Source organism: Halosimplex rubrum (assembly GCF_013415885.1).
Lineage (GTDB): Archaea > Halobacteriota > Halobacteria > Halobacteriales > Haloarculaceae > Halosimplex > Halosimplex rubrum.
Map to the genome: position 1 here is coordinate 220179 of NZ_CP058910.1, position 54216 is coordinate 274394.

General features: G+C 69.8%; 59 protein-coding genes and 1 pseudogene (2 of these 60 running past the window's edge). 28 read left to right on the forward strand and 32 right to left on the reverse strand.

Annotation, left to right across the window (positions count from 1 at the left end; genetic code table 11):
* The 4 genes from nadC to HZS55_RS01170 form a co-directional block, all read right to left on the reverse strand.
* Nucleotides 1-184: the 5' end (the start) of a carboxylating nicotinate-nucleotide diphosphorylase gene (gene nadC / locus HZS55_RS01155; RefSeq protein ID WP_179909941.1), read on the reverse strand. 695 nt of this gene lie to the left of the window's left edge; the window shows 184 of its 879 coding nt (coding positions 1-184); it begins with the start codon at nucleotides 182-184; its stop codon lies off the left edge, out of view.
* 15 nt (nucleotides 185-199) lie between these two features.
* Entirely contained in the window at nucleotides 200-1819 is a 1620-nt protein-coding gene (locus HZS55_RS01160) for an L-aspartate oxidase (RefSeq protein ID WP_179909942.1), read from the reverse strand.
* The gene (nadA, locus tag HZS55_RS01165) at nucleotides 1816-2940 is read right to left on the reverse strand and encodes a quinolinate synthase NadA (RefSeq protein ID WP_179909943.1); all 1125 of its coding nucleotides are present in this window, start codon (nucleotides 2938-2940) and stop codon (nucleotides 1816-1818) included. The genes HZS55_RS01160 and nadA overlap by 4 nt, the downstream gene beginning before the upstream one ends.
* Before the next feature lie 220 nt (nucleotides 2941-3160).
* A complete protein-coding gene (locus tag HZS55_RS01170; protein ID WP_179909944.1) occupies nucleotides 3161-3403 on the reverse strand; it encodes a ferredoxin in 243 nt (80 codons plus the stop codon).
* A gap of 108 nt (nucleotides 3404-3511) precedes the next feature.
* Between HZS55_RS01170 and HZS55_RS01175 the strand changes: the two genes are divergently transcribed.
* The 5 genes from HZS55_RS01175 to HZS55_RS01195 all read left to right on the forward strand — a co-directional run bounded on the left by HZS55_RS01175 (nucleotide 3512) and on the right by HZS55_RS01195 (nucleotide 9020).
* Entirely contained in the window at nucleotides 3512-4438 is a 927-nt protein-coding gene (locus HZS55_RS01175; RefSeq protein WP_179909945.1) for a phosphotransferase family protein, read from the forward strand.
* Between the two features lie 646 nt (nucleotides 4439-5084).
* The gene (locus tag HZS55_RS01180; RefSeq protein ID WP_179909946.1) at nucleotides 5085-7496 is read left to right on the forward strand and encodes an ATP-dependent DNA helicase; all 2412 of its coding nucleotides are present in this window, start codon (nucleotides 5085-5087) and stop codon (nucleotides 7494-7496) included.
* A complete protein-coding gene (cgi121, locus tag HZS55_RS01185; protein ID WP_179909947.1) occupies nucleotides 7496-8023 on the forward strand; it encodes a KEOPS complex subunit Cgi121 in 528 nt (175 codons plus the stop codon). Before HZS55_RS01180 ends, cgi121 begins: the two co-directional genes overlap by 1 nt.
* Nucleotides 8024-8080: 57 nt before the next feature.
* Complete coding sequence (locus HZS55_RS01190) at nucleotides 8081-8521, forward strand: universal stress protein (RefSeq protein WP_179909948.1); 441 nt, start codon at nucleotides 8081-8083, stop codon at nucleotides 8519-8521.
* Nucleotides 8522-8570: 49 nt separating this feature from the next.
* Nucleotides 8571-9020, forward strand: a complete 450-nt coding sequence (locus tag HZS55_RS01195) for a universal stress protein (RefSeq protein WP_179909949.1) — start codon at nucleotides 8571-8573, stop codon at nucleotides 9018-9020.
* Nucleotides 9021-9036: 16 nt separating this feature from the next.
* Here the strand turns inward: HZS55_RS01195 and HZS55_RS01200 are convergent, their stop codons facing one another.
* The gene (locus HZS55_RS01200; RefSeq protein ID WP_179909950.1) at nucleotides 9037-9561 is read right to left on the reverse strand and encodes a phosphopantetheine adenylyltransferase; all 525 of its coding nucleotides are present in this window, start codon (nucleotides 9559-9561) and stop codon (nucleotides 9037-9039) included.
* Between the two features lie 91 nt (nucleotides 9562-9652).
* Nucleotides 9653-10087 (reverse strand): universal stress protein, encoded by a 435-nt coding sequence (locus HZS55_RS01205; protein ID WP_179909951.1) that lies wholly within the window; start codon nucleotides 10085-10087, stop codon nucleotides 9653-9655.
* A gap of 117 nt (nucleotides 10088-10204) precedes the next feature.
* On the opposite strand from HZS55_RS01205, the gene HZS55_RS01210 reads away from it, so the two are divergent.
* The gene (locus HZS55_RS01210) at nucleotides 10205-11557 is read left to right on the forward strand and encodes an oxidoreductase (RefSeq protein ID WP_179909952.1); all 1353 of its coding nucleotides are present in this window, start codon (nucleotides 10205-10207) and stop codon (nucleotides 11555-11557) included.
* 77 nt (nucleotides 11558-11634) lie between these two features.
* Here the strand turns inward: HZS55_RS01210 and HZS55_RS01215 are convergent, their stop codons facing one another.
* Nucleotides 11635-12189, reverse strand: coding sequence for a MaoC family dehydratase (locus HZS55_RS01215; protein ID WP_179911751.1), 555 nt, complete (start codon nucleotides 12187-12189; stop codon nucleotides 11635-11637).
* Between the two features lie 449 nt (nucleotides 12190-12638).
* On the opposite strand from HZS55_RS01215, the gene HZS55_RS01220 reads away from it, so the two are divergent.
* From HZS55_RS01220 to HZS55_RS01245, 6 genes are all read left to right on the forward strand, one after another.
* Nucleotides 12639-12932: an AbrB/MazE/SpoVT family DNA-binding domain-containing protein gene (locus HZS55_RS01220; protein ID WP_179909953.1), complete on the forward strand. Its 294-nt coding sequence runs from the start codon at nucleotides 12639-12641 to the stop codon at nucleotides 12930-12932.
* Nucleotides 12933-12937: 5 nt separating this feature from the next.
* Nucleotides 12938-13486 carry a hypothetical protein gene (locus tag HZS55_RS01225; protein WP_179909954.1) on the forward strand — a complete coding sequence of 183 codons (549 nt, stop codon included), beginning with the start codon at nucleotides 12938-12940 and terminating at the stop codon, nucleotides 13484-13486.
* A 39-nt stretch (nucleotides 13487-13525) separates the two neighbouring features.
* Entirely contained in the window at nucleotides 13526-14071 is a 546-nt protein-coding gene (locus HZS55_RS01230; RefSeq protein ID WP_179909955.1) for a poly(R)-hydroxyalkanoic acid synthase subunit PhaE, read from the forward strand.
* Nucleotide 14072: 1 nt separating this feature from the next.
* Nucleotides 14073-15428 carry a class III poly(R)-hydroxyalkanoic acid synthase subunit PhaC gene (gene phaC / locus HZS55_RS01235; protein ID WP_179909956.1) on the forward strand — a complete coding sequence of 452 codons (1356 nt, stop codon included), beginning with the start codon at nucleotides 14073-14075 and terminating at the stop codon, nucleotides 15426-15428.
* Nucleotides 15429-15570: 142 nt separating this feature from the next.
* The gene (locus HZS55_RS01240; RefSeq protein ID WP_179909957.1) at nucleotides 15571-15795 is read left to right on the forward strand and encodes a type II toxin-antitoxin system HicB family antitoxin; all 225 of its coding nucleotides are present in this window, start codon (nucleotides 15571-15573) and stop codon (nucleotides 15793-15795) included.
* 63 nt (nucleotides 15796-15858) lie between these two features.
* Nucleotides 15859-16101 carry a type II toxin-antitoxin system HicA family toxin gene (locus HZS55_RS01245; protein ID WP_218927262.1) on the forward strand — a complete coding sequence of 81 codons (243 nt, stop codon included), beginning with the start codon at nucleotides 15859-15861 and terminating at the stop codon, nucleotides 16099-16101.
* Between the two features lie 65 nt (nucleotides 16102-16166).
* Here HZS55_RS01245 and HZS55_RS22750 read toward each other — a convergent pair whose 3' ends face one another.
* From HZS55_RS22750 to HZS55_RS01260, 4 genes are all read right to left on the reverse strand, one after another.
* Entirely contained in the window at nucleotides 16167-16298 is a 132-nt protein-coding gene (locus tag HZS55_RS22750) for a PIN domain-containing protein (protein ID WP_281372858.1), read from the reverse strand.
* Between the two features lie 71 nt (nucleotides 16299-16369).
* Nucleotides 16370-17731, reverse strand: a complete 1362-nt coding sequence (locus HZS55_RS01250; protein WP_179909958.1) for a hypothetical protein — start codon at nucleotides 17729-17731, stop codon at nucleotides 16370-16372.
* Between the two features lie 101 nt (nucleotides 17732-17832).
* Nucleotides 17833-19230 carry a hypothetical protein gene (locus HZS55_RS01255; protein WP_179909959.1) on the reverse strand — a complete coding sequence of 466 codons (1398 nt, stop codon included), beginning with the start codon at nucleotides 19228-19230 and terminating at the stop codon, nucleotides 17833-17835.
* Nucleotides 19227-19979, reverse strand: coding sequence for a hypothetical protein (locus HZS55_RS01260; RefSeq protein ID WP_179909960.1), 753 nt, complete (start codon nucleotides 19977-19979; stop codon nucleotides 19227-19229). Before HZS55_RS01260 ends, HZS55_RS01255 begins: the two co-directional genes overlap by 4 nt.
* Before the next feature lie 94 nt (nucleotides 19980-20073).
* On the opposite strand from HZS55_RS01260, the gene HZS55_RS01265 reads away from it, so the two are divergent.
* Nucleotides 20074-21588 (forward strand): glutamate--cysteine ligase family protein, encoded by a 1515-nt coding sequence (locus tag HZS55_RS01265; RefSeq protein ID WP_179909961.1) that lies wholly within the window; start codon nucleotides 20074-20076, stop codon nucleotides 21586-21588.
* Between the two features lie 123 nt (nucleotides 21589-21711).
* On the opposite strand, the gene HZS55_RS01270 is transcribed toward HZS55_RS01265, so the two are convergent.
* From HZS55_RS01270 to HZS55_RS01305, 8 genes are all read right to left on the reverse strand, one after another.
* Entirely contained in the window at nucleotides 21712-22413 is a 702-nt protein-coding gene (locus tag HZS55_RS01270; RefSeq protein ID WP_179909962.1) for a hypothetical protein, read from the reverse strand.
* A 73-nt stretch (nucleotides 22414-22486) separates the two neighbouring features.
* Entirely contained in the window at nucleotides 22487-26656 is a 4170-nt protein-coding gene (locus tag HZS55_RS01275) for a DUF7286 family protein (RefSeq protein WP_179909963.1), read from the reverse strand.
* Nucleotides 26653-27627 carry a DUF7284 family protein gene (locus HZS55_RS01280; protein ID WP_179909964.1) on the reverse strand — a complete coding sequence of 325 codons (975 nt, stop codon included), beginning with the start codon at nucleotides 27625-27627 and terminating at the stop codon, nucleotides 26653-26655. The genes HZS55_RS01275 and HZS55_RS01280 overlap by 4 nt, the downstream gene beginning before the upstream one ends.
* Nucleotides 27628-27782: 155 nt before the next feature.
* Nucleotides 27783-28064 carry a hypothetical protein gene (locus HZS55_RS01285; RefSeq protein WP_179909965.1) on the reverse strand — a complete coding sequence of 94 codons (282 nt, stop codon included), beginning with the start codon at nucleotides 28062-28064 and terminating at the stop codon, nucleotides 27783-27785.
* A 100-nt stretch (nucleotides 28065-28164) separates the two neighbouring features.
* A complete protein-coding gene (locus HZS55_RS01290) occupies nucleotides 28165-29292 on the reverse strand; it encodes a class I SAM-dependent methyltransferase (RefSeq protein WP_179909966.1) in 1128 nt (375 codons plus the stop codon).
* A gap of 99 nt (nucleotides 29293-29391) precedes the next feature.
* Nucleotides 29392-29928 (reverse strand): SHOCT domain-containing protein, encoded by a 537-nt coding sequence (locus HZS55_RS22520; protein WP_246308330.1) that lies wholly within the window; start codon nucleotides 29926-29928, stop codon nucleotides 29392-29394.
* Nucleotides 29929-30006: 78 nt separating this feature from the next.
* Complete coding sequence (locus HZS55_RS01300; protein WP_179909967.1) at nucleotides 30007-31149, reverse strand: 60S ribosomal export protein NMD3; 1143 nt, start codon at nucleotides 31147-31149, stop codon at nucleotides 30007-30009.
* A 73-nt stretch (nucleotides 31150-31222) separates the two neighbouring features.
* Nucleotides 31223-31768: a CDP-2,3-bis-(O-geranylgeranyl)-sn-glycerol synthase gene (locus HZS55_RS01305; RefSeq protein ID WP_179909968.1), complete on the reverse strand. Its 546-nt coding sequence runs from the start codon at nucleotides 31766-31768 to the stop codon at nucleotides 31223-31225.
* Between the two features lie 160 nt (nucleotides 31769-31928).
* On the opposite strand from HZS55_RS01305, the gene HZS55_RS01310 reads away from it, so the two are divergent.
* Both HZS55_RS01310 and HZS55_RS01315 read left to right on the forward strand, forming a co-directional pair.
* Nucleotides 31929-32765, forward strand: a complete 837-nt coding sequence (locus tag HZS55_RS01310; RefSeq protein ID WP_179909969.1) for a proline dehydrogenase family protein — start codon at nucleotides 31929-31931, stop codon at nucleotides 32763-32765.
* A 134-nt stretch (nucleotides 32766-32899) separates the two neighbouring features.
* Complete coding sequence (locus HZS55_RS01315) at nucleotides 32900-33541, forward strand: DUF502 domain-containing protein (RefSeq protein WP_179909970.1); 642 nt, start codon at nucleotides 32900-32902, stop codon at nucleotides 33539-33541.
* A 102-nt stretch (nucleotides 33542-33643) separates the two neighbouring features.
* Here the strand turns inward: HZS55_RS01315 and HZS55_RS01320 are convergent, their stop codons facing one another.
* Nucleotides 33644-34198: a CBS domain-containing protein gene (locus HZS55_RS01320; protein ID WP_179909971.1), complete on the reverse strand. Its 555-nt coding sequence runs from the start codon at nucleotides 34196-34198 to the stop codon at nucleotides 33644-33646.
* 262 nt (nucleotides 34199-34460) lie between these two features.
* On the opposite strand from HZS55_RS01320, the gene HZS55_RS01325 reads away from it, so the two are divergent.
* From HZS55_RS01325 to HZS55_RS01340, 4 genes and pseudogenes are all read left to right on the forward strand, one after another.
* The gene (locus HZS55_RS01325; RefSeq protein WP_179909972.1) at nucleotides 34461-35192 is read left to right on the forward strand and encodes a diphthine--ammonia ligase; all 732 of its coding nucleotides are present in this window, start codon (nucleotides 34461-34463) and stop codon (nucleotides 35190-35192) included.
* Between the two features lie 191 nt (nucleotides 35193-35383).
* Nucleotides 35384-35512, forward strand: a pseudogene (locus tag HZS55_RS22525) (diphthine--ammonia ligase); the annotation flags it as partial.
* Between the two features lie 73 nt (nucleotides 35513-35585).
* Entirely contained in the window at nucleotides 35586-35852 is a 267-nt protein-coding gene (locus HZS55_RS01335; protein ID WP_179909973.1) for a hypothetical protein, read from the forward strand.
* 338 nt (nucleotides 35853-36190) lie between these two features.
* On the forward strand, nucleotides 36191-36832 hold the full coding sequence (locus HZS55_RS01340) for a ThuA domain-containing protein (RefSeq protein ID WP_179909974.1): 642 nt from the start codon (nucleotides 36191-36193) through the stop codon (nucleotides 36830-36832).
* Between the two features lie 45 nt (nucleotides 36833-36877).
* Here HZS55_RS01340 and HZS55_RS01345 read toward each other — a convergent pair whose 3' ends face one another.
* Entirely contained in the window at nucleotides 36878-37840 is a 963-nt protein-coding gene (locus HZS55_RS01345) for a hypothetical protein (protein WP_179909975.1), read from the reverse strand.
* 113 nt (nucleotides 37841-37953) lie between these two features.
* Here HZS55_RS01345 and HZS55_RS01350 point away from each other — a divergent pair, with 113 nt between their 5' ends.
* Both HZS55_RS01350 and HZS55_RS01355 read left to right on the forward strand, forming a co-directional pair.
* Nucleotides 37954-38568 (forward strand): rubrerythrin family protein, encoded by a 615-nt coding sequence (locus tag HZS55_RS01350; RefSeq protein ID WP_179909976.1) that lies wholly within the window; start codon nucleotides 37954-37956, stop codon nucleotides 38566-38568.
* A gap of 105 nt (nucleotides 38569-38673) precedes the next feature.
* A complete protein-coding gene (locus HZS55_RS01355) occupies nucleotides 38674-39942 on the forward strand; it encodes a hypothetical protein (protein WP_179909977.1) in 1269 nt (422 codons plus the stop codon).
* A 59-nt stretch (nucleotides 39943-40001) separates the two neighbouring features.
* Here HZS55_RS01355 and HZS55_RS01360 read toward each other — a convergent pair whose 3' ends face one another.
* Nucleotides 40002-40265: a hypothetical protein gene (locus tag HZS55_RS01360; RefSeq protein WP_179909978.1), complete on the reverse strand. Its 264-nt coding sequence runs from the start codon at nucleotides 40263-40265 to the stop codon at nucleotides 40002-40004.
* Between the two features lie 494 nt (nucleotides 40266-40759).
* Here HZS55_RS01360 and msrB point away from each other — a divergent pair, with 494 nt between their 5' ends.
* A complete protein-coding gene (msrB, locus tag HZS55_RS01365; protein WP_179909979.1) occupies nucleotides 40760-41176 on the forward strand; it encodes a peptide-methionine (R)-S-oxide reductase MsrB in 417 nt (138 codons plus the stop codon).
* A 215-nt stretch (nucleotides 41177-41391) separates the two neighbouring features.
* Nucleotides 41392-42174, forward strand: a complete 783-nt coding sequence (locus tag HZS55_RS01370; RefSeq protein WP_179909980.1) for a hypothetical protein — start codon at nucleotides 41392-41394, stop codon at nucleotides 42172-42174.
* 12 nt (nucleotides 42175-42186) lie between these two features.
* Here HZS55_RS01370 and HZS55_RS01375 read toward each other — a convergent pair whose 3' ends face one another.
* The 8 genes from HZS55_RS01375 to htpX form a co-directional block, all read right to left on the reverse strand.
* The gene (locus tag HZS55_RS01375; RefSeq protein ID WP_179909981.1) at nucleotides 42187-42426 is read right to left on the reverse strand and encodes a glutaredoxin family protein; all 240 of its coding nucleotides are present in this window, start codon (nucleotides 42424-42426) and stop codon (nucleotides 42187-42189) included.
* An 86-nt stretch (nucleotides 42427-42512) separates the two neighbouring features.
* On the reverse strand, nucleotides 42513-43601 hold the full coding sequence (locus tag HZS55_RS01380; protein ID WP_179909982.1) for a sensor histidine kinase: 1089 nt from the start codon (nucleotides 43599-43601) through the stop codon (nucleotides 42513-42515).
* Between the two features lie 89 nt (nucleotides 43602-43690).
* Entirely contained in the window at nucleotides 43691-44737 is a 1047-nt protein-coding gene (gene radA, locus HZS55_RS01385) for a DNA repair and recombination protein RadA (protein WP_179909983.1), read from the reverse strand.
* Between the two features lie 188 nt (nucleotides 44738-44925).
* Entirely contained in the window at nucleotides 44926-45378 is a 453-nt protein-coding gene (locus HZS55_RS01390; protein ID WP_179909984.1) for a hypothetical protein, read from the reverse strand.
* Nucleotides 45379-45409: 31 nt separating this feature from the next.
* Nucleotides 45410-46060 carry a PspA-associated protein PspAB gene (pspAB, locus tag HZS55_RS01395; RefSeq protein WP_179909985.1) on the reverse strand — a complete coding sequence of 217 codons (651 nt, stop codon included), beginning with the start codon at nucleotides 46058-46060 and terminating at the stop codon, nucleotides 45410-45412.
* Between the two features lie 96 nt (nucleotides 46061-46156).
* Nucleotides 46157-46963 carry an aldo/keto reductase gene (locus tag HZS55_RS01400; protein ID WP_179909986.1) on the reverse strand — a complete coding sequence of 269 codons (807 nt, stop codon included), beginning with the start codon at nucleotides 46961-46963 and terminating at the stop codon, nucleotides 46157-46159.
* A gap of 97 nt (nucleotides 46964-47060) precedes the next feature.
* Entirely contained in the window at nucleotides 47061-47930 is an 870-nt protein-coding gene (locus HZS55_RS01405; RefSeq protein WP_179909987.1) for a M48 family metalloprotease, read from the reverse strand.
* A gap of 48 nt (nucleotides 47931-47978) precedes the next feature.
* The gene (gene htpX, locus HZS55_RS01410) at nucleotides 47979-48860 is read right to left on the reverse strand and encodes a zinc metalloprotease HtpX (RefSeq protein WP_179909988.1); all 882 of its coding nucleotides are present in this window, start codon (nucleotides 48858-48860) and stop codon (nucleotides 47979-47981) included.
* Between the two features lie 315 nt (nucleotides 48861-49175).
* Here htpX and HZS55_RS01415 point away from each other — a divergent pair, with 315 nt between their 5' ends.
* Both HZS55_RS01415 and HZS55_RS01420 read left to right on the forward strand, forming a co-directional pair.
* Entirely contained in the window at nucleotides 49176-49826 is a 651-nt protein-coding gene (locus HZS55_RS01415; protein ID WP_179909989.1) for a PH domain-containing protein, read from the forward strand.
* Nucleotides 49823-50557 (forward strand): PH domain-containing protein, encoded by a 735-nt coding sequence (locus HZS55_RS01420; protein ID WP_179909990.1) that lies wholly within the window; start codon nucleotides 49823-49825, stop codon nucleotides 50555-50557. The genes HZS55_RS01415 and HZS55_RS01420 overlap by 4 nt, the downstream gene beginning before the upstream one ends.
* 30 nt (nucleotides 50558-50587) lie before the next feature.
* Here the strand turns inward: HZS55_RS01420 and HZS55_RS01425 are convergent, their stop codons facing one another.
* Both HZS55_RS01425 and HZS55_RS01430 read right to left on the reverse strand, forming a co-directional pair.
* The gene (locus tag HZS55_RS01425; RefSeq protein ID WP_179909991.1) at nucleotides 50588-50824 is read right to left on the reverse strand and encodes a hypothetical protein; all 237 of its coding nucleotides are present in this window, start codon (nucleotides 50822-50824) and stop codon (nucleotides 50588-50590) included.
* Between the two features lie 201 nt (nucleotides 50825-51025).
* Nucleotides 51026-51964, reverse strand: a complete 939-nt coding sequence (locus HZS55_RS01430; protein ID WP_179909992.1) for a branched-chain amino acid transaminase — start codon at nucleotides 51962-51964, stop codon at nucleotides 51026-51028.
* A 200-nt stretch (nucleotides 51965-52164) separates the two neighbouring features.
* On the opposite strand from HZS55_RS01430, the gene HZS55_RS22755 reads away from it, so the two are divergent.
* From HZS55_RS22755 to HZS55_RS01440, 3 genes are all read left to right on the forward strand, one after another.
* Nucleotides 52165-52290, forward strand: a complete 126-nt coding sequence (locus HZS55_RS22755; protein WP_281372863.1) for a hypothetical protein — start codon at nucleotides 52165-52167, stop codon at nucleotides 52288-52290.
* Nucleotides 52287-52772 (forward strand): DUF3592 domain-containing protein, encoded by a 486-nt coding sequence (locus HZS55_RS01435; protein WP_218927263.1) that lies wholly within the window; start codon nucleotides 52287-52289, stop codon nucleotides 52770-52772. The genes HZS55_RS22755 and HZS55_RS01435 overlap by 4 nt, the downstream gene beginning before the upstream one ends.
* Before the next feature lie 100 nt (nucleotides 52773-52872).
* Nucleotides 52873-54216: the 5' portion of a hybrid sensor histidine kinase/response regulator gene (locus HZS55_RS01440; RefSeq protein WP_179909993.1), read on the forward strand. Its footprint extends 1032 nt past the window's final position; 1344 of the gene's 2376 nt are visible here — the first part of the coding sequence; its start codon is at nucleotides 52873-52875; the stop codon falls past the right edge of the window.

Below are 54216 nucleotides of genomic sequence, written 5' to 3' on the forward strand. Positions count from 1 at the left end.
CCGTGCTGTCGACGACTTCGACGCCGAGGTACTCGAAGACGGCCCGGGCGGCGTCGAGGCCGGCGACGACGCCGGCCTCCTTGGCGACGAGGCGACCGGTCGTCCGGCCGGGCACCTGATTCGTCACGTCGTGGTGGCCGACGTCCTCGCGGAGCCACGTCTCGATCTTCGAATCGGGGATCATGCGAGAGCGCCCCCGTCAGTCGGCCCGCGAGGGCGCGGGCTCCTCGACGAGGTTGTGCGTCCCCACGGACTCGCCGTTCTCGGCGGCCGCCCGCGTCACGAGCAGCGCCGTCACGGAGGCGTGGCGGAGTTCGTACAGCGACCGCGCCGTGCGCGTCCGGACGTAGGCGTCGACCTCGCCTTTCAGCCGCCGGAGGACCGCCTGGGCGCGACCCAGGTCGTCGGGACTCCGGCGGAGGCCGACGTACTCGTCCATCGTGCGGCGCAGGCGGTGGAACTTCTCGCGGGCGAAGTTGTCCGGAAGTGCGGGGTCCCGGTCGAGGAGTTCGGGCGCCTCGACGACCGCGGGGTCGAAGTCGGCGGCATCTTCGCCGGCCCGGAGGCCCCAGACGAGTCCCTCCAGCAGCGACGTGGAGGCCAGCCGGTTGGCGCCGTGGACGCCGGTCCGGGAACACTCGCCGACGGCGTACAGCCGGTCGAGGGAGGCCCGACCGCGGGTGTCCACGTCGACGCCGCCACAGAGGAAGTGCTCGGCCGGGCCGACGGGGATGCCGGACTCCCAGTCGACGCCGCGGGCCTCGCACTTCTCGGCGAGGTCGGGAAACTCCCCGCCGAAGTCGAGCGGGCTCACGTCGAGGACGACCTCGCCGGTCTCGTCGATCTCCGTCTGGACGGCCCGGGCGACCACGTCCCGGGGCGCGAGTTCGGCGTCAGCGTGGTAGTCGGGCATGAAGCGCTCGCCGTCACCGTTCAGGAGGTGGGCGCCCTCGCCGCGGACGGCCTCGCTGACGAGGAAGGGGCCGTCGTCGGGGTCGTCACCGGACTCGACGGGTTCACCGTCTCGTTTCGATGCGCTTCGCGCCTCGCTCCCGGGGTAGACGGTCGGGTGGAACTGGACGTACTCCATGTCCGCCACGTCGGCGCCGGCGAGCGCGGCCATCGCGATGCCGTCACCCGTCGACCCGTCGGGGTTGGTCGACCGGGTGTACAGGTCGCCGATGCCGCCCGTCGCCAGCACCGTCGCGCCCGCGAAGGTGGGCGTGACGTCGCCCTCGCGTTCGAGCAGGGCACCGTGGACGCGGCCCTCGTGGGAGACGAGTTCGAGCGCCGCGGTGTCGTCGCGGACGGTCACGTCGTCGCGGTCGTCGAGGTAGTTGAGGAACGGCACGTGGATCGCCTTGCCGGTCGAGGCGTCGACGTGGAGGATCCGCGGCTCGTCGTGGGCGGCCTCGCGGCCGAAGTCGAACGCCTCGGCGTCGTCGGCGCTCGCTTCGGCGGCGCCCGCCTCGGTCTCGTCGCTCGTGTCGAACTCCACGCCGAGGGTGTCGACGAGCACCTCGGAGACGGCGTCGTTGGCCTCGTCGACGAGCACGTCGACCGCTTCCGGGTCCGCGGTGTCGGCACTGGCGGTCAGGATGTCTTCCTTGAACTGGTCGGGGTCGTCCCGAGAGACGGCGATACCGCCCTGGGCCCACCACGAAGACGCCCCTTCCGGCCGGGTGGCCTTCGTCGCGACGGTCACCTCGGCGCCCTCGCGGGCCGCCCCGAGCGCGGCGGCCAGCCCGGCGATGCCGGATCCGACCACGAGCACGTCCGTCGTGCGGTAGTCGTCGTAGTCTTCGAGTTCGGAAGTCATATTTCGAGCATCCGGTCGAGGGCGACCTGCGCGAGCTCCTTCTCCTCCGGTGCGACCTCGATGACGTTGCGCTCGCGACCCGCGACGAGCTCCTCGAGCACCCACGTCAGGTAGTTGGGGTCGATCTGGCGCATGGCGTTGCAGTCCATGCAGGCGTCGCCACAGAGGGGCAACACCTCCACGTCGGGGTGCCAGCGGTCGAGGTGCTTGGCGAGGTGGATCTCCGTGCCGATGGCCCAGGCGTCGCCGGGGTCGGCCTCCTCGACGACCTCGCAGATCGTCGCCGTCGAGCCGACCACGTCGGCGGCCTCGACGACCTCGCGGCGGCACTCGGGGTGGACGACGACGTTCGCGTCCGGGCGGCGCTCGCGCAGGTCTTCGATGTGGCTCTCGCTGAAGCGCTCGTGGACCTGGCAGTAGCCGTCCCAGAGGACGATGTCGTTCTGGACGACTTCCGCGGCGTCCTTGCCCTCGGGGTCCCACGGGTCCCACTCGGCGATCTCGTCTTCCATGCCGAGCCGGTAGGCCGTGTTCTCGCCGAGGTGCTTGTCGGGGAGAAAGAGGACCTTGTCGCCCTTCTCGAAGGCGTACTCGAAGGCCTTGTGGGCGTTCGAGGAGGTACAGACCAGCCCGCCCTGCTCGGCGCAGAAGGCCTTCAGGTCGGCGTAGCTGTTCATGTAGGTGATCGGGATGATCTCCTCGTCGGGCGCGGCGCCGGTGATCTCGGCCCACGCGGCGTCGACCTGCAGCGCCTCGGCCATCCCGGCCATCGGACACGAGGCCTCCATGCTCGGGAGGATCACCGACTGAGAGTCGTCGGTGATGATGTCCGCCGACTCGGCCATGAACGTCACGCCGCCGAAGATGACGTAGTCGGCGTCCGCGTTCGCGGCTTCCTTCGAGAGCTGGTAGGAGTCGCCCACGAAGTCGGCGTGTTCGACGATCTCCCGGCGCTGGTAGTTGTGGCCGAGGATCACTACGTCGTCGCCGAGTTCGTCGAGCGCGGCCTCGATGCGCTCCGTGCGTTCGGCCTCGTCCAGATCGCGGTAGGCCGGCGGCAGCTGTTCCAGGTTGTCGTACTTGAAGAGACTGAGGTCAGTCTCGAACTGCGCTGTTTCCATTTCCGGCACGGGTGGTCACTTGGGTTGGCGATTCTATGGACCACCGTATTGAAAAAGTTTTGTCTTCAATACACCCGACCGGTGACTCGGTCGGTTGAAACGGGCCGTCCGACAGGCGTATCGGAGACGATATCCGGGATTGTTGGTTCGTGATGTGTGCTACCACGGGCCGATATCAGCCGGAGATAGGTGGCCGCGAACCGGGAGAAGGGTGAGCCGTTCAGACGACCTGCTCGCCGTCGTCGTCGTAGACTTCGATGGCGTCGACGGGACAGGAGCGGGCGGCGAACTTCGCGTCCAGCTCGGCATCTTCGGGCACCTCGCGGACGAACAGATCCTCGTCGGTCTCCTCGCCGTCGACGAGGACCGCCTTGCCGGCGTCGCTGTCGCGCTCGAACCCGTCCCACTCGGCGACGCACTGGAACATTCCGATACAGGTGTCGCGGTCGTACTCGATGCGCATACTCGCGGTTGGCCGGCGACCGGCATAGGGATGGCGGGACGACGGGGACGGCCGACGGCCCGAGCGCAGTCCACGCGGTTTTCTATCTGCCCGCCCACGTCACGGTCGATGACCGACGGGTCCCCGACGGAGCGCGACGCTCGCCGCGCGGTCGCCGACGCGGTCCCCCGCGAACGGGTCCGTTCGACCGCTCGCATTCAGGGCGGGACGAACACCCTCTACCGCGTCGAGACCGACGCGGGCGGGTACGTGGTGAAATTCAACACGTTCGTCGGACCGGAGATCACGGCCGCCGAGGTCGAAGTGTGTCGCCTGCTCGCCGACACCGACGTGCCCGTCCCACGAGTCGTCGACGCCGTCTTCGACCGCGCCGAAGGACCAGGCTACTTCGTCACGACGGCACTCCCGGGCGACCCGCCCACCGACGTGTCGCCACCGCTCGCGCGGCGGATGGGCCGGGTTCTCCGCGAGTTCTCGTCGGTGTCCGGCGTCGACGCCATCGACGGGTACGGCCGGCTGCAGCGCGCATCCGAGGAGACGCCGCCGCTCGCCGGCTCGGCCGACACCTGGCGCGAGTACGTCGCGTGGTACGTCGACATGCTGCTGTCGAAGCCGAGCGACCGAGTGGCCGACCTGGTCGACCCCGTCCGCGGCGTCGTCGACGAGACGCTCGACGCGGTCCCCCGGCGACCCGACCCCGCGGTCGTCCCCGACGACTACCGGCCGGCGAATATCCACGTCGCCGAGGGCGAAGTCGTCGGCGTGGTCGACCTCGAACGCGCCGCCCGGGGTGACCTCCGGCTCGCGCTGGTCAAGAGCGGCTACCTCCTGACCCGGGAGCGTCCCGCTGGCGGCGGCGATCGGCTCCGGACGGCGCTGTACGAGGGGTTCGACGCCGACGCGCCCGACGCGCTCGGGCGGTGTTACCGTGCGGTGGCCGTCGCGAGCGAGATCCGAGGCTTCGACATCTGGTGGAACGACGCCGACGAGGCGGCCGAAACGCTCCGTAGCATCGTCGACGAGCTGGCGGAGTGACAGGGAGTCGGTCGCGTTCAGTTCGTGGTGTTCGTTTGTCGGTGGTTTCTGTTCGATTCGGTGTGGAAGGAAGTGAGTCAGGAGTGGCCGAAGGAGACAGCAAGCGCCGAAAGCCCTCGGCTCGCTCGCGGGCGCTGTGCGACATATCCTCGCTTCGCTCGGATAGGGGTCGCGCAGCGCCCGCCACCGCGCCTCGCCCTTTCAATCCACCAGGAGACAGCACAGCACCCCGGGCAGCCACACACCTCCCCAGCCGACTGCGGTGTCTGCGGGCGGCCCGCGAGTCGCCCGCATGGCCCGAGGGAGCTTCGCTCCCTCGCTGCTCGCTAGCGCTGCGCTCCTCGTCCACTGTCAGAGCACGCTCTGACAGGCCTTCGTTCACACGTTCACAAAGACCTCGCACGGTGCTGTCGCACGGCTCTCACCGTGTTCGGGCACGCTCGACAGCGCGCGCCACGGTGGATCGATCAGTCCATCTCGTGTACTGAGCATCCGCGCGCCGGAGGCGCGCGGTTCCACGCGGCCGAACGGAGTGAGGCCGCGCCTTTTTCACCCATGTTTTTTGCGAGGGGGTCGCCAGCGGCGACCCCCTCGCGAAAAAGATGGTCCCGACAGTTTAAATCCCGAAGGGCGCAAGGCGTCGGTAATGGACGTCGCGGACATCCCGGGCGTGCCCGAGTGGTTGCCCGAGCACCTGCAGGGCGACGGCATCGAGTCGCTGTACCCGCCCCAGGCCGAGGCCGTCGACGCCGGCGTCACCCAGGGCGAGAACCTCGTCGCCAGCGTCCCCACGGCCAGCGGGAAGACCCTCGTCGCCACGCTCGCCATGCTCGCCAGCGTCGAGCGCGGTGGGAAGGCGCTGTACATCGTTCCACTGCGCGCGCTCGCGAGCGAGAAACGCGAGGAGTTCGAACAGTTCGAGCAGTACGGGCTCGAAGTGGGGGTCTCGACCGGCAACTACGAGTCCGAGGGCGGCTGGCTCGCGACGAAGGACATCGTCGTCGCCACGAGCGAGAAGGTCGACTCGCTGGTCAGGAACGACGCGCCGTGGCTGGACGAGTTGACCTGCGTCGTCTCCGACGAGGTCCACCTCGTCGACGACCCGAACCGCGGCCCCACCCTCGAAGTGACGCTCGCGAAGCTCCGCCAGCTGAATCCCGACCTGCAGACCGTCGCGCTCTCGGCGACCATCGGGAACGCCGAGGCGCTGGCCGAGTGGCTCGACGCCGCCCTCGTCGACTCGGACTGGCGCCCCATCGAGCTGAAGAAGGGCGTCCACTACGGCCAGGCGCTCCACCTCGAAGACGGCTCCCAGCGCGAACTCCCGGTCAGGAACTCCGAGAAGCCGACCGCCGCGATCGTCCGCGACACGCTCGAAGACGAGGGGTCGACGCTCGTGTTCGTCAACTCCCGACGGAACGCCGAGGCCGCTGCCGGGCGGCTGTCTTCGACGGTCGAGCCGCATCTCACGCCCGAGGAGCGCGACCAGCTCTCCGAGGTGGCCGACGAGATCCGCGACGTGAGCGACACGGACACGAGCGACGACCTCGCCGACGCCGTCGAGGGCGGTGCCGCCTTCCACCACGCCGGGCTGTCGAGCGGCCACCGCTCGCTCGTCGAGGACGCCTTCCGCGACCGACTGATCAAGGTCGTCTCCGCCACGCCCACGCTCGCCGCCGGCGTCAACACGCCGTCGCGGCGCGTCGTCGTTCGCGACTGGCGACGCTACGACGGCACCGCGGGTGGGATGCAACCCCTCTCGGTGCTCGAGGTCCACCAGATGATGGGGAGAGCGGGGCGGCCCGGCCGCGACCCCTACGGCGAGGCGCTCCTGCTCGCGAGCAGTCACGACGAACTCGACGAACTGTTCGAGCGCTACGTCTGGGCCGAACCCGAGGAGATCGAATCGAAACTGGCGGCCGAGCCGGCGCTCCGGACGCACATCCTCGCCACCGTCGCCTCCGGGTTCGCCAACTCCCGCGAGGGCCTGCTGGAGTTCCTCGAACAGACGCTCCACGCGAGTCAGAACGCCGACCGCCAGCAGCTCGAACGGGTCATGGACGACATGATCGAGTATCTCGAGGTCAACGAGTTCTTAGAGCGCGAGGACGACGGCGGGCTCGCGGCCACGTCGCTCGGACACACCGTCTCGCGGCTGTATCTGGACCCGATGAGCGCCGCGGAGATCATCGACGGCCTGCGCGCGTGGAAGCGCGGCGACGGCCGCGCGCGGGCGGACGACGGGGCGAGCGGGGCCGACCGCCCGGCCGCCGACGGCGAGGAGCCGCCGGGGTTCACGACGGCGGGCGAACTGGCCGACGACGCCGACGAGGAGGCGGCCGAACGGCCCGACCCCACGGCGATGGGGCTGTACCACCTCGTCGCGCGCACGCCGGACATGTACGAGCTGTACCTGCGCTCGGGCGACGAGGAGGAGTACCAGATGCTCGCCTTCGAGCGCGAGGCGGAGTTCCTCGGCTCGATGCCCAGCGAGTTCGACCCCGCCTTCGAGGACTGGCTCTCGGCGCTGAAGACCGCGCGCCTGCTGGAGGACTGGGCCAGCGAGGTCGACGAGAACGAGATCACCGACCGCTACGGCGTCGGCCCCGGCGACGTGCGCGGCAAGGTCGAGACCGCCCAGTGGCTGCTCGGTGCTGCGGAGTCGCTGGCCGGCGAACTCGGGCTGGGGCTCGCACCGGCCGTCCGCGAGGCTCGCGTCCGCGCCGAACACGGCGTCCGCGAGGAGCTGACCGAACTCGCGGGCGTCCGGAGCGTCGGCCGCAAGCGCGCCCGGCGGCTCTACCAGGCGGGCATCGAGGACCGCGAAGACCTCCGCGAGGCCGACAAGTCCGTCGTGCTGGGCGCGCTCCGCGGACGCGAGCGCACGGCGGAGACGGTCCTCGAAAACGCCGGCCACCGCGACCCCTCGATGGACGGCGTCGACCCCGACGACAGCGCCCGCCCGGACGACGGCGGGAGCGGGGCCGGCGGCGGGGACGGGGGGACGGGCACCGAACCGGACGACGAGGAGGACCAGTCGAGCCTGGGGGACTTCTGATGGAGCTGGTCGAGGGGGTCGCGACCGTCGACGACCTCGACGCGTTCGTCGCTCGGCTCGGCGAGATCGGCGACGAGCACGGCGCCAGCGTGCAGGCGTTCGACGCTCGCACCGTCGTCGACCGCGCCCACCTCGACCGGGCGGTCGAACTCGCCGACCGGGCGCTCGCCCGCGGCGAGAACGTCGCCCGCGACCGCGCGGTGGAGGTCCTGCTGTACGCCGCCGGCACCCGACAGATCGATCGGGCGCTCGAACTCGGCGTCAACGACGGGGAGTGCCCGGCGGTCGTCCTCGTCGACGCCCGCGAGCACTCGGACGACCCCTCAGCGGCCGAACAGCGGGCGGCGGCAGCCGTCCGCGACCTGACGGGGCCGGGCCGGATCGAACCCGCGGAGACGCTCGGCGAGTACGACGGCGAGCGGGTCCGCGAGTACTTCGCGGTGAGCGACGCGGAACTCGACGCGGTCGAGGGGTCGCTGGCCGACGTGGTCCGCGAGCGGGTCGCACTGCTCGACGTGGCGAAGTGAGCGGCCGGGGCGGTCGCAGCCGTCACCAGTTTAACCCCGCGAGTCGAACCGTCACCCATGTACGAGGACATCCTCGTTCCGACGGACGGGAGCGCGGGCGCGAGCGCGGCACTCGAGGAAGCCATCGAACTTGCCGACCAGTTCGACGCGACGATCCACTCGCTGTACGTCGTCGACCTGGCGTCGCTCGGCACCGAGGCCGGTGCCGTCGACATGGTCGAGTCCTTCGAGCAGACGGGCGAAGAGGCGACCGAGGCCGCGGCGACTCGGGCCCGCGACGCCGGCGTCACGGCGGAGGCGTCGGTCGCGACCGGCAGTCCCCACCGCGAGATTCTCGAGTACGTCGACGACCACGGGGTCGACCTCGTGGTGATGGGCACCCACGGCCGCACCGGGCTGGAGCGGTACCTCCTCGGCAGCGTCACCGAGAAAATCGTCCGTGCCGCCGACGTGCCGGTGCTGACCGTTCGAGCGGACGAGGCGGGCGACGGGGAGTAGCGACCGCCCGGGAGAAAGGCTCAGGGCCGTCCGTGCCGTACGGTACCACATGCGATTCGCAGTAGCGATCGACGGTTCGAGCGAGAGCGATCGGGCGCTCGACCACGCCGTCGAGGTGGTGACCGCCGCGGGCGCCGCGCTGACCGCCGTCCACTCGGTCGACCCCGACGTGTACGACACCGGTGGTACCGAGCCGCCGACCGACCGAGCCGAGTACGACGACCGGCTCGTCGTCGAGAGCGTCGACGACGCCGAGCGGCGGGGCGAGCGTCTGCTGGACGACGCGGTCGAGCGCGCGGCCGACGCCGGGTTCGATATCGACGCCGAGCTGCTGTACGGCGACCCCGTGCGGACGATACCCGACTTCGCGACGACGGAGGGGTACGACGGCGTCTTCGTCGGCCACCGCGGCCTCTCGGAGGCCCACGAGCGCGTCCTCGGTAGCGTGGCGAAAGGGATCGTCGAGCGGTCGTCGCTGCCGGTGACCGTCGTCCGCTGAGGTCGCGTCGCCGGCGTCAGCGGTCCGGTCGGGAGTCGACGGCCGCCCCGTCGGCGGACCCCTGCTCACCCGACTTCGCGGGCGCGGCGAGCTCGCCGTGTTCGTCGATCTCGCCGCCGACCAGCCGCGTCGAGGAGATGCGTTCGCCGTCGGCCGCGCGGACGAACGGGACGACGAACCCCTCCATCGGGGCGAGGTTTCGGCGGACGCGCTCGGCGTTGATGTCGGCGATCTCGTGTGCCGTCTCGGGCGAGACGACCAGCGCGTCGAGGGTCGGTTCCGTCGACGCGATACCGTGTTCGTCGTGTAACTCCCGGATCTCCACGTCGCGGCCCCACTCGTCTACCCGGTCGAGCTCCGCGCGGAGTCGCTCGCGGCGGTCGGTGAAGTCGGGGACCGGGCGCTCGCGCTTGCCGCGTGCGAACTCGTCGCTCGTCAGCGCGACGAGGACCCCCTCGTCGCCGCGCTCGAGCGCCTTGCGGAAGAGCGCGCGGTGTCCGTCGTGGATCGGTCCGAACGTGCCGGCGACTGCGACGCGCATACCCCGATCTGGAGCGCGGGCGAGAAGTGTCTCACGGGTGGATACGCAACCCGAGTGGCCTCCGGTCGACGAGTGCGTCGGCGCCGGGCGGTCACCGCCCGACGAGCGCACCGGGCGCGACGACGGTGTCGGCGACCCGTTCGAGTTCCTTCCGGACGCGACCGGGACGGCGCCGACCGGCGAGCACGACCGTGTCGGCGTCGATCTCGGCGGCGTAGGCGGGCAGTTCCTCGTTGGGTCGCCCGTGACAGCAGCGGGTGAGCACCGTGACGCCGCGCTCGCGGCCCCGCCGGTCGACGGCGGCGAGCAGGTCGTGGCCCGCGTCCTCGGCGTCGTCGACGAAGATCTCGGCGCTCGACAGTGCCGGCTCGCCGTACCGTCCCGTGTCGACGACGTACAGCGCGTGGACGGTCCCGCCCGTCCGCTCGGCCGACGCCAGCGCGTGGTCGATCGCCCGGTCGGTCGCCTCCGCCCCGTGCCCCTCGGTCGCGCTCCCGTCGAGCGAGAGCAGGATGCGCTCGGTCATCGATCGGATGGAGTCGGATCGGCCGTAAATAGCTTCGAGACGGTTCGTGCGCCCGGTCGGCCGGTAGCCCCCTTCGACTGGGAGTAAGCTTATCCTGCGGACTCGGCTAAATCGACCATGCCGACGCTCGACGACCCCGTCTCGATCGGCGGGGTCGACCTGCCGAACCGTCTCTACCGCGCGCCGCTGCTGGAGTGCGCCGGCAACGGGCCCGACGCCGTCGACACCCTCCTCGACGAACTCGAACCGACCGCCGCCGCCGGCGTGGGTCTGATCTTTCAGGGCGCCAGCATCGTCACCGCCGAGAGCGGCTGCGCGGCGCCGAACATGACCCGCGTTCACGACCCCGCGTTCGTCGACCGCTGTTCGCGGCTGACCGACGCCGTCCACGACCGCGGCGGCCGGATCTTCGTCCAGCTGGGCCACGGCGGCCTCCGCAGTCTGGCCGTCTGGCACGCCGAACAGCGCGCCCGGAACCCCGACCACGAGGAGCTGGCCGTCTCCCGGCCGCCCCCGCAGTTGCGCGCGCTCGACCGGCTCGGGCTCGTGGAGTTTCGGCCCCGCGTGATGACGACGAGCGAGGTGTACGAACTCGCCGAGCAATTCGGGAAAGCTGCGGGCTACGCGGCCGACGCCGGCTACGACGGGGTCCACCTCTCGGGGGCGAACATGGGCATCGTCCAGCAGTTCCTGTCGCCCTTCTACAACCGTCGCGACGACGAGTTCGGGACCGACCCCGACGAGCCGCCGGGCAGCGGCGGCGTGGCCTTCCTCGAAGCGGTCCACGACGCCGTCCGCGAGCACGCCGGCGATATCCCGCTGGTGACGAAGGTGCCCGCCGAGACCGCCGCGCCGCGGTTCGTCCGCCGTCGGCTCTCGCGAACGGACGCGATCGATATCTGCGAGCGCGTGGCCGAGATCGGCTACGACGCCGTCGTTCCCGTCGAGGTCTCGACGTTCTGGGACATGAGCGTCGTCCGCGGGGCTTATCCCGAGCGGGCGTGGGACCACGCGGACCTGCAGTCGGGGTACGCGGGGGCGCTTGGGAGTCCGCTGAAGGCGCGGGCGGTCGCGGCGCTCAATCGGCTACAGAGTCGGCGGTTCCCCGAGGAGCCCGGCTGGAACGCCGCCCTCTGTCGGCGCGTCCGTCGGCGGGTCGACGTGCCCGTCCTCTGCGAGGGCGGGATCCGGGAGCGCGAGACCTGCGAGGACCTGCTGGGCGGCGGCGCCGACGGGGAGCCGGCCTGCGATCTCGTGGGGATGGGCCGACCGTTCTACGCCGAGCCGCGGCTGGGGGCGCGGCTGCTCGGCGAGACGGGGTCGAACGCCGACGCGCGGGCGCTCTGCGAGAGCTGCAACAACTGCACCGTCCCGCAGGTGACCGGCGCGCCCGGTCTCTGTCGGACCCCGTCGGTGGTGCGCGAGCGGGCTCGACTCGAGACGGAGGGCGTCTACGAGCGCGGGGAGTGACCGGCGGCTGGCGGCGCCGGCGGAGACGGAGAAGCGGGGAGCGGACGGGATTGGCCGAAACGGAGCGCGGCCGCGGCTTACTCGTCGTCGGGGAGTTCGTCGACGAGGACGACGGCCTCGCCGTCGATGATGGTCTCGCCGTCGTCGACGACGCGGGTGGTCAGGCGGTACTGGTCGTCGCCCAGGTCCTCGACGATCTCACAGACCGCGGTGAGCCGATCCCCGAGGCGGACGGGGTTGTGGAACTCCAGATCCTGAGAGAGGTAGATCGTGAGGCCGGGCAGGCGCGCGAGTCCGGCGGAGATGAGGCCGCCGACGAGCGTCCCGTGGGCGATGCGGCCCCGGAAGCGGGTCTTGCTCGCGAACTCGTCGTCGAGGTGCAGCGGGTTGGTGTCACCGCTCGCGGCCGCGAACGACTGCACGTCGCGGTCGGAGATGTTCTTGGTGAACTCGACGCGGTCGCCGACGCCCAGCCGGCCGCGGTCGTGCTCCGTCAGCTCGACGTGCCACTCGGGGAGATCCTCGTCGGCCTCGATGCGGTCGACGGCCGCCGGCCCCTCGTCGTCGTCCGACGGCGTGACGCCGAAGGCCGCGAACGCCGCCCGGTTGGCCGCGACCACGCTGTTGAACATGTGCGAAGAGGTCTCCGCCCACGTGTCAAGCAGCGCGTTTCGGTGCGGTTGAGAACTCATCGATACCCGCGTTTGGGTTTGATGCTATTAAAGCGTAGTGGTACAGAACGGGCGATATCGCGACAGAAACGGCTTCTCAGCCCGCTACGCGGGATACGCGCCGCTTACTCCCGGCGGATTTCGCGGTGACCGAAACCGGGACCTTCCGGTTCGACCATCCCGGTACAACCCGGTCGGTAACCCCGGGCTACCGCACTCCTCGCCCCGTCTCGTCGCCGTCGTCCACTCCACCCGGCCCGATCGCGGCTCGACCGACACCCGCTCCGGCCGCTCGGACGCCTCCGGACCCGCCCGGTTCGGGGCAGCGATCCATCGTGTGGTATCGAATGGTATCAAATGGTGTTGAGCGCAATCCTTATGTAATTGAGGGGTGTAGGTGTATTCGACCGATGACCGACGAGAGCGACGGTCCGACGTGGCCGCCGATGTTCAGCGGGATGCAGGAGATGAGTGAGCAGGCGATGGAGAGCCAGCAGGAGATGCTGAGTCAGATGATGCAGGCGGGGGCTGGCGGGCTGGACATGAACCAGCTCGGCGCGATGAGCCAGACGGCGACGTTCAAGACGCGCGTCCAGTCGGGCGGACGGATCTCTATTCCCGACGCCGAGCGCGAGGCGCTGGACATCGAAGAGGGCGACATCGTTCAGACCGTCGTCATCCCGGTCAAGCGGAACAGAGAGTGATACACATGGCATACACGACCCCCATCACCACGGCGTTCGAGATGCAGCGCGCGACGATCGAGCAGAGCCAGAAGGCCTTCGAGCAGAGCCTCGAGATGCAGCAGACGATGAGCGAGGCCGTCGTCGACAGCTTCGACAGCCAGGAGTCGGCCCAGCGTCGCGGCGTCGAGCTGACCCAGACGATGGTCCACGGCTACCTCGACGTGATCGAGTCCTCGATGCCCGGCGCCGCCGGCACCGTCGACGAGGTGCGCGCGGCCGTCGACGAGCAGTACGACTTCCTGCTGGAGAACCACGCCGAGGTCTTCGAGACCGTCGCGAGCGAGTACGAGCAGGGCATCGACGCCTACGACGAGCTGAGCCACGACTACGTCGAGGCCGTCGACGAACAGGTCGCGATGCTGGTCGAGGCTCACGAGGAGCTCGAAGCGCAGTCGGTCGACGTGGCCGAGGAGTGGGGCGACCAGCTCGAGGAGCTGCAGGGCCAGGTCGAGGACCTGCAGGACCAGGTCAGCGACGTGCAGGAGCGGGCCGCAGCGGCCGTCGACGCGTAGGAACACGGTTTTTTCTTTCAGGACACCCGAGACATACCCATGAGCAACACCAACGAGATGCAGGAGCAGTGGACAGAGATGGTCGAGGAGATGAACGACGCGGTCGCCGACTCCCTCGAACAGAACATGAAGGCCCAGGCCGCCTTCGTCGAGTCGTGGGCCGAGGCCGTCGAGGACTCCGTGCCCGAGGACGAGGCGATGGCCGAAGGCATCCAGGGGTACAACCGCGCCTACGAGGTGTGGATGGACGCCGCCGAGCAGATGTTCGAGCGGACCACCGACGCCGCCCAGGGCGACGACGTCTCCCCCTCGGAGTACCGCGACATCTGGCTGCAGTCGGCCAACGAGGCGTTCAAGGAGGTCATGTCGACCAGCGCCTTCGCCGCCGCCAACGGCCAGCTCGTCGAGCGCATGATGGAGATGCGCCGCGAGGCCGACGACGTGAGCCAGGAGACCATCTCACAGCTCGGCTTCCCCACCCGCGACGACATGGACGAGGTCGGCGAGCGACTGGTCGAACTCGAACGACGCCAGCAGGCCGTCGAACAGAAACTCGACCGCATCATCGACCACCTGGAGGAGTAAGATGGCGAGCGAACGCGCCGAACCGTTCAACCCCATCTCGCTCGCGCTCGACGCCCAGCGCACCGCGCTGGAGACGATGACCGACGCGACCGAGCAGAACGCCGAGCTCCCCGAGGCGCTGGCGACCGTCGAGACCGTCGACGTGGGCCAGACCCCCAGCGAGGTCGTCTACGAGGAGAACAAGCTCGAACTGCTGCACTACCAGCCCGAGGAGGCCGGCATCGAGCCCGACGAGACCCACGACGTGCCGATCCTCATCGTCTACGCGCTGATCAACAAGCCGTACATCCTCGACCTGCAGGAGGAGCGCTCCGTGGTGCGGCGCCTGCTCGAAGCGGGCCACGACGTGTATCTCATCGACTGGAACGAGCCCTCGCGGATGGACCAGCACCTCACGCTCGACGACTACGTCAACCGCTACATCGAGAACTGCGTCGACGTGGTCCGCGACCGGTCGAGCCAGGACAAGATCAACATCCTCGGCTACTGCATGGGCGGCACGATGTCGGCCATGTACGCCGCCTTGCACCCCGAGAAGGTCAACGCCCTGGGCCTGATGGCCGCGGGGCTGTGTTTCCAGGGCACCGGCGGCGTCCTCGAACAGTGGGGCTCCGACGAGTACTACGACCCCGAGGACGTGACCGACACCTTCGGCAACGTCCCCGCGGAGTTCCTCGATGTGGGCTTCGCGCTGATGGACCCCGTCGACAACTACGTCTCGAAGTACGTCCGCTTCTACGAGAACCTCGACAACGAGGACTTCGTCGAGAACTTCGGCCGGATGGAGCGGTGGCTCTCCGAGGGCATCGACGTCGCCGGCGAGGCCTACGACCAGTTCCTCACCGACCTCTACCAGGAGAACAAGCTCTACCACAACGAGATGGAACTGGACGGGGTCCACGTCGACGTCGAGAACATCGACATGCCCGTCCTGCAGATCATGGGCGAGTACGACCACCTCATCCCCGCCGACGCCTCCAAGCCGTTCAACGAGGTCGTCGGCAGCGACGACGTGACCACCATCGAGTACGCCACCGGCCACATCGGCCTCTCGGTGTCCTCGTCGTCCCACGAGGAGGTCTGGCCCGAGGTCTGCGAGTGGTACGCCGACCGCGCCCCGGCGACCGACGAGGAAGCCGCCGAGGAGGAGGCCGTCGCCGAGACGACCGCCGAGGACGAACCCGACAGCCCCGACGTGGACACCGTCGACGGCGTCGGCCCGACCTACGCCGACCGCCTGCGCGACGCCGGCATCGCCACCGTCGCCGACCTGGTCGCCAGCGAGCCCGCCGACGTGGCGGAGATCACCGGCGCGCCCGTCTCTCGCGTCGAAGACTGGTTCGAGCAGGTCGAGTAAGGCCGCTCTCTGTTCCGCTTTTCGCGTAGATCGTCAGGTGTGTCCGGGCGAATCCGGACCAGCCGCAGCCCGGAATTCGCGTCGTCGAGAGAAGAGAGAATCGGCCGAAACTGATTTGCCCGGGGCCCGATCAGTGGGAGGTATGGGAGTCCAGTCCCGCGAACCCGACGAGTTCGACACCGTCACACTCACCGAGAGTGACGGCTACGTCGTCGCGCGTGACGACGATTCCGGGGTTGCGAGCCAGGGCGACACCAAAGCGGAGGCACTTGCCAACCTCGCCGAAGCGCTCGAACTCCACGAGCGACCGGACCCCGACGACGCGGAACTGGAAGAAGCCACTGCGCCATGGCTGACCGACGAGTAGTTCTTTCGAGCGACGAGTGCCCGCAAACCAAAGCGTTATTTTCGACCCGGAAGCATCGCCTCTGTGTCTCGGCCCTATTCCGGACGGGAACTGATCAACGCGCTTCGGAAGTGGAACTTCCGGCGCGTCGATCAGACCGGGAGTCACGTGAAACTCCGGTACGTCGACCCGAACACGGGCGAGAAACGGACCGTCACGGTCCCGTTGCACGACGAAGTCGCGACCGACACGCTCCGTTCTATCGCGGACCAGGCCGGTGCCGAGGACTTTCAGTCGTTTCTCGACGCGATCGACGACCTCGTGTAGAGTTCAAGCGGCCCGGCCGGGACTGCCGCTCTCGGTTCCACGGATCCATTTCGCCGGAGATCCGGTCAGACGAAGTCGACATCGAGTAGCTCGTCGATCCCCTCGACATCGAAGTCGGAGTCGGCGACGGCAAGCGGTTCGTCGAGGTGTTTCGCCGTCCCTGCGATGAACGCGTCGCGGGCGTCGGGATCGAACACGTCGAGACACCGAAACAGGCAGTGGAGTCGATAGAGCGGCGCGTCTGAGCGGGCCCGCGGCCGCCGGGCGGCTACGCGGCGTCCAGGGCGGCCAGCGCCTCGTCGACGGCGCCGGGCGTCGCGCGAGCGAGGGCCGCGAACTCGACGTAGTACCTGCCCCGGTCCGCAACCGCGGCCCGCTGGAGGGTCGGCTGGTCCCACTCACGGAGCGACGCGTCGGTGCTCGCCATCCGCGCGACCGGGTACGCCAGCAGTTCCCGCGCCAGTCGGCGGTCGGCGCTGGCTTCCAGCGCGTCCTCGACGGCGGCGATGGCCGCCTCGCGGCGCTCGCGCAGGGCCGCCGCACTGTCGACCGACAGCGACTCGCCGCCAGCGACCCGCTCCCGCAGCGACAGGAAGGCGTCGGCCGTCGCGATCCCGTCGTAGCGAGCGAGCACGTCCGAAGCCGGGTCCGCCGTCGCGCCGCGGTCCGCGAGGTAGTGAGCGTCGCCGTGGAGCTGTCGGAGGGCGGACTCGACCGCTCGACCGAGGCCGTCCGCGTCGGTCCCGGCCAGTCCGGCGGCGTCGGTCGCGTCCGGCCCGGGGAGGGCTGCGATCCGCGAGTCCAGCGCCGCCGTCAGCGACTCGCGGGCGTCGACGAAGGTCGACGCCAGCGACCGGGAGTCGGTCAGCGCCTCGGAGAACCGCTCGTCGACGTGACGGGCGTCGTCCAGCCGCGCCAGCCCCTCCGCGATCGTCCCGGCTCGCTTCCCGACCGCGTTCGCGTCGGGTAACCGCTCGGCCTCGGCGTCGGCCGCCGTCGGCGCGTCAGACGACGCCCGCTCGTAGTCGTCCCACTCGGGCGTGGCCGCGTCGGCCGCCCCCTCGGCCAGCGTCTCGACGATCCCGTGGACGAGCAGCGCCCGAACGGGGTCGGCCGGGTCGCCGTCGAGCGCCCGGTCTTCGCGGAACGCGCCGGCCTTCCGTTCGAGCGTTCGCCCGCGCGAGCCCACGTCGTGGCGGGAGCGGTCGCCGGTCGCGAACGCCCACGTGCTCGCGGCGCGCTCGGCCGAGTAGCGCGCGTCGCGGAGGTCGCCGAGCCGCTCCCCCGTCGCCTCGGCGTCGTCCGCGGTCGAGAGGGTCTCTCGGGCCCGCTCGACGCTGCGCTCGACCAGCGTCCGCGTCGTCTCGTCGGGCGCCGCCTCGGCCGGGAGCGGGTCGGGAACGCCGTCGAGCGTCGACCGGACCGCCCGCCGGGCCCTGTCGAAGTGCGACGGGGAGACCAGAACGGGAAACGGCTCGGTCACCGTCGGGAACGACCCCGAGACGGCCGTCGCGACCGCGGTCGCGTCCAGCGGTGTGGGCTCCGCGTCTCCGCCGCCGAGGCCGCCACAGCCGCCGAGCGCCGCCGCTCCCGCGACCGCCAGCACGCGCCGCCGCGTCGGTTCGGTCATTGACACGGCTGGTGAGGTAGCGGCGCGGTAAATGTCTCGTGGTCGCGGACGGGACGGCGGCGGTGGCGGTGGCGGTGGCGGTCACGGCCGAGGGCAGCGGGTCACTCGACGCCGAGGGCGGCCAGCGCCTCGTCCACGGCCGCGGGGACGGCGCCGGCGATCACCTCAATCTCGAGGTAGATGGCGATCTCGTCGGCGACCCGTTCGAGCTCGACCGGGTCGTCGCCGGCGCGTCGGTCGATGTCGCGGGCCGCGTAGTCGAACCAGCCCGCGAGCGTGGCCAGTTCCGTCCGCGCGAGTCGCTCGTCCGCGCTCTCGGCCAGCGCGTCTTCGACGGCCGTCACGGCCGCCCGCCGCAGTTCCTCGACGTCCTCGGCGCTCTCGACCGTCCGGTGCTCGTCGGCGGCGATCCGCTCGCGAAGCGTCTCGAAGCCGCCGATCTGTGCGAGCGTCTCGACCTGCCACAGGATCCGCCCGGGCAGTTCGGTCTCGGGGACGAACTCCCCCTCGTAGGGAAGGTCGCCGTGTAGTTGGCGCAACGCAGCGCCCGCGACCGTCCCCTCCAGATCGCCACCACCGTCGACGAGACCTGGGAGGTCCGCGTGCTCGCCGGGCTTGTCTGTCATTCGCGAGTCGATGGTGTCGGCCAGCGAATCGCGGGCGTCGGTGAACGTCGCCGCCAGCGACCGGGCGTCGGACAGCGACGCGGTGAATCGCTCGCCGACGTGGCGGGCGTCACCGAGCGCGGCGCGGGCCTGTTCGACCTCGCTGGCGCGCTCGCCGACGGTGAGCGGGGTGACGGGCGAGGACTGGTCGTCGGGCCGCCTCCGACTCAGGTCGTTCTCGCCCTCCCGGACCCACTGCTCGACGAGCGCGTGGACGACCACCGCGCGAACGGGGCCCTCACCGACGTACTCCCAGTCGTCGCGGAACTCGCTGACGTCCTCGCGGACCGACGCCCGGGCCGAGCGCACGTCCGCGGCGGTCAGCTCGTCCTCGATAGCGGCCCACGCGGCCTCGACCGCGCGGGCGGGCCCGCGAGCGTGGGCGAGCAGTTCGAGCCGGTCGCGGGCCCCGGTCGCGCGGGCGGGCCCGCGAGCGTGGGCGAGCAGTTCGAGCCGGTCGCGGGCCCCGGTCGCGCGGACCGCCTCCGCGAGGTGTTCGCGGGCGTGGTCGGCGTGATCGGCGATCTCCTCGCGCATCGCGCCGTTCGGGAGGTCGTCGGCGGTCAGCGGCAGCGGCGCCGCGCCGAGCATCGCGTGGGCCCGGCCGCGGGAGTCGGCGACGTGGTCGTCGGTCACGTCGACCGGGAGCGGGTGGTCGATCGTCGGCCCCTCCCGGCCCGCGATCCGCGTGAGGGCCGCCCCGTCGAGCTCCACCGGGTCGGACCCGAGCGGGTTGGGCAGGGCACCACACCCCGCCAGCAGCGTCGCACCGCCGAGCGCGAGGGCGCCGCGGCGGGTGAACCGCGGGTCGTCCGGTATCGGATCGTCCGTCATCGGTCCCCCCCGTCGGTGCCGGTCGCGGCGTTCGTCGCGGTCCCAGTGGCCGAGCGTGGCCGGGGCGTCGAGCGAGCGCGCTCGCGCTCGCGTCCCACCCGGAAACACCGGCCGCTGGCGACGCCGGTGGCGCCCATTTCGAACGCCGCGGGGTCGAGCGCGGCCGGGAGCCGGGCGATGGTGACGCCGGCGTCGCGTTCGCCGCTCTCGCAGACTACGTCGGCGTCGCGGAGGAACCGACCGTAGCGGGTCTCGACCTCGCCGCTGTCCCAGGTGACGTAACAGAGCACCATCCGGTAGCACTCCTCGACCTGGTGCCCTTCGACCAGCAGCGTCTCGCTGTCGAAGTCCGTCTCGGCGACGAACGCCCGGGCGGTCTCGGCGCTGTCGGAGACCTCGGTCTCGGTCACGCGGTCGGAGACCGCGAACGTCTCGGCGGTCGCCGCGTCGGCGACGAGACCTTCCCACTGGCGGTCGTCCGGGTCGACGGTCCCGCCGTCGGTCGCTCTGTCGGCGGCGTCAGGGACGAACCACGCGAGCGGATCGCGGTAGTCGGCCTCGTCGGCGCGGAGGGTGACGTAGTCGGGGTCGTCGACGCGGTCGTCGCCGACAGAGGGAACCGGCTGTGTCGGCGACCCGACGGGGGTGCCGGCGTCGCCTCGGCCGGCGTCGCCGTCGGGACAGCCGGCCAGGCCGGCGACCAGCCCGACAGCTCCCTGGAGGGCGCGGCGGCGGGTGAGTCGGGGCATCGACACGTCCTGCGTGCGTCGGCGGTAAATATCTCGTGGCTCGCCTCGCCCGAGTGCCTCACGTTCAAGTACCGGGGCGGTCGAACGAGGTGGTATGTCCGGCTCCGAACTCGCGGCTCGCGTCCGGGAGGCACAGGCGGTCGACCGCGAGGCGTTCGACCGACGAGCCGCCGAGGAGGCCGAGCGACTCAAAGCCGAAGTGACCGACGGCACCTTCGACAACACGGAGGCCATCGTCGGCCTCGAACTCGAGCTGTACGCCGTCGGCGCCCGCTCGGGCTCGCTCAAGCGGGTGCCCCGCGGGTTGCTCGACCTCATCGGCTTCGAGAAGGAGCTGGGACTGCACAACGCCGAGATGCAGACCAGCCCCCAGCCGCTCAACGAGCACGGTCTCGTCGCACAGGAGCAGGAACTGAAGGCGAACCTCGCGCCCGCCCTGAAGCGGACCGCTCGCGACGAGATCCGCCTCGTCAGCGACGGCATGTGGACGGTCCCCCCCACTGGAGAGACCGCGACCGACTACCTCTGTGACTCGGTCGAACAGGACGGCGTCCGCATCGCGACCAACATGTCCGACGCCGCCCGCTACCACACGATGGCCAACACGGACTATCCGACGGGGATGCGCGTCGAGGCGCCCCACGTCTCGCTGTCGGCCGACACCGTCATGCCCGAGAGCCTCATCACCTCCATCCAGCCGCACTACCAGATCCCCCACGCGCCCGACCTGCCCGAGTACTTCCGCTACGCGCTGCGCGTGGCCGGTCCGCTGCTCGCCCTGGGCGTCAACGCCCCCTTCTTCCCGCCGGACCTCTACGACGACGCCGACGACGAGGCCATCGTCGACGACGCCTGGCTGGAGAACCGCATCATCGTCTTCGAGGACGTGCTCAACCCGGCTGCCGACGACGCCCCCGACAAGGTGCGGTTCCCGCCGGACTTCGACAGCGTCGAGGAAGCCATCGACGACGTCGTCGCCGACGAGACCATCGTCCCGATGGACGTGGAGGCGGGCCAGCGCTTCGACGACGCGTTCGTCCACTTCCGGCACAAACACGGCAGCTACTGGCGGTGGATCCGCCCGGTCTTCGACGGCCCCACCGAGCCCCAGGCCAACGCCCGCATCGAGTTCCGCCCGCTGCCCGGTCAGCCCACCGTCCGCGACGCAGTCAGCTTTCAGGCGGTGTTCGCCGGCCTGCTCACCACGCTCACCAGCATCGAACACCCCGTCCGCGCGATGGACTGGGAGACCGCCCGCGAGAACTTCTACGCCGCCAGCCGCGAGGGGCTGGCCGCGGACCTCACCTGGATCACCTCCGACGGCGAGGAGACGACCGACCTCGACCACATCTACGGCGAACTGTTCGAGGCCGCCCGCCAGGGCCTCGAAACCCAGGGCCTCTCGACCGACGCCGCCCGCCGCTACGTCCGCCCGCTGCGCGAGCGGGCCGACCGACGGATCACCCCCGCCCGCTGGAAACACGACCACGTCGCCGCCGCCGTCGACCAGAACGTCCCTCTCGCCGAGGCCATCTGGGGGATGCAGTCGGCCTACGTCGACCATCAGGAGGAGACGCTGCTGGAAGGCACGTTCGTCGACTGGCTGTGAGGACGGCGTCCGTCGTCGCCGACCCGCTCCGAAGCCACGTCGTCGACCGCGTCGCCGACCGCGTCACTGCCCGGCTGAACCACTCAAAAGGAGAAGCGTTTCAACGGCGCCTCAAACCCGCCCTCACCGCTCCGACGCCGCAACGTACTGCTCCGGGTCGGGGAGGTCGGATTCTAACACTTCGACGCGCTTGCCGGTCTCCGGGTCGATCCGGAGAATCGCTCGTCGAGAATCGTTCGGAACGACCGTCTCGACGAGGAGGTCGTCTCTGATTTCGAATCCAGAGCGCCCGTTCTTTCGCCAGCGGCGAGAGCCATCGGTTTCGAATCCGTGGACCGAAGCCCCGGATACTCCTTCCTGAACTACGACGAGGTCCCCCAACTGGAAAACATCCTGTATCGGAGAGACGAACGAGACGACCCGGTCCCCGATGGGCAGTTCAGTCTCCGTCCACCTATCGACGATCTCACCGGTCGACGGTTCGATCTCGTAGTGGTGGTCGTCGCTGTTGGTGGCGATGAAACGTCCTGAAACCGTCTGCAGATCCATGAACCCGTCGTTGGGCCCACTGTGCTTCGGTTCGCCCACGACCCAATCGTGTCTCCCGCGTTCGTCGAACCCGATGAGGTTCTGATTCGTCGCCGGGAGGTCGATGTCGGCGTTTTCCGCGAGCTGTGCGTGGTCACCGACGATTTGTTCCGGCGGTATGATACTGACTACGAGATGGTGCGCAGACTCCTCGGCGTCTCGGATCTTCCCTGGGACGGCCCACTCTCGCGAATCGATCGTCACAGAACTTCTGTTACTCTCGTAGGTAGCATCCATGGGTGATATTTGGTACGTACCGTCCGGTTTGAAGCTACAAAACAGTTGTTTCGTGTGACCGATGCTCGAACCCTTACGGACTCACGTTACAATCGTGTCCCGAGGAAACGGGGAGAGGGTCTCCCGGATCTCCGACCGCTCCCCATCGACCGTCGAATTCACTCTTCTTTGTGAGTTCCTCGATCGATCCGAGCGGTCGCCAGTGGTCGTCGGGCACCTGACCCGGGCTCCCGACGATCTCGTACTGGATCTCCCCGCCACTCAACTCACCACCGTACTCGGCACTTGCGAGCGCTTCGTCGTCCAGTTTCGGATAGTTGTTCGGATGGAACCCGCCCGAATAGCTCACTCGCATGTCGACCCCCTCTGGAACGTACGCCTTCGCGATGCAACTGTAGTTCCCCCAGGCATCGTTCCCATCACCGACGACGTCTCCGTCCCAGAGAGCGAACGTATCGATTAGGGCAGTCCTGTCGTAGCTACGGACTTCCGGCTGGCGGGCCAACCAGCTACCACTGGGGCCATAGCCGCTCTCGTTGTCGAAGATCCGCACGAACTGGTCTTCATCGATGTCCGTCGTGAATTCCGTCACGATCCCGGGCTCTCTGTGCGAGTCGACACCACCGTGACTGGCGAATTCAACGTCGTTCGTATACCGGGCGGTCATGAACCGCTGGATGTCGTGTTCCTCGGCGAGACTCATTCCGTTGCCGTTCTCGTCGCGCAGGAGGTAATCGAGCGCGTTCTCGATGTTCTCGTGGTCGTAGCGGGTCAGGACGATCGTGTCCCGCCAGGTGGTGGCGACGTCGTCGTCACCGGCGTCACCGGGTTCGTCCCCGTTGATGAACTCCGCGTAGCGACCCTTGTACCGGTCGGTAGGGAGCTGACAGAACTGCCCCCTCCAGAGCCGCTCTTGGAGCGAGTCCGAGAGCCCGTCGTACCACTCCATCCCGCTGGTGGCCGAATCGAGCTCCGAGTCACTGTCCTCCTCCAGTTTCTCGGTCAGATCGTCTTCCTCGCAGTTGTCCGGCCCGGGCGCGTCGAATTCGAATTCCCCGTCGTCGTCGTCCCACTCCAGGGGAACGTCGCTGACCGCGCTGCTCCCCGGCACGTAGTCCGCCAGCGACGCTTCGATCGGTCCGCCGCCGTCGTTGATGTTGCTACACTCGTCCGGGTTGATCGCCCCGGGGTTGAACCCGGGCCCGACGTGGCTCCACGTCGCCGAGCACATGTTCTGCCAGGGCTTGCTGTTGGGACCGCCCTTGATCCGCCAGTCGTCGCCCACCCCGTACCGGGGCTTCGGGTAGACGGTCCCGCCGGGCACCGGGATCACCACGGCGGTCGATCCGGAGAAGTTGATCGGGTCGACCTGCCCCACGCGGCGTTTCTGGCCGGCGATCTCCAGGTCGACGGGCATCGCCTGGCGGACGTACGTCGTCGTCTTGGGCGACGCCGGCGCGCTGTTGTCCGCCGTCACCTCGAAGCGGCCGTACTCGCCGTTGACCTGGACCGACCAGTGGTCGACCGACAGGTACCAGTAGGTCGGCCAGGGCACGATCGGCACCCCGGGGTAGCCGAACGTGTTGTGCTTCCTGACGGCCATCGGGACGTGTTGGGTGTCGCCCGCCTCGGTGACGGTCGCGTAACTCGGCCGCACCGCCGGCACCGTCGCACGGCTGACCGGCCCCGTCGTCAGGTACGTCGGCGAGGCGTCGACCGTGTAGCGGATGTCCCCCAGCAGGTCCGTGTCTGACATCGTCCCCGGGCTGTACAGCGGTCCCGACCCGTCGATCTGGTTCGACGCGAACGCCAGTCCCTCGTTCATCACGTCCGTCACGCCGTCGACCTCGCTGGAGATTTCGTCGTTCACGTCGCTGGAGGACTCCGACCGCGCGCTCTCGACGCGGTCGACCCACCGGTGGACCGCGTCGACGTACTCCATGCGCGCCTCGGCGATGGCCTTCTCGCGGGCGCTGTCGTAGCTCCCCGACGTGTCGTAGTAGACGTGGTGTGACGTGTTGGTGCGCTCGCGCAGCGGGCCGAACACGTCGCTACCGGTCGCCATCTCCGTCGGCGAAACTTGCAGGTCCGAGACGGGTCGAGGCGGCGCCGACTCGTCGCCGACCACGTGGTCGTGGAGGCCGACCACCTCGTCTTCGAGCGCGGTCTCGAGGTCCGAACGCTCGCTCGCCGAGAGGAACGTGTCGGAGTTCAGTGTCGTGATACCGGATATCTGGTCGGAGACCGCCGATTCGAGGTCGCCGGCGCTCTCGATCGACCCCGTCGAGATGGCGTCCCCGAAGTTGCCGTCCGGATCGCCGGGGTCGACGTTCAGCCCCCCGCGGATCGACTCGGCGATGGCCTCCTCGAAGTTCGGGCTCGACCCGGTGTAGGCGCCGTCGGTCCCGTTGTGCGAGACGTTGATGTCGGGATCGTCGCTGTAGGTCCCGCCGACGGTCACGTCCACCTCCCAGGTGACGCGCTCGTAGTCGGTCCGGTCCTCGTACTCGTAACACGGACCGGTCGGCGTGGCGGTGCTCGACCCGGACCCCGACGAGCACGGCTCCTGGCGCCTGTATTCGTCCGTCTCCTTCAGGACGTTCGTCACCTCGACGCGGAACTCGTGGAGGTCGCGGGTCCGCGCCGTCGACTCGTCCCAGACCTCGGTGTGGTCGACGGTGACGTCGGCGGTGCGGTCGACTTTCACGTTCCCGTCGTCGAAGACCGACCAGCCGCTGCCGGGCGGTGCGGACGCCTCGGGCATCTCCCCGGAGACCTTCGCGGCGCCGCCGGTGCTCGTGGAGACGGAGTAGGAGTAGATCCGGTCGATCAGCCGCTCGAAGGTGTTGCGCCCGGAGAAATCGGAGGGAAGGTCCTCGTCGATTTCGGGGGCCTCGTCGGTCCCGTTGGGGTCCTCCTGCTCGGTGTCGTCGCTGTACTCGGGGTCGTAGTCGACCGACTGGGCGAGCACCTCGTCGAGCGCCGGCTCGGCGAACTTGTCGATCTCGACGGTGCTCTTCTTGTTGAACGCCCGCTGGGCCTGCTGGCCGATGAACTGGTTGACGACCTCCTGGACGGAGCTTGGCGGGGTCCCGCTCGCGCCGCCAGTGAGCATCGACGCGGCCGCACAGAAGTCCTTGGCGTTCAGGCCGGTCGGCGTACTCCCGAGTCCGTACCGGCTCTTCCAATCGCTGGTCGACCCCTGGTCGTCGAGACTGCTCCCCCCGGCGCCCTCGGTGTAGTCGTCGCTGGAACTGCTCGCGCCGGGCCCCGACCGACTGAACGCGCCCGCGTCGTACAGCTTCTCGACGTTCCGGAGGGCCATACAGGCGTAGGCCGACCCCATTACGCGCGTGTAGCCCGGGTCTCGCGTCCCGAAGACCTCGCCCTGGACGGCGAAGTTGGCGCTGTTGGCCAGCACCTCGATGTCCTTTTTCATCACCATCTTGTCGAACGCGTCGGCCTTCCCGGGCGGCGCCATCCGCTCGTAGTAGGCCTTGGCGTACATCAGCGGGTACAGCCGGGCGGCGAACTGCTTGCCGAAGCCGCTGGTCCCGGAGTCGAAAAAGCCCTTCGCGAGCCGGTCCTGATACTTCTGGGTCTTGTGCTGGAGCAACAGGCTCGTCGACGCGACGGAGACGGTGATCGACTCGGTCTCGCTGGCGCGGATCTCGCCCTCTTCGACGACTTCGGTCGTGAGCCCGTCTATCGTCGCGGTGATCGTCCCGTTGCTCAGGTCGTCGGAGCGGTCGTCCATCCCCGCTTCGAGGTCGACGCGACCGATCGCCGACTGGATCGACGACTCGGTGTAGCTGACCGGCGGGAGCGACGTGCGGGTGACCGACCCGTCGCTCAGTCGCTGGCGAGAGCTGTCCAGTTGCGCCTGCGTTTCGAGATAGGCCCGCAGTTTCAGGTACCGCCGGTAGACGGCGTCGGGGTCGGGATCGCTGGCGCCGGCCGCCAGCGCTCGGCCGGCCGGCGTGTCCGCGGGGACGGTGACCGGTTTCTGTGCGGCGGCGCTCGCCGCGTCCGAGACCGCCTCTCGGACGACCGACTGGGCGGACGCCCGGGACTGATCCACCGCGAGCGCGATATCCGTCTCGGTGTCGGCACCGTCGCGCGACTGTATCACCCCGACGACGGTGGCGCTGGTGATCAACAGCAACACGCCGACGACGGCGAAGGGGATCCGCGCTCTGTTGCTCGTTGCGATCGACAGTGTCTGTGGTCGTCTCGGGCTCATTCGTTCCAGGTAGTCACGGTAACGGTCACTTCACCGACCGAGACGGCCGACGCGATGCGTTCGGCGTCCGCGCTCGGGTACTCGTGCTGTAGCTCCTCGCCGATCATCGTCGCCAGGTCGGCCTGCAGTTCCGCGTTGGCCGTCGCGGCGTCGGCCTGCGTCCGGCTGACCGGGTGGGACCCGACCGCGCCGAGCGCGGGGTCGGTCTCGAACTCCGGGTGGTCGACGAGTTCGGCCATCCGCTGGTAGCGGTAGACCGCCAGCGCCCGACCGAGCCCGTCGCGCTCGAGCGCCAGCTGGGTCTCCCCGGTCGGGAAGTACCCCTCGACGATCGCCCCGGCGATCAGCTCCGAGACGCCGCTGTAGCCGTCGACGCGGAAGGCCCGTTCGAGATCCGCCTCGTCCGGCGCGGGCATCTTGCTCGGGACCGTCAGCGTCGCCGTACTCGTGTCGCCACCGGGGGGCAGGTCGGCGCCCGCCTCCATCCGCCCGCGGATCGCCGAATCGGTGTACGGCGTCCAGACCGCGACGACGTGCGCGTCGGTGCCGGCGCTCGTCAGCGTCCCCCTGACCGCGCCGTCGACGGCCGTCGCGAAGTCCTCACCCGCTCTCGTCAGGTGCGCCGGCCCGTCGGGGTCGTACGGGTCGCCGTCGCCCCCGTCGGGGAACTGCGCGTTCGTGACCGCCCCGTCGGCCAGCAACCCCGTCAGCGCCCCGTGGGTCGACCGCTCGTAGTCGTACCCGCCGTCGTTGAACTGTGATTCGCTGCGGACGGGGTCGAGCGTGTACTCGACCGTCCGGGTCGCTGCCGCGAGCGTCTCGGCCGTCCGGTCGGCCTGGAGCGGGTCGCTGGCGGGCTCGTCGTCGGTCAACGCCACCGCCAGGACCGCGATCGACGCGCTGACCAGCAACAGCGCGAACGTCACGTCCACGACCGTACTGATCGCTCTGTCCGGTCGTCGTCCCGTCACGGGCGACGCCCCCGGACGACCTCGGAGTCCCGGGCTCGGCTGCTCCCCCCGAGCGCAGACAACCGAGACAGCATACCCCCATTGGCCTCGTCATGTTATTTAAACGTAACACGGGAGCCGACGGTGGCGAGAGGGACGTGCAGCCGACGGCGCGCTCACTCCTCGTCGATCTGGGCCTCGACGCGGTCTCTGAGGGCGTCGGCGTGTTCCTTGGCCGCCGCGGCGTGGGCCGAGTCCTCCGTCTCGACGAGGCGGTCGACCGACTCGCGCAGCGCGACGAAGTGTTCGGGTTCGCTCTCGAAGAAGTTCCCGAGCTGGTCGACGTGTTCCTGGGCCGCCGAGGCGTTGGTCTCGTTGTATCCGACCTCCAGGCCGGCGAGACGGGCGTCTAAGTCCTCCAGTGTCTCCAGCACCCGTTCGTACGGCCCAGGCGCCATGTACGGACTGTTCCTCCCCACGGGATAAAAACTACTGTGGTGGCGGCGACCGACAATCGCCCCATGCCAGCGGGACAGGTCAGTCTCCCAACTCGATCGATCACTCGACGCGCGCGTCGACGACGACGTGGGCCACGCCCTCGCTGTAACCCTTGACGCGGCGCGTTTCGAGGACGTCGACCGACCGGCCGCGCTCGGCGGCGGCCGCGCGCAGTCGCTCGACGGGGCGGTCGGGCACCAGCGTCTCCGGCGTCGCCTCGTGCATGTGGACGACGCCGCCGGGTTCGAGCGCGCCCAGCGCGCTGTCGAGGTACTCGTGGGAAGCGTCGGAGGGACTCCGACTGTCTTCCGAGCGCGGCTCGGAAGCGTCGTAGTGGCCCATCACGACCCGGTCGGCGCGCACGTCCGTCGCCGAGTCGACCTGCGCGGGGTCGGCGTCGCCGACCTCGTCGGTCCGTGGCGGCTCCGCCGCCACGCGCAGCACGTCCCGACAGTCCGCCCGGTAGGGCTGGACGCGGTCGGTGACCCCGTTGCGCCGGACGTTCTCCAGCAGGAATTCGAAGGATGCGGGGTTTCGCTCGATGGCGGTCACGTCCGCCCCGGCGCGGGCCATCGGCAGCGCGAAGTAACCGATCCCGGCGAACATGTCGACGACGCGCTCGCCCTCGCTCACCTCATCGCCCATCCGCGCTCGCTCGGCCTTGTTCCCCGGCGAGAACATCACCTCCGCCAGGTCCATCGCGTAGGTGGTACCGTGCTCGCGGTGGACGGTCTCGGTATCGCCCTCGCCCGCCAGCACCGTCACGTCGGGCTCGCGGTGGGCGCCGGTGACCGGTCCCCGGGCGAGGACGGTGTCGGCGGCGCCGTGCAGGTCCAGCAGCGCCTCGCCGAGTTCCGCGGGCCGGGGCGCGTCGCCGATGTCGACGAGGACGACCGTCCCCAGCACCGCCCAGGACGACGGCGCCAGTTCGACCTCCTCGTCGGTCCAGCCGCGCTCGCGGAGGTGGTCGGCGAGGTCACGCAGACGCGGCTCGCCCACCTGTCGCACGACCTCGCGGTAGTCGACGGCCTCGGGTACCGCCGTCACCGGGAGCGAGACGCTCCCCTCGTCGAACTCGCGGACCGAGCGGTCGGCGTCGTAGACCCCCGCCCGTTCGAGGTCGTCGATGACCGCCTCGGCGCGGGGCTTGTCGACGACGACCGCCAGTCGGTCGTCACGCTCGTCCATCTACTCGTCGGGTGGGGACCGACGGCCGAAACGGTTTCGGGTCGGGCGCGACCGGGCGAGCGGACCGCGGCGGTCCGGCGACGGCACCGGGCCGCTCGCTCAGGTCGACTCGGGTTCGCGGTCGCGGCCGGGCGCGGACGGTCGGTCGTCCGCCGGCGACCCGCCGCGCGCCGCCTCGCGTTCGACCGCCCGGCCGGGTGACGTTCCGCTCGGACCGTCGAGCGGCCGGTCGTCACCCGCCTCGCTCGCCAGCAGCGCGTCGAGGCGGCGCTCGAACTCGGTCTGGTCGATCTCGCCGCGGGCGAACCGCTCGCGGAGCGTCTCGACCGGGTCGTCGCCGCCCGAGCGGTCGCCGCCCGACCCCGAGCCGTCGAGCATCGACGGGAGGTCGACGCGACGCTCGCCGAGCGTCCCCGGCAGGTCCACGGGCGAGAGGCCGAGGACGACCCACACGAGCAGCGCCGTCACCGGCGTCGCCAGCAGCCAGCCCGCCACCGCGACCTCGATCGCGGTCACGACGCCGGCGTTGAACAGGACCAGCAGGACGGTCGGCAGCGTCGCGACGGCGATCAACACCGGCAGGAGCGCGACGAACCGGCGAGTCACGGTCCGTGCCGAACGGAGGGCTTCGAACATGTGTCGGCCAACCGGCCGAACCACGAAAAAAGTTGCCGCTGTCGGGTCAGGAGTTCGGTCCCGGCGGGGCGACTCCCGTCAGTCCCCGCCGGCGTCGACGGCCTCGTCGGGGAGGACGTGCAGGCCCTCGCGGTGCTTGATCACGGGCACCTCGTCGGCGTCGGTGTCGAAGTAGTCGGGCCGGGGGATCGTCTCCGCGGCGTAGGTCTCGGGGTCGAGCACCTGCACGGCGTTCTCGTCCTCGACGGCGACGACGGTCGTCTCCGCGGCGTCCTCGCGGGTGCCCAGGCGGCGCGCGTCGGGCGCGTCGCCCTCCTCGAAGCTCGCCTCGTAGTCCTCGCCGGTGGCGAGTCGGGTGCCCTTGAGGTTGCCCCGGACGCTGCGGACGAGGACGGGGCCGTCGCCGTCGCCGGGGTCGATGACCTCCCCGGCCCGGTAGCGCGGCAGGCGGACGGCGAAGGTCACCCGATAGACCTCGTTGCCGTCGCCGTCCTCGGTGACCAGCGTCTCGTAGTCCTCGAAGGAACCCCCCTGCTGCTCGACGATCCGCTTGGCGATCCCCTGGCCGAGCTGGTTCGTCGAGATCTTCATGTTCAGCCCCTCGTCGACCTCCGAGACCTCCGTCACGAAGGCGTTGCGGTCGCCCGTGGCCTCGCGCGTCTCGACGAACGACTCCGCGGTCTCCTGTGCCCGCTCCATCTCCTCGGCGGTCGGGGTGCGTTCGTCGGCGCGGACCTGCACGATCGCGGCGTAGGAGCCGCCGGCGATCCGACCGCAGCGCTCGCACGTCTGTCGGGCGATCTTCACCGGGACGACCACCTCCTCGGAGACGAGCGTCCCACGCACCACGCCGGAGAACTGGCAGTGCATCCTGATGTTGTTCTCGTCGACCTGTTCGGGGGCGACCTCCCAGCTCACGTCCGTGGCGTCCAGATGGACGCCGAGCGCCTCCGAGACCTCCTCGACGGCGATGTCGGTGTAGTCCTGGGCGCCCACGTCGACCCAGCGGTTCCCCCGGTGGACGGCGCCGCACTGCGAGCAGACCCGCACGTCGATGCGGTCGGGCGCGTCCACGAGGTCGAACTCGTCGAAGTAACAGTCGTCACAGAGCACGCTGTCGCCGTCGCGCGGCCCCGCCGCGCCCGGCGTCGCCGGCCGCGCGTCGAGGTTCGCCTCGATCTCGTCCCCACAACGGGGACAGAACTCGCCGGAACGACTCATTGGCCCGCCCTACTGGCCTCGGGCGGTTAAGCGTCGCGTTCCGGGCCGAACGTGCTCCTCGGCCCGCCGCCCGTCACCAGGGCTCGTCCTTCGCGCCGATGAGGTAGGCGATCCCGTTGGTGACGACGTGCAACAGCGGCGTCACGACCAGAACCGTCGCGAGCACCGGGACCGTGAACGTCGCGGTCACCCACTCGAAGTCGAGGACGGCCGCCAGCGCGAGCGCGCCGACGACGAAGTCCAGCTGGTCGAGCCCGGGGAAGGGGGCGCCGCGCTCGCGGCCGCTGCGCCGCTTGACGAACGAGGCGCCGATGTCGCCGACCATCGCGCCCAGCGCCAGCCCGACGGCGGCGGCGAGCGGGAACTCCACCGCGGGGACGCCCAGCAGGTCCGCGATCGGTCCCGACGCGGCGTTCAGGACGAGCGCGAGCGCGACGCCTGCGGCGGTGCCGGCGGCGGTCCCGCGCCAGGTCTTCCCGTCGCCGAGGACGCGCCGACCGCCCCAGGAGCGGCCGCCGTCGATGGGGCGGCCGCCGCCGGCCAGCACCGCCGCGTTGTTCGGCACGTACGCGGGCAACATCGCCCACAGCGCCGTCGCGACCACCGTGACCAGGTCCATACCGACGCCGACAGCCCCGCGCTTCTTAAGTCGCCGTGGTTCGCGCCGCCGCCCCGCCCCCCGCGCTCGTCGAGAGCGGCCCCACCGTCCCCGCCCCGTCCCGCTCGACGCCCGACGCGACGCCGGTACCCATTTCACACTGGCAGCAATACTTGCCAGCATGCTCCCGCCGATAGCGAGTCGCTTCGTCGCCGGTGAGACGGCCCCGGTCGCGCTGGAACACGCCCGCGAGACCAACGAGCGGGGGGTCGGCGTCATCCTGAACCTCCTGGGCGAGCACTACCACGAGCGCGAACCCGCCGACGCGGACGCTACGGCCTACTGCGAGCTGATCGACGACCTGGCGCGGACGGGCCTGCGGGCCCGTATCTCCGTGAAACCCTCGCAGTTGGGCCTCGATGTGGGCGAAGAGGTCTTCCGCGAGAACCTCGCCCGGGTGGTCGAGCGGGCGGCCGAACACGGGGAGTTCGTCTGGATTGACATGGAGGACCACACGACCACCGACGCGACGCTCGGCGCCTTCGAGCACCACGCGCGGGAGACGGGCGGACAGGTCGGCGTCTGCGTCCAGGCGAACCTCAGGCGCACGCGCGAGGACCTCGAACGGCTGGCCGACCTGCCGGGGAAGGTCCGGCTGGTGAAAGGCGCCTACGACCCGCCGGCGGAGGTCGCCTACCGGGAGCGATCGCGGGTGAACGAGGCCTACCGGGACTGCCTCGAGTACATGTTCGAGGCGTTCGACGACGGGGTGGCGGTCGGGAGTCACGACCCGGCGATGGTCGCGCTGGCCGAACGGTTGCACGACGACCACGGGACCCCCTACGAGGTGCAGATGCTGATGGGCGTCCGCGAGGACGCCCAGCGGGAACTGGCCGCCGACCGCGAGGTGTGGCAGTACGCCCCCTACGGGTCGAAGTGGCTGTCGTACTTCTACCGGCGGGCGCTCGAACGGAAGGAGAACCTCGCCTTCGCGCTGCGGGCGGTCGTGAGCGGGTGAGATTCGACGCCGCCGTCAGGACCGGCGGCGCCCGACCGCGACGCCACTCGTCGGCGCCCGTTCGGTCGCTGGCCGTTCGTGTCCGCGCCCTGAAGGAACACGCTTACTACGTTCCGGCGGGCAGATACCCGCAGATGAGTTCGGCATCCTGGAAGCGCGACTTCGCCAGCGGCCTGGTGATCCTCGTGCCGTTGCTGGTGACGGCATACATCATCGTCTGGATCTACACGGCGCTGGCGGGCCTTCCGTTGCCGGTTCAGAACTACAACGTCACCGTCGGCAACGGCGACGTGCCCGTCGGCAGTCCGCTTCGGGTGTTCCTGACGCTCCTGATCTTCGTCCTCGTCGTCTTCTCGCTGGGCTATCTGATGCGGACCACGTTCGGCGACGTCATCGAGGACGGCATCGACCGCGTCATGAACCAGCTCCCCGGGCTCCGCGTCGTCTACAACGCCTCGAAGATGGCCGTCGAGACGGTCGTCTCCGGCGCCGACGAACTGCAGGAGCCGGTCAAGATCGAGACCTGGCAGGGGATGCGGATGACGGCGTTCAAGACCGGACAGACGACCGAGGACGGCCGCGACGTGCTCTTTCTCCCGACCGCGCCGAACATCACGACCGGCTTCGTCGTCGAAGTCGACCCCGACTCCTACGAGGAGACCGACGAACGCGTCGAGGAGGCGCTGACGCGCGTTCTCAGTGCCGGGTTCGGCGAGGCCGAACAGACTTCGATCCCCGTCGACGTCACCGCGGACAGCGACGACGACGAGGCGTAGGGGCCGCTACCGGAGACGGGGCGGCGAAGGAGACGGCGGACCGGCACGCGGAACGCGAGGACGGACGAGTGCGGCGGGGGAGGCCCACGGGGCGGTGCGGGCTCAGCTGATGTGTGCGGCGATGTCGGCTTCGGTGATGATCCCGACGGTCTCGCCGCCTTCGACGACGAGGACGGCGTCGTTGTGGTTGAGGTAGTCGTTGATCTCGTCGATGGTCGCCCCGGGTTCGACCGTCGCGATGGACTCGCGTTTGAGGTCGTCGACCGGGTAGTCGCCGAGGTTGTCGGCCTCGGACTCCCCGGACCGCTGGCGGATGTCGGAGTGGCCGATCAGTCCGAGCGGCGTCCCGTCTCGGATGACGGGCACCTGCGAGAAGCCGCCCTGGTCCATCAGCTCCTCCGTCTCGTGGACGGAGTCGTCCGGCTGGGCGCTCACGATCGGCGAGTTCATCAGGTCCTCCGCGCGCAGGATAGCCCCCTCGGCCTCCTGCAGCGCGTTGACGATCCGCCGGAGCGTCGACAGCCGCGGGTCCACGTCGCCGCCCTCGATCCGCGCGATCAACGGCTGCGATACGTCCGCCCGGTCGGCCAGGTCGCTCTGGGTCAACCCCAGCTCGTTCCGCCGCTCTCGCAAGTCCGCCGGCGTCGGTAAATCCATACCCGTGATAACCATAGGTTATATAAAAAACCTCCGCCGACGTACGCGGCGGAATTACGGCTACTCCACCCGTCGGCCGACGGTTTCCGGTCGAACCGGGGCGGGCGGACATCGAGAGGCGACGGCCGGGGCCGTCGACGGCGTGCGGTGAGGCGCTCGGGTACTCCCGCGGTACCGGGTTCGGTCGGGTCGTCGCTCGCTCGGGCAGTGACGGGGTGTCGGTTCCGGAGTCCGTAAGTGCGTACGGGCCCCAGCGGAGGGTATGACAGACGACGCGGACGGGGGCGGCTGGGTGTCGCTCTTCTCGGGCGGGAAGGACTCCTCGTGGGCGCTGTATCGGGCGCTCGAACGCGGGCTCCCGGTCGAGCGGCTCGTGACCGTCCACCCCGAGGGCGACTCCTACATGTACCACGTGCCGGCGACGCGTCTGGCGGGTCTGGCCGCCGAGAGCATCGGCATCCCGCTGGTCGAGGTCGAACCCGACGACTTCGCCGCGGGCGAGACGGTCGACGCCGGCGCGCAGGGCGACGCCGAGCTCGAACCCCTGGAGGCCGCGCTCGACGACCTCGCCGACGACCTCCCGGGCGGGCTGGCGGGCGTCACCGCCGGCGCGGTCGAGAGCGAGTACCAGACCTCCCGGATCGAGGCGATGGCCGAGCGGCTCGGCGCCGAGGTGTTCGCGCCGCTGTGGCAGCGGGACCCGCGGGAACTCGCCGAGGCGATGCTGGCGGCGGGCTTCGAGATCAGGATCATCCGCGTCGCCGCCGGCGGCCTCGACGAGTCCTGGCTTGGACGCCGCCTCGACGCCGACGCCCTCGACGACCTCGAAGCCCTCAACGAGCGCTACGGCGTCCACATCCTCGGCGAGGGGGGCGAGTTCGAGACACTCGTCACGGACGGACCGCACATGGATCGCGCGATCGAGCTGGAGTACGAGACCGAGTGGGACGGAACCCGCGGAACGCTGCGGATCGAAGACGCCCGGTTGGAGTAGCGTCCGCGCGCCCAGGGGCGCGCGGTTCACCGGCGACGCCGTCGAAGACGGTGGAGGCGACTTTTTCGCCCACGTTTTTGCCGCCCGGGTTCCCCGCAGCGCGTGCGGGGCCGACCGGCGGGAGGCCCCGACGCGAGCGGCGAGCACGCGAGCCGTGAGCGCGCCAGCGGCGCGCGAGGAAACCCGGGCGAGAAAAAGGTGGTTCTGAGACACTCGTCACGGACGGGCCCCACATGGATCGCGCGATCGAGCTGGAGTACGAGACCGAGTGGGACGGAACCCGCGGAACGCTGCGGATCGAAGACGCCCGGTTGGAGTAGGTGTTCGATGCTACCGGGCGGTATCTTCCGCGATGGGGGTGGTTCAAGGGTTTCGGGGTACTATCGTGGCGTCGTGAACCGGGAGCGACTGGAGTCGGAGCTCGGACGCTTCGAGGGCGACGCGGACGCGCGGCGGGTGGTCGCCCGGCAGGCGCGGGACCTGGCGGACTCGGGGCGGGTCGCCGAGGACCTGGAGTTCGAACTCACCGTCGAGACGGTGCTGGAGAACCTCGCCGACGCGCCGGCGGACCACTCGCTCGTCGAGCGGTGGAACTGGTGGATCGGGTCGCTAGAACTGTCTCACGGCGGCTACGAACGGTTTCAGGTACGGGTGTACTGACCCGCGGCGCCGGTCCAGCCCGAGGCCGGCGCGGGGTCTAGAAGACGCTCAGTCCGTGCGACTCTCGTGCGTGCTCGAGAAGCCCCTCTGTGGTTTCGAACTGTTTCCCACAGCTGCACGTGTGATATGTCGGAGTCGCGCCCGACGTGGACTGGCGTGTTGCCATACACGACTGTTCGAGCCCTACCTTAATAATTGTTTATCCGGTATGTGTTGGCAGGGCATACGGCCCGTGCGAACGCCACTCACACAGCGGCTGGAGGGGTGCGATCCGACGAGAGCCGTACGCCGCTTCCGGGACCGGTGGAGCTAACCCGGGGAAGGCCGACGGCTCCGACATGACACGTGTGCTCGTGCTCGGGGAGAACACCTTCCCGTTCCACGCTATCGACGAGAAACGCGACGCCTTCGCGGCCGCGCTGGAGGGGTACGACGTGACGATCACGACCGACCGCGACGCCCTGACCGGCGAGTACGACGTGCTCGTCGACTACCTCACCGACTCGTCGCTCACCGACGAACAGCTCGACGCCCTGCTCACTCACGTCGAATCCGGCGGCGGCTACGTCGGCGTCCACTGCGCCTCGGACCTGACGTCCGTCGCGGCCGACGACCCCGACGAGGTGCTCGACCACAACGAGGAGCCGTTCCCGGAACTGCGCGAACTGGTCGGCGGGCACTTCCTCACTCACCCCGAGGACTCGGAGTTCGGCGTCGACGTCGTCGCCGAGCACGCCATCACCGAGGGCGTCGACGACTTCAGCGTCTTCGACGAGCCCTACCAGGTGGCGGTCGACGACGACCTGCAGGTGCTCGCGACGATGGACCACCCCGACCTCGACGAGTACCCCGTCGTCTGGACCAACGAGGACGAGGGTCGGGTCGCCTACATCTCGCTGGGCCACACCGACGAGGCGCTCGCACACGACTCGTTCGTGACGCTGCTGCGCAACGCCGTCGACTGGGCCGACGCGAACTGAGCGTAACGCGGGGGTCGCCGCTCGCGACCGGCGCCGGAGTCGGCATCAGTCGGCAGGATTGACGTACAGCCCGTAGCGGTAGTACTCCTCGCCGAGCGCGAGGTACAGGCCGTTCTCGGCGCGAGGGCCGCGCTCACTCCCGGCGTCCAGCAGGTCACCCAACCCCAGGTCGGCGAGCAACTCGCGATACCCCGCCGAGAGCGGCGTCGTCTCCTCGTAGTCGTCGCGCACGAGCATCAGCCGCTGGTCCTCGGAGAGGGCCTCGGGGTCGAGGCGGGCGTCGACCATGTCGCCGTCGAGCGCGCGCTCGAACTCCGCCTCGGAGTCGGCGACCGGGATCGCGACGCCGGTCCTGGCCGGCTCGGCGAACTCGCGGCGCTCGACGGAGACTTCGAGGACGCTCCCGTTGTACTCGACGTGGTCGTGGATCGGGTCGGGTGCCAGCGCGCTCTGTGGCCCCTCGTACCCCCGACGGTAGACGTAGCCGCCCGCCTCGATCACGTCGCCGGGGGCGGTCCCGCCCATCTCGCGGTGGCGGGCGGCGACGTACGCGATCTTGACCGCGCGCTGGTCCAGCCGGGTCAGCGCCGGGAATCGCACGCGGTCCGGTGGGTCCTCCAGTTCGTCGAGTCGACCGACCCACCCCAGCCGGAGGACCGGTCGTTCGATCCGTTCGAGGCCCGTCGTCACGACCGCGAGGCGGTAGTAGGTGCCGTCGCGCTCGACGTACTCGCCGTCGGGGACCGGCCGGTACCCGTGGGTGGTCGGGCGCTCGCCCGCGACCGCGGCGTCGACGTTCGCCGCGTAGTCGGCAGTCCAGGGGCGGGGCTCCTCGGGCGACTCCCACATCGCCAGCGGCGCGAGCGACGTTCCGAGGCGGTCTGCATCGAGCGTGTAGGTCAACTGCTGCTCGCCGGAGAGCCCCTCGACGGCGGCGCAGCCGGAGAGGGCGGTCCCGGCGGCCAGACCGGCGGCTGCGAGGAACTCGCGACGCGATGGGGAGGGCATCGTCGGATATCGTCGAGTCCGGAACAAGTGCTTTCGGGTCCGGTCCGGGTCGGATACCGGCCGACGCGGCGGGAGACGATGGTTACAAGCCGTCGCCCGCCGACGCTTCCGACATGGATTCACAGGAGTTCGTCGAGGCGGTCCGCGAGGAGTCGGCGACGCCGCTGTCGCGGCTCGGCTCCTCGAAGGCGCTGTACGCCGACACCGAGGGCGAGATGGACGACGACGCCGTGCTGGGGGCCGTGGCCGACCGCGCGCGGTTCGCGGCCGAGCGCTTCGACGCCTGGGCCGACGCGGAGTCGGGCGACGTGAGCGAACTGTTCGCCGACGCCGCGGCGACCGAGCGCGACCACGCCGAGGCGGCCGCCGACGAGCGCGGCGAGTACGAACCCGGCGAGCCGCCCGCGGTCGTCGCTCACCTCGAAGGTGTCTCCGGAACCGCCGAGCGACTCGGCGCGTTCGTCGGCTGGGCGCTCGCGGCGGGCAACAACGCCGACCAGGTCGTCGGCTACTTCGTCGGCCAGGCCAGCCCCCGCACCGCGAGCACGTTCCGCGCGTTCGGCGACGACTACGACGAGTACGTCGAGCGCGCGAGCGAACTGCTCGCCGCCGAGACCGAGGACCCTGAAAACGCGGTCGCCGCCGCCGCCGCCGCCATCGAGGCCGACTACGAGGACTACTTCGAGACGCTGGAGGAGCTGGGCGTCAACCCGAAACCCGTCTGCTAGTTCCCGGTGTCCCCCATGACACCGTTCGTTCGCCGGTGACCGCCCGGTCCGCGCGTTCACGTCGCATGAACAACTATTTTGACGGTGGGGGTTCACAGGAGGCGTGTGCGACGGGTCCTGGCGATGGCGTTGCTGGGCATGATACTCGTCGCGGGCGTCGGGGCCCTGGGGGCCGAGACCGTGGACGCTCGCGACGGACCTGCGGCGACGCCGGCGGACGAATCGAACGAGTCATCCTCGCTGGGGGGCGGGGACGCGAGCGACGTGCTCGTCGAGAAGCTCGAACAGCTCGGCGTCCCGTCGACCGGCGATACCGCCGACGAGAGCGACGGGGCGAGCGGGTCGAACGCGACCGAAGATAGCGACGCCGACCCCGAGACCGGTCCGCCCGCCGACGGAAACGATACCGCCGGCGCGCTGGACTCCGACGGCGACGGTCTCACCGACGAGCGCGAACGCGAGCTCGGGACCGAGGTGTTCGACCCCGACACGGACGGCGACGGCCTCGTCGACGGCCGAGAGATCGACCTCAACACCGACCCGCTGAACCCCGACACGGACGGCGACGGCGTCTCGGACGCCAGGGAGCTCGAACGGGGAACGAGCCCGCGCTCGGTCGACGCCGACGCCGACGGCCTCACCGACGAGCGCGAACTGGAACTCGGCACCGACCCGTTCGACCCCGACACCGACGACGACGGCCTCGACGACCGACGCGAACTCGAACTCGGCACCGACCCCACGGTCGCCGATACGGACGGCGACAGGCTCCTCGACGGCTGGGAGTTCCGCGAGGAGACGCCCTCGGGCGCCGCCCTCCCCGACAGCGACCCGCTGTCGATGGACCTGTACGTCCAGGTCGACTACGCCCGCGGGGTCGAGACCGCCTCGCCCGCGTTCTACGACTACGTCGAATCCGAGTTCGCGGAGATGCCGGTCCGGGGGCAAACGGGGACCGGCATCGACGTACACCTCCGCGGGGGCGGCCGCGTCAACGAGACCGCCGTCTTCACCGGCGAGAACTTCGGTGACCTCAGAACCGACCTCTACCGCGACCGGCTCGGGCCGCGCGCCGGCACCTACCACCAGGTCGTCGTGACCGATTTCGCCTCCGACGAGGTCGGCTACGGCTCGGTCGGCGGTCGGTTCGCACTGGTCGACGCCGGGGCCGCCGACCGGACGCAGCGTCACGTCGTCGTCCACGAACTGCTCCACAACGTCGTCGGCCGCATCGACTCGTCGGGCGCCTGTCGGGACGACCCCCACCACTACTGCGAGGGCGGCTGGCTCACCCCCGCGATCACCCCCGGAGAGGGCGAGTACCTCCCCGGCTCCCTCGCCGACGAGATCGAACACCAGGGCTTCCAGCCCTGACCTCGGCGGCAGTTCGACGACACGGAATCTCTACGATACGTCAGTTCGACGAGATGCCGTCACTGCCGCGGCTGCGGTTGCGGCCGCGTCCCCGCGCCCTGTTGGCCCTGCCCCGGCGCCGACAGCCCCGCTTGCGGCGTCACCCCCTCCGGCAGCACGTACCACAGTCGGTCGTGGGGGACGAACCCCACCTGCTGGGAGTCGTTCGTGTCGTAGCGCTCCCGCTCCTGCTGGTTTTTCGTCCCGTAGAGGACCAGCCCGTACTCGTTGACCTCGTATCTGGCACAGTCGACGACCGTCCCGTCGGTGCAGTACACTTGCATCGGTTCCCCGTCGTCGATTGGGCCGCGAACCGGTTGAACCTGCCGTCGGTCCCGGAGCCACGTTCGGTAGCGGTCGCAAACCCACTTTTTCCAGCGGAGCGTTCCTCGCGGCGCTTCGCGCCGGTGCGGGGATCGTCCGTCTGCTCGCGGCGCGACGCGCCGTCTGCTCGCGGGCCTTTGGCCCGCTCGCAGCGCCCGTGGGAGCGAAGCTCCCACGCTGTGCGCATGGTCCGAGGGACCGCCGGTCCCTCGCTACCGCAAAAACGTGGGGAAAAAGGCCGGACGGCGCGCTCGCTTCGCTCGCTTGCGTCCGGTGTCTGCGGGAGTGAGCACCGCGAACGACCGCAGGCTCGCCAGAGCTTGCTCTGGCGGCGAACCGCCTCGCTCGCTCCGTTCGCTCGGCGGATACTGGCGTGATCACTACACCACCTGTACCGAACACGGCCGAGTTTCCGAGCGGACGGTATAAACGCCTGGAGTGGCTATGCGGGGGTATGTCAGAGCACGATGGGAGTCTGCCGAACTCCGACGAGGAGTGGCGCGAGCGGCTGACCGAGGAGGAGTACAAGATCCTGCGCGAGCGGGGGACCGAGCCGAAGTTCAGCGGCGAGTTCCTCGACGTGGACGAGGAGGGGGAGTTCACCTGCGCCGGCTGCGGGGCGGAGCTGTTCTCGACGGACCAGCAGTACGACGCCGGCCACGGCTGGCCGAGCTTCTTCGACGTCGTCGAGGAGGGCAACGTCGAGACGAAGCTGGACACCAGCCACGGGATGCGCCGGACGGAAGTGGTGTGTGCGACCTGCGGCGGGCACCTCGGCCACGTCTTCGACGACGGCCCCGACCCGACCGGGAAACGCTACTGCATCAACTCGGCGGCGCTGGACTTCGAGAGCGAGGCGCGAACGGAGTGAGCGCCTCGAAAGAGCGAGCGGGGAACGAAGTGACCCGCGAGCAGAGCGAGGGCGACCGGCAGGGTGCCCTCGGAGAGCGAACGTCTCGGAATCGCGAGCGGTAACCGCAGGGGACTGCGACCGGCGGCCCGGGCGAAGCCGCCGCCCGGTGGCCGGCTATCAATTCGATCGAAGCGGGCGGAAGCCTTTTTGAACTGCTGAGCGCGTGGACAGGTGTGACTTCGGACCAGGCGGACGAGTCGACGGGCGAGGAGGGGTCCGGCGACCGGACGGTGTCGGTCCTCGGGACCGAGGTCGTCCTGGAGGAGGCGTTCGTCTCGTTCCCGTGGCGGGCGGGGATGGCGCGAGCGCCCGGCGCCTTTCTCGCGGTGTTCGTGCTGACGGCGGCGGTCGCCGCGATCGGCGGCTTTGGCTCCGGCTCGCTCCAGCGGCGCTTCGCGCTGCTCGGCATCGTCGTCTTCAACGCGCACAACATCCCGGCGACGACGGGCGTGATACCTCAGGTGCTCGCCCCGGTCGCGAACCCGATCGTGGGGATCCCCGGTATCGGTCGGCTGCTGCGCGGCCTGTTCACGTTCGGTACCGGCCACGCGGCGCCGCTATCCCACGTCGGCGGGATCGTCGGCGGGCAGACCGCCGAACTCGGCCATCTCAACCTCATCACCCAGCAGGGGGAGACCGACGTGCCGGCCGCGGTCTACTACCTGCTGGCGCCGGTCGCGCTGGTGGGCGCCGGCTACGAGTTCGCCGACAGCTACTGGGCGGAGACGACCACCGAGTCGTTCGCCGAGGTGGCTCGGTTCGGGATCGCCGTCGCCGCAGGCTACCTCGTCGTCCTGTTCGTCGGGTCGGTGATCTTTACCGCGGTGCTGGTCAGCCCGCTGACGGGCGAGGTGACGATCCTGCCCGACAGATACCTGCTGGTCGTCTACGGGTTCGCCTACCCGACGATCTTCGCGACGCTGGGGGCGTGGCTGGTCTACCGGGACAGAACGTGAACGGCGGCGCGGTCAGGCGTAGCTGGCGTCGAGGTACTCGACGATCTTCGCCGATTCGGCCATGGTGACGCCGCGGTCGTCGTCGACGAGGACGGGGACCCCGCGCTGGCCGGAGACGCGCTTGACCTCGTTGCGCTGGGAGTGCAGCGCGTCGACCCAGACCGTCTCGTAGTCGAGACCCAGTTCGTCCATCCGGTCGGCGACTTTCTCGCAGTACGGACACCCGTCGAGCTGGTAGAGCGTGAACGCCATACCCGGGCGTTCGGAAGCGACCGGCAAGTGCGTTGCGCCTATCGGTCGAGTTCGACACCGTCGAGCTCTGCTCGACGAGCCCTCGGTCACGTGTTCCCGAGGACGCCGTCGAACTCGAAGCGGGCACCCCGCGACACGCCGTCGGTGGCCGCCCGAGCGTCGGTCAGGCGGACGGTCCAGCCGTGGGCGTCGGCGATCTTCCGGACGATCGCCAGGCCCATCCCGGTGTTGTCGCCGTCCTTCCGGGTCGAGTAGCCGGCGTCGAACACCCGCTCGCGGTCGGTGGGTGCGACGCCCGGCCCGTCGTCGGCGACGAAGAAACCGTCCGCCGTCCCGCCGACCGTGACCGCCCCGCCCCCGCCGTGATCCAGCGAATTTCCGAAGAGGTTCTCCAGCAACTGCGCGAGGAGGCTGGCGTCGGCGACGACCGTCACGTCGTCGCGCACCTCCAGCGACGCGTCGCCCGTCTCGACGTGTGACCAGGCCTCGCGCGCGGTCGCACCGAGCCGGACGCGTTCGGTCTCGACGGTGTCGGCCCCGCGCGCGAGGACGACCGCGTCGTCGACGATGGCGTTCATCCGCTCCAGCGAGGACAGTATCGACGCCGCACTGTCGGCGACCGTCTCGGCGTCGGCTCCGGGATTTTCGACCAGCTGGTCGGTTCGACCCATCGCGACGTTCAGCGGGTTCCGCAGGTCGTGGCTGAGGACGCTCGCCACCGTCGACAGCGTCTCGTTGTTGGCCTCGACCCGGAGCTCGGCCTCCTTCCGGTCGGTGATGTCGACGTGCATGACCAGCGCGTGGGGGTCGTCGTACTCCGACAGGCCGATCGCTCGCATCAGGAACCACCGCCGCTCGTCCGGCGAGTGGCAGGGGTACTCCAGCGTGAACTCCGAGCGCTCGCTCGCGAGCACCGACCGGATGCCCGCGGCCGCCTCCGTCGCCGACTCGTCGTCGGAGGCGTCACAGACCGAGAGGTAGTTCTCGCCGACCATGTCGGGGTCACCCTGGATGTCGTTGGCCAGCCCGAACTCCCGCCAGGCGCGGTTGGTCGTCAGGATCACGCCGTCGGCGTCGACCACCGCGACCTGTGCCGGCAGGGCGTCGAACGCCGCGGCGACGAGAGGGGTCTCGTCGCCCTCCGCTCGCCGGTCGTCCCCGTGGCTGTCGACCATCTCGTCCGAACCGACGGGTTCATCGGATAAAAACTCGCGTACGCCGTTCTCACGAACGGATCCCGTGGTGGAGGGGTCGGGACGCTCGCCTATTCGTTCATCAGACCGTCTTCCTCGACGCGCATGACGGCCTCGCCGTCCGGGAGGTTCGGGGCGTCGACGAGCTTGACGATGCGCTTGTCACCCTTGGACTTGCGGAGGTAGATGCGGAACGTGGAGGTGTGTCCGAGGATGTTCCCGCCGATAGGCTGGGTCGGGTCGCCGAAGAAGGAATCGGGGTTCGAGGCGACCTGGTTGGTGACGACGACGGCGGTGTTGTGGAGGTCGCCGACGCGCATCAGGTCGTGGAGGTGCTTGTTGAGCTTCTGCTGGCGGTCGGCGAGCTCGCCGCGGCCGACGTATTCGGCGCGGAAGTGGGCGGTCAGCGAGTCCACACAGAGCAGGCGGATGGGGAACTCGTCGTCCTGCGTCTCGCTGGCGAGGTCCTGTGCCTGCTCGGCCAGCAGGATCTGGTGGTTGGAGTTGAACGCCTTCGCGACGTGGATGTTGTCGAGCATCACCTCGACGAGGTCGTCGAGCAGGTCCTCGTCGGTGGCGTCGGCCGCTTCGTCCTCCTCGACGACCCCGTGGAGGACCATCGTGTCCTCGAGGACCTCGTCGGAGAGGCCCTTGACCATCTGGTCGATCCGCTCGGGGCGGAACGTGTCCTCGCTGTCGATGAACATCGCCGACCCCTCCAGCCCGCCGTGCTCGCTGGGGAGCTGGACGGTGACGGAGATCTGGTGAGTGACCTGGGACTTGCCGGCGCCGAACTCGCCGTACACCTCGGTGATCGACTGGGTCTCGATGCCGCCGCCGAGCAGGTCGTCGACCTCGTCGACGCTCCAAGTGAGCTTGCCGATCTGCTCGCGTCGTTCGAGCACCTGTGCACCGCTCTCGAAGCCGCCGATGTCCGCGGCCTCGCGGGCGGCGTTGATGATGTCCGCCGCACTGGACTCGCCGATGTCCGCCGTGTTCGACAGCTCGCCCGGTGACGCGACCGCGATGCCCTGATAGCCGTCGAACCCGTTCTCCCGGAGCTTCTCCGCCGTCGCCGGACCCACGCCCGGCAGTTCTTCGAGGTCTTCTGTCGCCATGGACATCGATTGCGCCGCCCGTCATATAAACCCTCGTTAACACCGTAGTGAAAGTGAAATCGCAGTCCGAAGCGGGACGCGACCGTACCGGTCCGAACGTTGATACGTGAACGAGCGCTCGCCGGGTCGAGTCGAGCCGGTCCGGCCGGGCGGGGTGGCGGGGCGAGACGGTGGGTCGGTCCGCCGAGCTAACCGCGGGCACCGAGGTAGACGACGCCGAAGACGCCGAGGAAGTAGACGGCGGTGAGCCACGATTCAGGGACCGAGAGGACGCGGTGGCCCTGGTGGCCGACGACGACGAGCGCCAGCGCGACGACGGCGAGAGCGGGACGGGCCAGCAGGCCGGCGACGAACGCCCGGAGGTTCCAGACGACGCTCTCGGCGAACCGGCGCACCCGCTCGCCCAGCGGCCGGTTCCCGTCGGGGTTGTCCGCGGGAGCGAACGCCGCCAGCGCGTCGCGGTCGACGGTCGCGACCTCGCCGGTGTTGACTCGATATCCGTCGGCGTCGCCGACTCGCAGGAGCGTGACCGTCCGCTCGCCGACGCCGACGACGCGGTAGACGCCCGGCGAGAGGGCGGAGTCGGTGTCGGACGCGGGCGGACGGACGTGGTCGTAGACGGCGGGTTCGGTCGGCGTCACAGGGGATCCGGCGCCCGCGCCCGGAATAAGCTTACTCCCAGGGGTGGCTTCCGGGTCGGTCGGGCCAGAGGGGGTACCAGTACTCCTTGTCCGGCTCGACGGTCAGCTCGCCGTCGAGGACGCTCTGGAGTTTGATCTCCGTCTGGTTGTGCCGGTCGTGGTCGCCCTCCGGCGCGAACGGGTAGTACTTCCCCCGGCGGAACGAGTACACCCAGTAGGCCAGCCGGTCGGCTCCGGCGGCATCGCCGCCTCCGTCTCGATGCCTGCCGGCATCGCGCTTCTCGAAGGCGAACAGCGCGGCGAGCAGTCGCGAGCCGTAGCCGCGCTCGATGAACTCGTCGGCGGCGAAGTGGACGCTCGTCACCAGGTCCTCGGGGTCGTCGTCCTCCAGCACGACCCACTCGTAGCCGTGGTCGTCGGTGGTGAACCGCGCGTTCGTCCCCGTCTCGACCTCGCCGGCTTCGAGGATCGCCTCGACGTTCTCGACGGCGTCCTCGAAGTCGGTGCTGTCGACCTCCGCGAAACAGAGGGCGGCCGCATCTGCCGGGACGAACCCCAGGTCGGCCTCCATCGTCATGTAGGCCGTGCTCATCCCGAACAGGTCCTCGGGGTCGGCGTCCCGCGTCGCGTCGGCCTCCGCTTTCATCCCAAGCGCGGACTTCAGGCCGTCCAGCAGTCCCATGCCCGTCTCTTCGGCCGAGCGCGTAAAAGTCGCTTCCCTCCTTCGTCTGTCGAGCGAGCGCCCGCTCGCGCCTCGGGTCGAACGCGACGGCCGGCCTCACTCGTCCCAGGGCGCGCCCTCGAAGTCGATCTCCCGGTGGCCCCGATCCAGTTCCGCGATCCGACTCAGGTCCTCCTCGTCGAGGTCCACGTCGTAGGCGCCCCAGTTGTCGCGGATGTGCTCGGCGCTGGTGGCCTTCGGAATGGCCGCCACGCCGTCCAGCGACAGGAACCACGCCAGGGTCACCTGGGGGACGCTCGCGTCGTGTTTCTCCGCGATGTCCTGCAACACGGAATCGTCGAGCACCTCCGTCCGAGCCAGCGGCGAGTAGGCGACGACGTGGTGGCCGTGCTCGGCGGCGTACTCGCGCAGTCGCTCCTGCTGGAGGTACGGGTGCATCTCGACCTGGTTCGCGTAAACCGGCGCGTCCAGCACCGTCCGGGCCTCGTCGAGGTGTTCGGGTTCGAAGTTCGAGACGCCGATATGGCGGATCGTCCCCTCGTCGTACAGTTGCTGGAACGCCGACAGCGTCCCCTCGGCGTCGTAGGCTTCGGTCGGCCAGTGGACGTACAGGAGATCGAGATAGTCGACGCCCAGTCGCTCCAGGCTCTCCTCGGTCGTCGCCAGCACGTCCTCGTGGGCGAGGTTGGCCGTGTCGACCTTCGTGGCGAGGAACAGTTCCTCGCGCGGTACGTCGGCTTCGGCGATGCCGCGACCGACGGCTTCCTCGTTCCCGTAGGCCTGTGCGGTGTCGACGTTCCGATAGCCGAGTTCCAGCGCCGTCCGGACGCTCTCGGCGCACTGCTCGGGGTCGGTGTTCTGCCAGGTGCCCAGTCCGAGTGCGTGCAGATCGAGTTCGCTCATAGCGTCCCCAACTTGGCTCGCAGGCCCCTAACGGCTGTGGAAGCGGTCGCGCTCTCCTGTGTGTGCCGCCGACGGGACATCGAACCGGCGCCGACGGCTACCGCTCCATCTCGGCCGCCAGCTCCCGCAGTTTCCGGATCCGCTTGTGCGTGGGCGGGTGGGTCCCCGGGAGCCCGAGCGACGGCGACGGGACGATACAGAAGGCGTTGAAGCCGGCCATCGAGCGCATGTCCTCGTCGGGCGGCTCCGAGAGGTCGTGCAACTCGGCCAGCGCTTCGGCGAGCGCGACCGGCTTGCCGGTGATCGCCACCGCGCCGCGGTCGGCGGCGTACTCGCGGTACCGCGAGAGGACGAGCGTCCCCGGCAGGCTCACCAGCAGGAGCGGGAGGCTCAGTACCGCCAGGAAGGCCGCGACGCCGAAGTAGCCCAGCAGGATGGCCTTCCCGTCCATGCCCTCCAGCGCCGTCGAGAGCATCGCAAGTGCGACCGTCGCCGGGAAGCCGGCCACGGTCAGCACCGACGAGTCGCCGTTCTTCACGTGGGCGAGTTCGTGGGCTATCACGGCTTCCAGCTGCTCGTCGTCGAGTTCCTTCAGCAGGCCGAGCGTCACGCAGACGACGGTGCGGTTGCCGGTCCCGGCCGACATCGCGTTCGGTTCGTCGCTCGGGATCACGGCGACGGGCGGCCGCGGCAGGTCGGCCTGCCGGGAGAGCCGCTCGACGATGTCGAACAGTTCGGGGTGGTCCTCGCGGTCGATGGCGACCGCTCTCGTCGCGAGGTAGGCCAACCGGTCGGCCTCCAGTACGAGACCGCCGAGAACCGCCAGCAAGAGCCCGCAGACAACGAGCGCCCCGGCGGGCGGGAGGAGCCAGACCACCGGCCCGAGGAGGACGGCGTAGCCGAGGAGGGCGAGGGCCAACGCCATCGCCATCCGCCGGGTCAGGCGGCTGTCGATCTGCCAGTCCATACGAGACGTTCGCTCTCGCTGACTAATGAACCTTCGGTCGAACGCCGCTCAGGCGGATTCCATCTCGCCGGCCAGCTCCTGCAGGCGCTCGACGCGGCGCTCGGTGGTCGGGTGCGTGCGGAAGAGGTTCGCGATGACGCCCGAACTGATGGGGACGATGAAGAAGGCGTTCATCTCCGACTGCTCGCGCAGGTCCTCCTTCGGGACGCGGTCCATGCGGTTGTCGATGGTCATCAGCGCGCTCGCGAGCGCGGCGGGCTTGCCGGTGATGGCGGCGCCGCCGCGGTCGGCGGCGTACTCGCGGTACCGCGAGAGCGCGCGGATGAGCAGGAACGAGACGACCCAGACGACCAGCGAGGCGACGATGGCGACGATGATACCGGCGCCGCCGCCCTGGCGGTCGCGGCCGCCGCCGCCGAACAGGAACCCCCACCGGAGGATGAACATCGCGATGGTCGCCAGGAACGACGCGATCGTCATCACCGCCACGTCGCGGTTCTTGACGTGCGCGAGCTCGTGAGCCATCACGCCCTCCAGTTCGTCCTGGTCGAGCGTTTGCAGGAGCCCCGTCGTCACCGCCACGGTCGCGTTCTTCTGGGAGCGCCCGGTCGCGAAGGCGTTGGGCGTCCGCGTGTCAGCGACCGCGACGGTCGGTTTCGGCAGGTCCGCCTGCTGGGAGAGCCGGCCGACCATCCGGTGTAAGTCGGGATACTCCTCCTCGGAGACCTCCCGGGCGCCCATGCTCCGCAGCGCCAGTTTGTCGCTGAAGAAAAACTGTGCGATCAGGAAGACGCTCATGAAGCCGACGATGAGCACGAACGACTGGTTCGTCCACAGCAACACCCCGAGGAAGGCGATGTACAGGGCGGCCAGGAGGAACATGGTGAAGAACATGCGCCCGCGGAGGCCCCAGTCCGTTTTCCACTCCATACGGGAGATAGGGGGCGGACGCCATATCAATCGCTCGTGTCACTCCTCCACATCGCGGCTCGTCGGTGGCGATCCGTCACACTCTCTTCGGTAGCGGTCCGCACGGGTGGTGGAGTTATCGTAGAATTTGAAAGCGTCCGTGCAAACGCGTTCATGCACGGTCGACCGCACGACCGCGTGCGGTCGTCCGAGCGATGTCTTCCAGATCCTACGATAGCGAGCCAGCATCCGCCGAGCGGCCGTCGGGAGCGAGGTGGTACCGCCGAATCGGCCGGCCCCGTAGTTTTATCCCGGCGAGCGTGCCACTCACGCGATATGACCGAGGAACACGAGTGGCTCTCGCTCGACCCGGACGAGTCGGTCGTCTGGACGGGGCAACCGCGCGTCTGGCGCATCGTCGGTACCGCCGCGGGGGCGGCGGTCCTGTCGATACTGGCCCTCGCGGGCGCCGTCTTCGTCACGACACAGGTGACGCTCGACCCCGCCGACTTCCCGGCGAGTCCCGGTCTCGTGGTCTGGGCGGTCGCGGCGCTGGTCGTCGCCTCGCAGGTCGCGACCGTCGTCTGGGCGTATCTCACCGTCGAACACACCGACTACGTGCTGACCGACCGGCGGATCTACCTGAAGACGGGCGTGGTCTCGGAGACGGTCACGACCGTCGGCGTCGACCGCGTCCAGAACACGACGCTGCGCAAGGACGTGACCGGCAACCTCTTCGACTACGGCACCGTCGCCGTCTCGACCGCCGGCAGCGGCGGGGCGGATCTGGCGATTTCGGACCTGGACGACCCCGAGGCGTTCCGCGACGCGCTGCAGGAGCAGGTCCGCGCCGCCGACGAGCGCGGGACGGGCGAGGACGGCCCGGCGCCCGCCACCGGCGCGCTCGACGACGCGACCGTCGAGGCGCTGCTGGCGGAAGCGAGGCAGTTGCGTGCGGTCGCCGAGCGCATGGAGGAGAGCGCATGAGCGGCGATTCCGACGCGAGTGCCGAGAGAGCGACGGACGACTCGCTGACCGACCGCGCCGCGGCGGCGGCCGACTCGGACGTCTCGGAGTGGCTCTCCCTGGAGCCCGGCGAAGAGGTCGTCTGGGTCGGCGAGCCGACCAAACTGCGGATGGTCGGCACGCTCGTGACGGGCGTGGTCCTGATCCCCTTCCTCATCGGGATCGTCATCCTCCTGTTCTCGCCGCTGTCGTACCTGGGGATCAAACACACCGATTACGTCGTCACGAACCGCTCGCTGTACGTCAAACAGGGGATCCTCAGCACCAACATCGAGAGCGTCGACCTCGACCGCATCCAGAACACGGAGTTCACCCAGTCCTTCTGGGGCACGCAGCTGGGATTCGGCACGATCGAGATCAGCACCGCCGGGAGTTCCGGCGCCGACATCTCCTTCGACGACGTGGAGGACGCTCGCGACGTGCGCGAGGAGATCTCGCGGGTCCAGCGGGAGTTCGGCGGGGGCGGCGGCCGCGACGGAACCGGTGGGGGCAACGGCGACCGCTCGTCCGACGGGCGGGCCGCGAGCGCCGACCAGCTCGAGGAACTCGTCGCGGAGCTACGCGCGACCCGCGAGGCGCTCGAACGGGTCGAGGCGCGGATGAACGAGCGGTCCGACGGTCGATCCGACGACTCCCCGGGCGAGGCGACCGACGGCGCCGACGCGTTCACGTCGGACCGCGAGGGGAACTGAGCGCGCGCCCTCGACACCCGGTCCGCCCCGCTACTCCCGCGAGAGCGTCGCCGAGACCTCCTCGACGGGTTCGTCGCAGGACGAACAGGTCGACTTCTCCTCGGCGACGTAGACGGTCCCGCAGGCGGGGCACTCGAACAGGCCCGCCGTCGGTTCCGCGGTCGACTCGCCGCCCTCGGCCGGGTCGTCGGTCGTCGCGGTGTCGCCGCCACCGGCGCGCTCGCGGGCGTCGCTCAGCACGGACCGCAGGCGGGTGGTCAGCGCCATTCGCGGACCACCCCTGTTCGCGTCCCGTCCTCGCAGCCCCGTACGCGCCAGTCGCGACTACCGGTCGTACTCGTCGGTTGCATCTATCCGACCTCGGGCGTAAACGCCCGTGACAGTTACCCCTAATTGTTTAGCCACCCCCCATCGAAACCGAAATTTTCGGGACTGATAGCCGCTCTGTCTACCGATCCGGGACGGCAGTCAGACGTACGTGAACCAGTCGTCGTAGCCGTCCAGTCGGCCCTCGACGAGGTCGAAGAACTGGTCCTGAAGCTCGTCGGTGACCGGCCCCTTCGTGCCCTCGCCGATGACGTTGTCGTCGACGCTGCGGATGGGCGTGACCTCCGCGGCGGTGCCGGTGAAGAACAGTTCGTCGGCGGTGTACAGTTCGCCCCGGGAGATGGTGGCCTGGTCGTGGACAGTATAACCCATGTCGCGGGCGAGTTCGATCGCGGTGCGGCGGGTGATCCCGTCGAGGATGGACTCGGCGAGGCCGGGCGTGTAGATCTCGCCGTCCCGCACCAGAAAGAGGTTCTCGCCGGGCCCCTCGGCGACGTTGCCCTCCTTGTTGAGGACGATCGCCTCGGTGTAGCCGTTGCCCTTGGCCTCCTCGGTGGCGAGCATGGAGTTGACGTAGAGGCCGGTGGTCTTCATGTTCGTCGGGATCTGGCTGGAGGCGTGCTTGCGCCACGAGGAGACCATCACGTCGACGCCGTTCTCGAGGGCGTCCTCGCCGAGATAGGCGCCCCACGGCCAGGCGCCGATGGCGACCGTCGTCGGGCAGTCGCCGGGGCTCACGCCCAGCGAGTCGTAGCCGTAGAAGGCGATCGGCCGGATGTAACAGGAGTCCAACTCCTCGCGGCGGAGGAGTTCGACCGTCGCCTCGGTGAGTTCCTCGCGGTCGAAGGGGATGTCGAGATCGTAGGGCTTGCCGGACTGGTAGAACCGCTCCAGATGTTCTTCCCAGCGGAAGATCGCGGGGCCGTCGACCGTGTCGTAGCAGCGGACGCCCTCGAAGACCCCCGAGCCGTAGTGGAGGCCGTGGGTGAGGACGTGGATCTGTGCGTCGTCGAAGTCGACGAACTCGCCGTCCATCCAGAGTTCGTCGACGCCCTGGAACATCTCTGGGCGCTCGCTCATGGGTCGTACCTCCCGGTGAGGGGCGCTCCCGATTTATAGGTTGTCAGTCGTCCGGCGTCGCGGCCGCGCGTGCTGACCATATCGAACGTTGCGACTCCGCTGGTAAGAGTGTTGACGGTCGCGTGCGAGCGCGTGACACAAACAGTCGCTGGGCCCTCGGGAGGGTTTTTCACCGAGAGCGCCCACCACTGTAGGAGACGATGACTGTCGAACGCAACCGGAGCGGTACTGACGGGACGCGACGCGCCCGCGACACGCGGCCGGCGCCCGCGGACGGACGGACCGGCGCCGTCTCGCCGATCGGAGTCGGGACGTGGTCGGCGTGAGCGACGGTTCCGGGCTCTCGATCGACGGGCCGGAGTCGCTCCGCGGGGCGTTGCTCATGCTCCTCGTGGGGCTCGCGATCACCGGCTACGGCGGCTACGACTACGTCCAGCAGTCCGAGGCGGTGCGGGACTCCGTCGAGGTGACGGCGACGGTCGAGGCGGTCGGCGTCGAGACGGCCTCCGCGAGGCGCGGCGTCGACTACGAGCCGACGGTCCGGTTCACCTACGAGTACGAGGGGACGACCTACGAGAGTTCGAGCGTCTTCCCCGCGGCGATATCGCAGACCTACGGCACGGAGTCGGCGGCTCGCTCGGTCGTCGCCGAGTACGAGGAAGGGGCGACGACCACCGCCTACGTCGCGCCCGACCGGCCGGGCGACGCGTTCCTGCAGAACCGGACGACGAACACGCCGCTGATCGCCGCCGGGTTCGGGCTGTTCTTCGTCCTGGGCGGCGGGTGGTTCTCGCTGAAACACCTGTAGGTGCTGGTTCCTCGCGGATCGCCGTCCCGGAGCGTCCCGGGTTTTCAGTTCTGACGCTCCTTCCCGTAGCTATTTCAGGATCGATCGCCAGAGAGACGGTATGACGCAGTCGATCCGTGTGTTGCTCGTCGACGGCGACCGGGCGTTCACGGAGACGGCCACCGAGCGGCTCGAAGCGGCGGCGAGACCGTTCGACGTGACCGCGGTGGAGCGGGCCGACGAGGCGCTCGACCGACTCGACGCCCGACGGGTCGACTGCATCGTCACCGGGAACCGGCTCCCCGACCGGAGCGGGCTGTGGCTCCTCGACGCCGTCCGCGAGCGCCGTCCGGAGATCCCGGTGATCCTCGCGGCCCGGAAGGGCGAAGCCGTCGCCGAACGAGCGATCGACGCCGGCGCGGCCGAGTTCCTCCGGAAGGACACGCCCGACCAGTACGCCCTCCTGGCCCACCGGATCGACGACGCGGTCGGGTCGGCCGGGCCAGTCGACCGCGGTCCGGTCGGCGCCGCCGAACGGGTCGACGGCGGGACCGCCGAGCCCGTCGACGGCGCGGCCGAGCGCGCCGACGAGGTCGACTGGCCGCGGCTGGTGGTCGGGCACATGAGCGAGGGGGTGTACGTCGTCGACGGCGACTACCGGTTCCGGTTCGCGGACCACCGGATGGACCAGCCGCCGGCGGCGATCGACGGCGGGCTGGAGGGGGAGCGACTGCCGGTGCTGGCCGAGACGGGCATCCTCGAACCGGAGGACGTGCGGCGGGTGACGGAGGCCGTCGACGACGTGGTCGGGGACGGCGCGGCCGAACGCCACGTCGAGTTCGAGTCGCCGGTCGAGTCGCCGACCAGAGCGGTCGACCTCAGGGCCGTTCCCGTCCATACCGGCGAGGGCGAGCGGTTCGCGCTGCTGACGACCCGCGACGTGACCGAGCGCCGCGAGCGCGAGCGGGAACTGGCGCGCTACGAGACGCTGGTCGAGGAGGTCACCGATATCGTCACGGTCCTCGACGAGACGGGAGTCATCGAGTACCAGAGCCCCGCCGCCAAGCACGTGCTGGGCTACGAGCCCGGGGAACTGGTCGGCGAGACGGTGTTCGAGTATATCCACCCGGAGGACCACGAGACGGTCGCCGAGCGGTTCGCGGCGTTCGTCGAGCGACCGGGCGCGACCGAGGGCATCGAGTTCCGGATGCGGACCGCCGCGGGCGAGTGGCGCTGGATCGAGTCGAAGGCGACCAACCGGACGGAGACGGCTTTCGATGGGTACGTCGTCACCTCGCGGGACATGACGGAGCGCAAGCGCCGCGAGGGGCGGCTGAGCGCGCTCCACGAGGCGACGCGGGCGTTCATGGAGGCGCCCGACCGCGGCTCGGTGGCCGAACGGGCCGTCGAGACAGCGCGTGACGTGCTGGACATGCCCGTCAACGGGCTCTGGTTCTACGACCCG

Bases quoted from the DNA above. Each gene is read 5' to 3' on its own strand.
- HZS55_RS01430 (WP_179909992.1), bottom strand. From the start codon at position 51,964: ATGAGCGAGCGCCCAGAGATGTTCCAGGGCGTCGACGAACTCTGGATG.
- HZS55_RS01220 (WP_179909953.1), top strand. From the start codon at position 12,639: ATGACCGACGAGAGCGACGGTCCGACGTGGCCGCCGATGTTCAGCGGG.
- HZS55_RS01160 (WP_179909942.1), bottom strand. From the start codon at position 1,819: ATGACTTCCGAACTCGAAGACTACGACGACTACCGCACGACGGACGTG.
- HZS55_RS01310 (WP_179909969.1), top strand. From the start codon at position 31,929: ATGCTCCCGCCGATAGCGAGTCGCTTCGTCGCCGGTGAGACGGCCCCG.
- HZS55_RS01255 (WP_179909959.1), bottom strand. From the start codon at position 19,230: ATGACGGACGATCCGATACCGGACGACCCGCGGTTCACCCGCCGCGGC.
- HZS55_RS01425 (WP_179909991.1), bottom strand. From the start codon at position 50,824: ATGGCGCTGACCACCCGCCTGCGGTCCGTGCTGAGCGACGCCCGCGAG.
- HZS55_RS01325 (WP_179909972.1), top strand. From the start codon at position 34,461: ATGACAGACGACGCGGACGGGGGCGGCTGGGTGTCGCTCTTCTCGGGC.
- nadA (WP_179909943.1), bottom strand. From the start codon at position 2,940: ATGGAAACAGCGCAGTTCGAGACTGACCTCAGTCTCTTCAAGTACGAC.
- HZS55_RS01180 (WP_179909946.1), top strand. From the start codon at position 5,085: ATGGACGTCGCGGACATCCCGGGCGTGCCCGAGTGGTTGCCCGAGCAC.
- HZS55_RS01225 (WP_179909954.1), top strand. From the start codon at position 12,938: ATGGCATACACGACCCCCATCACCACGGCGTTCGAGATGCAGCGCGCG.
- radA (WP_179909983.1), bottom strand. From the start codon at position 44,737: ATGGCGACAGAAGACCTCGAAGAACTGCCGGGCGTGGGTCCGGCGACG.
- HZS55_RS01350 (WP_179909976.1), top strand. From the start codon at position 37,954: ATGGATTCACAGGAGTTCGTCGAGGCGGTCCGCGAGGAGTCGGCGACG.
- htpX (WP_179909988.1), bottom strand. From the start codon at position 48,860: ATGGAGTGGAAAACGGACTGGGGCCTCCGCGGGCGCATGTTCTTCACC.
- HZS55_RS01260 (WP_179909960.1), bottom strand. From the start codon at position 19,979: ATGCCCCGACTCACCCGCCGCCGCGCCCTCCAGGGAGCTGTCGGGCTG.
- HZS55_RS22520 (WP_246308330.1), bottom strand. From the start codon at position 29,928: ATGTTCGAAGCCCTCCGTTCGGCACGGACCGTGACTCGCCGGTTCGTC.
- HZS55_RS01305 (WP_179909968.1), bottom strand. From the start codon at position 31,768: ATGGACCTGGTCACGGTGGTCGCGACGGCGCTGTGGGCGATGTTGCCC.
- phaC (WP_179909956.1), top strand. From the start codon at position 14,073: ATGGCGAGCGAACGCGCCGAACCGTTCAACCCCATCTCGCTCGCGCTC.
- HZS55_RS01380 (WP_179909982.1), bottom strand. From the start codon at position 43,601: ATGGTCGACAGCCACGGGGACGACCGGCGAGCGGAGGGCGACGAGACC.
- HZS55_RS01300 (WP_179909967.1), bottom strand. From the start codon at position 31,149: ATGAGTCGTTCCGGCGAGTTCTGTCCCCGTTGTGGGGACGAGATCGAG.
- HZS55_RS01315 (WP_179909970.1), top strand. From the start codon at position 32,900: ATGAGTTCGGCATCCTGGAAGCGCGACTTCGCCAGCGGCCTGGTGATC.
- HZS55_RS01215 (WP_179911751.1), bottom strand. From the start codon at position 12,189: ATGTTCAACAGCGTGGTCGCGGCCAACCGGGCGGCGTTCGCGGCCTTC.
- HZS55_RS01200 (WP_179909950.1), bottom strand. From the start codon at position 9,561: ATGCGCGTCGCAGTCGCCGGCACGTTCGGACCGATCCACGACGGACAC.
- HZS55_RS01195 (WP_179909949.1), top strand. From the start codon at position 8,571: ATGCGATTCGCAGTAGCGATCGACGGTTCGAGCGAGAGCGATCGGGCG.
- HZS55_RS01320 (WP_179909971.1), bottom strand. From the start codon at position 34,198: ATGGATTTACCGACGCCGGCGGACTTGCGAGAGCGGCGGAACGAGCTG.
- HZS55_RS01170 (WP_179909944.1), bottom strand. From the start codon at position 3,403: ATGCGCATCGAGTACGACCGCGACACCTGTATCGGAATGTTCCAGTGC.
- HZS55_RS01345 (WP_179909975.1), bottom strand. From the start codon at position 37,840: ATGCCCTCCCCATCGCGTCGCGAGTTCCTCGCAGCCGCCGGTCTGGCC.
- HZS55_RS01210 (WP_179909952.1), top strand. From the start codon at position 10,205: ATGCCGACGCTCGACGACCCCGTCTCGATCGGCGGGGTCGACCTGCCG.
- msrB (WP_179909979.1), top strand. From the start codon at position 40,760: ATGTCAGAGCACGATGGGAGTCTGCCGAACTCCGACGAGGAGTGGCGC.
- HZS55_RS01175 (WP_179909945.1), top strand. From the start codon at position 3,512: ATGACCGACGGGTCCCCGACGGAGCGCGACGCTCGCCGCGCGGTCGCC.
- HZS55_RS01240 (WP_179909957.1), top strand. From the start codon at position 15,571: ATGGGAGTCCAGTCCCGCGAACCCGACGAGTTCGACACCGTCACACTC.
- cgi121 (WP_179909947.1), top strand. From the start codon at position 7,496: ATGGAGCTGGTCGAGGGGGTCGCGACCGTCGACGACCTCGACGCGTTC.
- HZS55_RS01290 (WP_179909966.1), bottom strand. From the start codon at position 29,292: ATGGACGAGCGTGACGACCGACTGGCGGTCGTCGTCGACAAGCCCCGC.
- HZS55_RS01190 (WP_179909948.1), top strand. From the start codon at position 8,081: ATGTACGAGGACATCCTCGTTCCGACGGACGGGAGCGCGGGCGCGAGC.
- HZS55_RS01405 (WP_179909987.1), bottom strand. From the start codon at position 47,930: ATGGACTGGCAGATCGACAGCCGCCTGACCCGGCGGATGGCGATGGCG.
- HZS55_RS01205 (WP_179909951.1), bottom strand. From the start codon at position 10,087: ATGACCGAGCGCATCCTGCTCTCGCTCGACGGGAGCGCGACCGAGGGG.
- HZS55_RS22755 (WP_281372863.1), top strand. From the start codon at position 52,165: ATGACTGTCGAACGCAACCGGAGCGGTACTGACGGGACGCGACGCGCC.
- HZS55_RS01265 (WP_179909961.1), top strand. From the start codon at position 20,074: ATGTCCGGCTCCGAACTCGCGGCTCGCGTCCGGGAGGCACAGGCGGTC.
- HZS55_RS01285 (WP_179909965.1), bottom strand. From the start codon at position 28,064: ATGGCGCCTGGGCCGTACGAACGGGTGCTGGAGACACTGGAGGACTTA.
- HZS55_RS01360 (WP_179909978.1), bottom strand. From the start codon at position 40,265: ATGCAAGTGTACTGCACCGACGGGACGGTCGTCGACTGTGCCAGATAC.
- HZS55_RS01275 (WP_179909963.1), bottom strand. From the start codon at position 26,656: ATGAGCCCGAGACGACCACAGACACTGTCGATCGCAACGAGCAACAGA.
- HZS55_RS01420 (WP_179909990.1), top strand. From the start codon at position 49,823: ATGAGCGGCGATTCCGACGCGAGTGCCGAGAGAGCGACGGACGACTCG.
- HZS55_RS01250 (WP_179909958.1), bottom strand. From the start codon at position 17,731: ATGACCGAACCGACGCGGCGGCGCGTGCTGGCGGTCGCGGGAGCGGCG.
- HZS55_RS01230 (WP_179909955.1), top strand. From the start codon at position 13,526: ATGAGCAACACCAACGAGATGCAGGAGCAGTGGACAGAGATGGTCGAG.
- HZS55_RS01340 (WP_179909974.1), top strand. From the start codon at position 36,191: ATGACACGTGTGCTCGTGCTCGGGGAGAACACCTTCCCGTTCCACGCT.
- HZS55_RS01270 (WP_179909962.1), bottom strand. From the start codon at position 22,413: ATGGATGCTACCTACGAGAGTAACAGAAGTTCTGTGACGATCGATTCG.
- HZS55_RS01400 (WP_179909986.1), bottom strand. From the start codon at position 46,963: ATGAGCGAACTCGATCTGCACGCACTCGGACTGGGCACCTGGCAGAAC.
- pspAB (WP_179909985.1), bottom strand. From the start codon at position 46,060: ATGGGACTGCTGGACGGCCTGAAGTCCGCGCTTGGGATGAAAGCGGAG.
- HZS55_RS01415 (WP_179909989.1), top strand. From the start codon at position 49,176: ATGACCGAGGAACACGAGTGGCTCTCGCTCGACCCGGACGAGTCGGTC.
- HZS55_RS01375 (WP_179909981.1), bottom strand. From the start codon at position 42,426: ATGGCGTTCACGCTCTACCAGCTCGACGGGTGTCCGTACTGCGAGAAA.